The sequence below is a fragment of the Saccharopolyspora galaxeae genome (assembly GCF_016526145.1).
GTDB lineage: Bacteria > Actinomycetota > Actinomycetes > Mycobacteriales > Pseudonocardiaceae > Saccharopolyspora_C > Saccharopolyspora_C galaxeae.
In genome coordinates, this window is record NZ_JADDUE010000006.1 from 172,439 (window position 1) to 229,122 (window position 56,684).

The following is a 56,684-nucleotide window of genomic DNA, read 5'->3' on the forward strand; positions in this document are numbered from 1 at the left end:
GTTCGCGGTATCAGCGGATCGCGCGGGTTCGTGACGACGAGGTCTTCGAGAGCACCGAGCCGTTCGCGGTCAAGCTCGCCCCGGCGGATCTCGTGGCGGGACTGCGCCCGTGACCGGCTTGGTGTGTCCGTTGTGGACTGAACAGGTGGTTTCGGCAGGGGAGGTCGCTTGCCGGAACGTGGGGCGGAAATCTCGTAGCGGAACTTCCGCCCCACGCGGCCTCATCCAGGGGCGGCCGCCGGCATGGCGGCGGCCGCCGGGGGAGTCGGTCAGGCCGCCAGGCCGAGGGCGTCCAGTGCGCCGCCGACCGACGAGAGTGTGTCGGCGACGGTCGTGTCCAGCGCCTCCGCGATCGGCGTCAGTTCCGCGGCGTTGGCCGGTAGCGCCAGACCGATCATCAGCGCGGGCACCGCCGTTGCGGCGAACGCGATGCGCTTGACCCGCGACCCGGCTTCGGCCTCGGTGGTCTGCTTGGCGGTTGTACTCATCGGGTTCTCCCGTTCTCGCGTGGTTTGCGGTGCCAAGAGATTCGTGGAGCGAGGTATTCGGAACAAGGCGATTAACAATTCGTTTTCCAGCTCGGTACACCCGCGCATCAGAGGTGGCGCGGCGCACAGACGAAGGGAGGTGGGGCCATCGGCCCAGGAGCTGGTTGGCCATCGGCTCAACGGGTTTCGGATGATCGGCTGCGGGGTGTGCGGGAGCGGATCACCGGCTTCCAGTGGGAGCGCCTCGCGGACGGAGCTGAAGCCGTTTGCCGCCGCGTCCGAGAAAGCATTGTCGCGCAAGCGTTTTCGGCGTCGAACCGGTGTGGTGCTCGCGATGTCGCGGGCAGGCGGCGCGACAACTAATGTGCCGGGCATGATCGAGCAGCGGACGGTGCCGGTGATCGCGGCGCCGATGGCGGGCGGGATCAGCACCCCGGAGCTGACCGCGACGGTCAGCGGCATGGGCGGGTTCGGCTTCCTGGCCGCGGGCTACCTCACCGAAGAGGCGCTGAACGGGCAGATCGCCAGAGCGCGCGAGCTGACCGCGGAACCGTTCGGGGTGAACCTGTTCGTTCCCGGCCATCGGCGCAACATCGAGCTGGCGGCCTACCGCAGCCGCGTCCAAGCCCAGGCGCAGCACTACGGCGTCGAACCGGGGACAGCGCACTGGGACGACGACCTGTACCAGGCCAAGGTGGAACTGGTGATCGCCCAGCGGATCCCGGTGGTGTCGTTCACCTTCGGCTGCCCGGAATCGTCCACTGTGGAGCGGTTGCACTCGGTGGGGGCGGAAGTGGTCGCCACCGTGACCACGCCCTCGGAAGCACGGCAGGCTGCGGAATCCGGGGTCGACCTGCTCTGCGTGCAAGGTTCCGAAGCCGGCGGTCACCGGGCGGTCTTCGACGACGATGAGGCGACGCGGGCCGGTGGTGAGTTGATCGGCCTGCTGGGCGCGCTGCGGTTGATCTCGGCAGAGGTCGAGCTGCCGCTGATCGCCGCGGGCGGGATCGTCACCGGTGCCGACGTGGCCGCGGTGCTCGCGTCCGGTGCGGTCGCGGCGCAGCTGGGCACGGCCTTCATGATCACGGATGAGGCGGGTACCGCGGCGGCCCAGCGTGCGGAGATCGCCGAGGGCACCCGGGCCACGGAGTTCACCAGAGCGTTCAGCGGACGTCCCGCGCGCGGGCTGGTGAACCGCTTCATGCGGGAGAACGGCCCGCACGCGCCCGCCGCCTACCCGCAACTGCACCACCTCACCAAGCCGGTGCGGGTAGCGGCCGGGAAAGCCGGAGACCCGGAAGCCATGTCGCTGTGGGCGGGGCAGACCTACTCGCAGGCCGCTGCTCGGCCCGCCGCGGAACTGGTCCAGGATCTCGTGGACGGTGCGCGGCGAGCGTTCGACTCCGGACGCGGCAAGCTGCCCTGAACCGCCGGTATTCGCGGAACACCGCGCTGTGGACGGTCTTCGTGCTCGCTGACCGTTGAAGGACCGCGAAAACACCTGGATGCGCGGGCGGAGCAGCGCATAGGTTGGCGCGGTGGGTTATGTGCGGTCGGTGAACGTGGCGGTGCTGCGTACCGGTGAGTGGACCGGGCGGATGGGGCGAACAGGGATCGACAAGCGTCCGGTGGACGATCCGGTCGAGTTCACCCCGGGCGGAGTGCGCGGTGATCAGGTGATCGACACCAAGCACCACGGAGCCTGGTACCAGGCGGCCTACGCCTTCGACACCGAGGATCTGCGGTTCTGGTCCGCGGAGCTGGGCCGGGAGCTGGTGCCGGGCAACGCGGGGGAGAACCTGAGCCTTCTCGGCTGCGAGAGCAGCTTCGCGGTGATAGGCGAGCGCTGGCGCATCGGCTCCGCCGTGCTGCGGGTGACCGGACCGCGCAACCCGTGCCGGGTCTTCGCCGGCTTCTGGCAGCACAAGGGCCTGGTGAAGCGGTTCGCCGAAATCGGCAGGCCGGGGGTTTACCTCGCGGTGGAGGAATCCGGCGACATCCGCGCCGGGGACGAGGTCCGGATGCTGAGCAAGCCCGGCCACGCGGTCACGGTGGCGGATGTTTTCGCGCTCGCCATGGGGGACCGGGATCGCCGCGAGCAGGTGGCGCCCGCGGCGCAGGACCTGCCGCCGAAGTGGCGTCGTCAGCTGCGGCTAGAAGAGCTCACCGGTCGGGCAGACACTCGATGATGCCGTAACCCCCCGACACGCGGGTGACCGCCGCGACGAACAGCCCGGCGGCCGAGGCGACCCGGTCGGTCCGGTCCAGATCCCGCATCCGGCCGCCCACGTAGATCATCATCCGCAGGTCCATCTCGGTGAACGCTTCCGGGGCGCCGGGCAGCAGCTCGATGATCAGCACGCTGCCGTCCGCGCCCGCGGCCTCCGCGCAGCGGGCGAGTATGCGGATCGCGTCCTCGTCGTCCCAGTCGCCGAGGACGTCGCTCAGCACGTAGGCGTCCGCCGAGTCCGGCAGCGGGTCGAAGAAGCTCCCGGTGACCACTTCGACGCGGTCTCGCAGACCGCGCGAACGCAGGTACTCGTCGGCGTTGCGGGCCGGTCCGGCCAGGTCGACGACCATGCCGCGAACGTCCGGGTACCGCTGCAGGATCGCGTCGATCAGCACGCCCTTGCCGCCGCCGATGTCGGCGACCCGGCCGAACCGGTCCCAGTCCAGTTCGTCGGCCACCACCGGAGCGAGGGTGCTCGACTTCGTCTCCATCAGGTCGTCGAAGGAGTCCGACAGTTGCGCGCTGTGCGCGAGGTCTTCCCAGAACGAGCGGCCGAACGCAGCCCGGTACGCCGGGTGGTGCCCGCGCACCTGCTCGATCAGCTCCACGAAGGCCAGATCCGCGCGTCCGACCGCGCCGTCCAGATCGAGCCACTCCCTGGTGCCGCTCGGCGAGTCGCTCTCCAGCTCGCGCGAAGCGGCGTTCGGACCGAACACGTCGGGTTCCGGTTCGGTGAACATGCCGTGCTGCACCAGGTACCGCAACAGCCTGCCGAGCGGGTCGGCCTGCGCCTCGCTCCTCTTGGCGATCTCCTCCAGCGCGACCGGCCGGTCCCGGACGATGTCGGCCACGCGCAACGTCGCGACCGTTCGCACGGCGAACGGCTTCACCAGGTCTGCCATTGCCCAGATGTCCACCGGCTCCGGGGCCATGCGCCGCAGCATAGGCGCCGTAAGTGACCTGGGCAGAGCCGTCGGCGGGGCTGGGGAGTGCGTGAAAGCGGGTCAGTTGGCGGAACCACGGGCGTCTTCTGGCTGCGGCTGACGCCGCTTGTGCAGCTGCCCTAGTCGCCGAGCACGGCGACGATCCGCTCGGTGGTTTCGCTCATGTGCTCGCGCACCACCTCGCGCGCCCGCGCGGCTTCGCCCGCCTCGATCGCGTCGACGATCGGGGTGTGCCGCTGCCAGGCCATGTTGCGCACCGCCAGCTCCGGGCCGGAACGCACGATGGTCGCGCGGGTCAGCCCGGAGATGTTCTGCCAGGACTGCACGAGCGCGGCGTTGCCGGTCAGTTCGCACAGCAGCCGGTGGAACGCCAGGTCGTTCTCCACCAGTTCCGCCATGCCCTGCTGCTCGTCGCGGAGCCGGTCCACGGCCGCGCGCAGCGTGCTGATGATCTCGTCCCGCTCCGGCGCGCCGCATAGCAGCTCCACTGCGAGGACTTCCAGCGCCGCACGTACCGCGAAGATGTCGCGCACTTCGGCTTTCGTCAGCGCGCGCACCAGCAGCTTGCCGCGTTCGTCGGCGACGACGAGCCCTTCCTGCACCAGGTGCCGGAGTGCTTCGCGCAAGGTTCCGCGAGAGACCGAGAGCGCTTCGCTGAGCTCGGTCTCGATCAGCCGCCGCCCTGGTTCGAGCTGCCCGCTGCTGATCGCTTCCCGCAGCTTGTGCAGGGACTGCTCGCGCAACGTCTGCCGGTCGACGCCGCCCAGCGCCGGGACATCCAGGGACACGTGTGGATCGCCTCTCTGCTCGGGTCCGGGCTCATCGTAGTCCAAGACCCGGTCGTCCAGTGACAGTCGACTGTTGACAGTCGACGCGAGTTGGACGTTAACTGTGCGCCACCTAACGCACGAAGGAGTGACGGTCATGGTGCTGCGCGGGGATCCGGAGCCGAGCTGCCTGCCCGAACTGGGCTGCTCGACGATCTCGTTCCGCCACCGCCGGCTGACCGAGGCGCTGACGACGATCCGCGAGCTCGGTTTCGACGGCATCGACCTCGGTGGACTCCCCGGAGTCTGCGAGCACATCCCGCACCCGTTGGGCGAGGACACCGCAGGCATCGTGCGCTCAGTCGAGGAATCGGGCTTGCGCACCTGGGCGATCAACGTCGACCCGGGGCCGCTGAACGATCCCGCGCTGTCCGAGCACGACCTGCTCGAATCCGGGCGGCGGCTGGTGCGGCTGGCCGCTCGCCTGAACGCCGCCATGATCGTGCCCTGCGGAGCGCAGACCCGGACGCCGTTCGTGGCCGAAGACGCCGATCTGGACCGGCTCGCGCGCGGCCTGCGCGCACTCGGCGAGCTCGCCGCGAGCAACGGGGTGCGGTTGCTGGTGGAGGGCCTGCACCACTTCCGGTTCTGCCACACCACCGAGCGCGCGATCGCGCTGCTGGAGCGGGTTCCTGCCGAAGCAGCCGGGCTCGTTTACGACGTCAGCCACGTCGTCGCGGGTGGCATCGACGAGGTGGCGCTGGCGCGGGAACTCGCTACCCGCGTCGAGCACGTGCACTACCGGGACGCCGCGCCCGGCGAGATCAACCTCAGCATCGGCCGCGGCCGCGCGGACTTCGCCGGAGTGATCGCGGCGCTGGCCGAGAACCCCGGCAACCGCCGCCACGTGCTCGAACTCGAAACCCACGACGTGGCCGAAACCGACCGTCCCGCCGCGGCCGCCGCCGCTCGCGACGACGTCCGCGCACTGCTGGCCGGCTGACCCGGCCGGTTCCCGACGACCGAGATCTGGAGGACCCGCATGTCCGAAACCGCACGTACCGCAGTCATCACCGGAGCCGGATCCGAGCGCGGCATCGGGCGGGAGACCGCCCGGCAGCTGGCCGCGGCCGGTTTCGACATCGCGGTGCTGGACGTCGACGGCGACGCCGCCGAGCGCACCGCCGGTGTCGTCGCCGAGGAACACGGGGTCCGCGCACTCGGCGTGCGCGCCGACGTCACCGACGAGTCCTCGGTGGACTCCGCGGTCTCCGCCGTCGAATCCGCCGATCTGCCGCCGATCGCGACGCTGGTCAACAACGCGGGAATCACCCGCCCGACCCGCTTCCTGGACATCGAGCAGGACGAGTGGGAGCTGGTGTTCCGGGTCAACGTCACCGGGACGTACCTGGTCACGCGGCGAGTGCTGCCCGGGATGGTCGAGCGCGGCTACGGGCGCATCGTCAACGTCTCCTCGGTCAGCGCGCAGCGCGGCGGCGGGGTGTTCGGCGGGTCGCACTACTCGGCGGCCAAGGCGGCCGTGCTCGGGCTGACCAGGGCGCTGGCGCGGGAGGTCGGACCGAACGGAGTGGTGGTCAACGCGGTCGCCCCGGGCCTGGTGGACACCGACATCACCGGCGGACTGCTCAGCGGTGAACGCAAGGAAGAACTGATCTCCGGGGTCCCGGTGGGGCGCAACGGCCGGACCACCGACGTGGCGAGCACGATCACCTTCCTCGCCGGCGAATCCGTCGGCTACATCACCGGCGCCACCTTCGACATCAACGGCGGCTCGCACATCAACTGACCGCCTGGCCCGCCCGGCCGCGCCGGGCACGCCGCAATGGCGAGGACCACGGAAAGAGCGACAAGGATGTCCAACTCCCTCCTCCTGCTGCACACCGCGATCACGGTGCTCGGAATCGTGGGCTTGATCGTGGGTGCGCGGCTGAACCCGGTGATCGTGCTGGTGCTGGGTTCGCTGTACCTCGGCCTGGCCACCGGGCTCGGTTTCGAAGGCACCGCGAAGGCCGTCACGACCGGGTTCGGCGATTTGATGGCCGAGGTCGGGCTCATCATCGGGTTCGGCGTGCTGCTCGGTTCGCTGCTGTCGGCGACCGGGACGTTGCAGCGGATCGTCGAGCTGTTCCTGAAGGCGTTCGGGAAGGACCGGTCGCCGTACGCGCTGGGCTTGTCCGCGGGCGTGGTGTTCCCGGCGATCTACTTCGACGTGGCCCTGGTGATGCTGGCGCCGATCGCGCGCTCGGTGGCCGCCCGCACCGGTGCGAGCGTGGCGGCCGTCGGCGGCGCGCTGGCGATCGGCTTGGAGGTCGGGCTGCTGATGGTGCTGCCGGGTGCGGCGGCATTGGCGATCAGCGGTTCGCTCGGCGTCGGCCTCGGCATGATGCTGCTGTTCGGCATCGGGATCGGCGTGGCATCGATCGTCATCGCGGTGTTCCTGCACGGCAGGCTCATGCGCCGCACCTGGAACCCGGCCAAGGACGAAGCGCACGTCGATGACGGCATCGAAGGCATGGCCGTGGGCTCCGCGGAAATTCCGAAGCGCACCTTGCCGCTGATCGTGCTCGTGCTGCCGGTGCTGGTGCCGTTGCTGCTGATCGTGCTGGGCACGGTGACCGAGACCGCGGGTGCGCGGATCGGCTGGATCGCGTTCCTGGCCGACCCGGTGGTGGCATTGCTGATCGGTCTCGTGCTCGGCTGCGCGATCACGGTGTGGACGTTGTCCAGGGACGCCGTCGAGCGGGCGTTGAACAAGGGCGCGGCCACCAGCGGCACGATCCTGCTGTTCACCGGCGTGGCAGGTTCGCTCGGCGAGGTGATCAGCCGGACCGGCGTCGGCGACGTGGTGAGCGGGCTGTTCCACGCGGGCAGTGCGTCACCGCTGCTGCTCGCGTGGCTGGTGGCGGCGTTGCTGCGGCTGGCGCAGGGCTCGGGCTCGGTCGCGGCGATCACCGCGGCGACGCTGCTGGCGCCCGTCGTCGGTGGCCTGGGCACGGCGCCGGTGCTGGTCGCGCTGGCCGCGGCGGCAGGGGCGAGCTTCGGCGGCCACGTCAGCGACAACACGTTCTGGATGTTCCGCACGCTGCTGAGCCTGTCCACCCGCGGCGCGTTCCAGGTCTACACGGTCGCCCAGTCGATCATGTCGGTGGTGGCGCTGGCTCTCGTGCTCGTCGCGGACCTGGTCAGCTGAGGCCCCGCCACGCACCAAAGCCCCCCGAGCGGGGGCTTTCGTGCTGTTCGGGGACGTTTCGCAGCGGGCCGTACCCGATCGGTTCAGGTAGATGTGACGTGCGGCACCTGTTGCGGTGGCAGGCCCCGGCGCAATGATTGGGTGGCCAAAGGTTGGAAGGCCGAGTAATCGGCCCGTTCGGCGGCGGGCATCAACGGCGAGATCGGTGAAAGGTTCGGTGCGGTATGTCCCAGGAGTTGACGCACTTCATCGGCGGCGAGCGGGTCGCCGGGACCTCCGGGAACTTCGGTGACGTGTTCGATCCGAACACCGGGCAGGTGCAGGCAGCGGTGCCGTTGGCCTCGACCGGCGAGGTCTCCGCCGCCGTCGCCGACGCGGCCGCGGCGCAACCGGCGTGGGCGGCGCAGAACCCGCAGAAGCGGGCCCGGGTGCTGATGCGCTTCCTGCAACTGGTCAACGACGAGATGGACTCGCTGGCCCGGCTGCTGGCCGCCGAGCACGGCAAGACCGTCCCGGACGCCAAGGGCGACATCCAGCGCGGCCTGGAGGTCGTCGAGTTCGCCGTCGGCATCCCGCACCTGCTCAAGGGCGAGTACAGCGAGAACGCGGGAACCGGCATCGACGTCTACTCGATGCGCCAGCCGCTGGGCGTGGTCGCGGGCATCACCCCGTTCAACTTCCCGGCGATGATCCCGCTGTGGAAGGCCGCACCTGCCATCGCGGCGGGCAACTCCTTCGTGCTCAAGCCCTCCGAACGGGACCCGTCGGTGCCGCTGCGGCTGGCGGAGCTGTTCGTCGAAGCGGGCCTGCCGCCGGGCGTGCTCAACGTGGTCAACGGCGACAAGACCGCGGTGGACGCGGTGCTGACCGACCCGCGGATCGAGGCGGTCGGGTTCGTCGGCTCCTCGTCGATCGCGGAGTACATCTATTCGACCGCGGCCGCGCACGGCAAGCGCGCGCAATGCTTCGGCGGCGCGAAGAACCACATGATCGTGATGCCGGATGCGGATCTGGACCAGGCGGTGGAGGCGCTGGTCGGCGCCGGCTACGGCTCGGCGGGTGAGCGGTGCATGGCGATCTCGGTGGCGGTGCCGGTCGGCCAGGCCACCGCGGACGCGTTGGTGGAGAAGCTCACCGAGCGGGTGCGCAAGCTCAAGATCGGCACCAGCTTCACCGAGGATGCCGACTTCGGGCCGCTGGTGACCAGGCAGGCGAAGCAGCGGGCGGACGACCTGGTCACCGCAGGTGTCGACGAAGGGGCGGAGCTGCTGGTCGACGGTCGCGGGTTCGAGATGGCAGGCCACGAGGGCGGCTTCTTCGCGGGTGCCTCGCTGTTCGACCACGTCACGCCGGACATGCGGATCTACCGGGAGGAGATCTTCGGTCCCGTGCTGTCGGTGGTGCGCGCGGCCGATTACGAGGAGGCGCTGCGGCTGCCGAGCGAGAACGAGTACGGCAACGGGGTCGCCATCTTCACCAGGGACGGCGACGCGGCGCGCGAGTTCGTCAGCCGCGTCGACACCGGGATGATCGGGGTGAACGTGCCGATCCCGGTGCCGATCGCGTACCACACCTTCGGCGGCTGGAAGCGCTCCGGCTACGGCGACCTGAACCAGCACGGCCCGGACTCGATCAAGTTCTACACCAAGACCAAGACGGTCACCTCGCGCTGGCCGTCCGGGCTCAAGGAAGGCGCCAGCTTCACCATTCCGACCATGAACTGAGCTCGGTGAGCCTGCCCCACAGGTGAGGAGTCAGACGTGTCCGTTGCAGCGGTAACCGGCCCCACCGGCGCGGCGTCGCCGTTCGAGCTGTCCGAGGACCAGCGCGCGATCCAGCAGACCGCCCGCGAGTTCGCCGCCGAACAGCTCGCCCCGCACGCGGTGCAGTGGGACCAGGACAAGCACTTCCCGGTGGAGGTGCTGCGCACCGCCGGGGAACTGGGCATCGGCGGGATCTACGTCGACGACGCCTACGGCGGCACCGGGCTGAGCCGGTTCGACTCGGTGCTCATCTTCGAGGCGCTGGCCTCCGGTGACCCTTCGGTGGCGGCGTACCTGTCGATCCACAACATGGTCGCCGGGATGATCGACCGGTTCGGCGACGCCGAGCAGAAAGCCCAGTGGCTGCCCGGGTTGTGCTCGCTGCAGCAGCGGGCGAGCTACTGCCTGACCGAACCGGAGGCGGGCTCGGACGCGGCCGCGCTGCAGACCCGCGCGGTGCGCGACGGGGACGACTACCTGCTCACCGGGGTCAAGCAGTTCATCTCCGGCGGCGGCAGCTCGGACGTCTACGCGGTGATGGCGCGCACCGGGGACACCGGGTCCGGCGGCATCTCCACGTTCCTGGTCGAAGCCGGTGCGCAAGGGCTCTCGTTCGGGCCGAACGAGCGCAAGATGGGCTGGAACGCCCAGCCCACCCGGCAGGTGCTGTTCGACGAGGTCCGGGTGCCCGCGAGCAGGCGGCTGGGGCCGGAGGGCATCGGGTTCAAGATCGCCATGGCGGGGCTGGACGGCGGCCGGCTCAGCATCGCGGCCTGCTCGCTCGGGGGCGCGCAGGCCGCGTTGGACAAGAGCCTTGCCTATGTCCGGGAGCGCAGCGCGTTCGGATCGAAGCTCAGCGAGTTCCAGGTGCTGCAGTTCAAGCTCGCCGACATGGCGACCGATCTGGAGGCCGCGCGGATGCTGCTGTGGCGCGCGGCGTGGGCGCTGGACACCCGCGATCCGGACGCCACCCGGCTGTGCGCGATGGCCAAGCGGCTGGCCACCGACGCGGGCTTCGCCGTGGCGAACGAGGCACTTCAGATCCACGGTGGTTACGGATACCTTGCCGAGTACGGCCTGGAGAAGATCGTTCGCGACCTGCGCGTGCACCAGATCCTCGAAGGCACCAACGAGATCATGCGCTTGATCATTTCCCGTGGATTGCTGGAGTCGGCATCATGACATCAACCGCCCCGGAAGTTCTGCTCAACGTAGAGGGCGCGCTCGGACGGATCACGCTCAACCGCCCCAAGGCGATCAACTCGCTCACCTTGGAGATGGTGCGGTCGATCACCGAGGCACTTGAGCAGTGGCGTTCCGACGACCGGGTGCGCGCGGTGCTCATCGAGGGCGCCGGGGAACGCGGCCTGTGCGCGGGCGGGGACATCCGCGCGCTCTACGACGCGGCCAAGGCCGACGACGACTCGCTGCCGAAGGCGTTCTGGAGCGAGGAGTACCGGCTCAACGCGGCGCTGTCGCACTACCCGAAGCCCGTGGTCGGGCTGATGGACGGCGTGTGCATGGGCGGCGGCGTGGGCATCACCGCGCACGGTTCGCACCGGGTGGTCACCGAACGTTCCAAGGTCGGGATGCCGGAGACCGGAATCGGGTTCGTGCCCGACGTGGGCGGCACCTACCTGCTCTCGCGCGCGCCGGGTGAGTTCGGCACGCACCTGGCGCTGACCGGTACTCCGGTCGGCGGCGCGGACGCGATCGCGCTGGGCCTGGCCGACGATTTCGTGCCCAGCGACCGGCTCGAAGAGCTGGTCGCGGCGTTGACCGATGGCGAGGTGGACGCGGCGCTGGCCAGGTTCGCCACCGAGCGCCCGCCCGCACCGCTGGCGGCGCAGCGGGAATGGATCGAAGCGGCCTATTCCGCCGACCGCGTGGAAGACGTCCTCACCAGGCTGCGCGCGCGCCCGGAAGAAGCCGCGCAGCAGGCCGCCGACGCCATCGAGACCAAGTCGCCGACCTCGCTGAAGATCACGCTGCGCGCCCTGCGGTCGCGCCCGGACACCTTGGAGCAGGCGCTCGACCAGGAATACCGGCTGGCGCTGGCCACCGTTTCGGTCGGCGATTTCGTGGAGGGCGTGCGCGCCACGCTCGTCGACAAGGACAAGGACCCGAAGTGGTCGCCGGAGCGCCTGGACGAGGTGACCGACGAGTTCGTCGAGCGGTTCTTCGCCCCGCTCGGCGCCGCGGAATTGGGACTCGCAGCGGACTGATCCCGCTGCAGCCGGGGCCGTCCCGGCCGATCGGCAGAAGGGAACGTGACAATGGCTGTCATCGCTTTCATCGGGCTGGGCCACATGGGCGGGCCCATGTCGGCGAACCTGGTCAAGGCCGGGCACGCGGTGCGCGGGTTCGACCTGGCCCCTGCGGCGCTGGCGCAGGCGCGGGCGAACGGCGTGACCACCGCGGACTCGGCGGCCGATGCGGTGGCCGGGGCGGATGCGGTGATCACCATGCTGCCCAGCGGCAAGCACCTGCTGGACTGCTACCGGGAGGTGCTCGGTTCGGTGCAGCCGGGTGCGCTGCTGATCGACTGCTCCACGGTCGACGTCGCCGACGCGCGGGCGGCGCACGAGGCGGCGGGCGCGGCCGGGTTCGGTTCGCTGGACGCCCCGGTCTCCGGCGGTACCGCGGGCGCAGAGGCGGGCACGCTGACGTTCATGGCGGGCGGTGCCGCCGACGTGTTCCAGCGCGCGGAGGCGGTGCTGGAACCGATGGCGCGCAAGGTGATCCACTGCGGCGGCGCCGGGCACGGGCAGGTCACCAAGATGTGCAACAACCTCATCCTTGGCGCGTCGATGATCGCGGTCAGCGAGGCTTTCGTGCTGGGCGAGCGGCTCGGGCTGAGCAACCAGGCGCTCTACGACGTCGCCTCGATCTCCACCGGGCAGTGCTGGTCGCTGACCACGAACTGCCCGGTGCCGGATCTGGTGGAGACCAGCCGCGCGAATCACGACTACGAGCCGGGGTTCTCCGCGGCGCTGATGCTCAAGGACCTGCGGCTGGCCGAGTCCGCGGCCGAGCAGAGCGGCACCGACACCGCGATCGGGCAGCTGGCCACGGAGCTGTACCAGCGGTTCAACGCCGAGGGCGGCGGCGAGTACGACTTCGGCGCGATCATCCGCTCCATCCGGGAGCACTCCGGTGCCGAGGGCACGGTGACGCCGTCCGGATCGGCGGAGGCCACCGGCACGGCGTGAGCTCCGGCCCGGGTTCATCGGGTTGCAACCCGGGCGTAGGCTCCGCGCCGTGATGGACTGGCTGTTCGAGTTGTGGGACGCCGTCGAGCTGTGGCTCGTGCAGCTGTGGTACCCGCTGCAGGTGACGCTGGTGCTGGCGGTGCTGCTGCCGGTGTGCTTCGGCTTGGCGAAGGTGCTCGACCGGGGCATCGACGGGCTCGGCGCGAAGCTGACGCGGCTGCGCGATGCCGAGCCGCCGGTGCGTTCCCGCCCGAAGGCGCAGCGGTAGTGAACCGCGTGTCCTCCCGCAAGCGGATCACGATCGCCCTGGTCGGGCTGATCGTGCTGGTGGTGGTCGGCTGGTTCGTGCAGCAGCGCTCGGCCGACCCGTCCGCTCCCGCGGGCATGTCCCGGCCCGCGGTGAGCTCGCCGATGCCGGTTTCCTACGATTCGTGGCCGATCCGGAGTTCGTCCGGATCGGCTTTCGAGGTTGTGCGGGCCCGGGGCCTCCCGGTGCCCGGTGGCGGGCCGTGGGGCTGAGTCCCTTCCGGTCGCGGAATGGCCCCGCACAGCGGGAAAAGTGACGTTTTCGTGGTTGTCGACTTGCGCGGTTGAGTGGGATGTTTGCGACGAAGCTGCTGGCGGCTAAACGGCCCGGCAAGGTCTTCCGGAAGGAGTCTGCGGTGGGCGAGCAGGAGCAGCCTGAGCAGAGCGCGGTGAGCGCCCGCGAGGCCGCTGCGGCGGCCGAGCAGCGGGGCGCGGTACCGCACGTCCTCGACGGCCGGGAGCTGGTGAACAAGCGCACCACGCTGGAGGGCATCGCGGCGGCGCTGTCCTTCCCGGAGTGGGCGGGCCGCAATCTGGACGCGCTCTACGACTGCCTCACCGACCTGTCCTGGCTGCCCGAGGGCGAGCACGTGCTGATCTGGTCCGGCTCCACCTCGCTGGCCCAGCACGACCCGAGGGCCTACGAGAAGATCAACTCGGTGTTGCGGGACGCGGCCCGCAACACCGTCTGCGGCCGCTCCTTCGAACCGGTGCTCACCCGCGACTGAGCGGACGCCGAGCTGCGGGTGGACCGGTCCATCCTTCGGGCCGTGTTCAGGATTCCTGTTCGGGTACCCAAGAAGCCGGGCGCTTCTCCTTGAAGGCGCGCATTCCCTCCTGGCCCTCTTCCGAGGCGAAGTGGTGGGCGGAGAGGTCGAGCATGGCGTCGAAGTCCTCGTTGAGGGTGCTCGCCCGCGGGCGGCGCAGCATCGCCTTGGTGGCGGCCAGGGCGTTCGGGGCGCCGCGGGTGAGTAGGTCGGCGTAGCGGCGCGTTCGGGTGTCGAGTTCTTCGGCGGGAACGGCGGAGTTGAGCAGGCCGATCTCGACGGCCCGGTGGGCGTCGAAGGTCTCGCCGGTCAGGAACAGTTCGTGCGCGGCGCGCGGTTGCAGGCGCGGCAGCACGGTCAGCGAGATCACCGCGGGCACGACGCCGATTCGGACTTCGGAGAAGGCGAAGGTCGCGGTCTCGGCGGCGACGGCGAGGTCGCAGGCGGCGACGATGCCGACTCCGCCGGCGCGGGCGGGGCCCGCGAGTTTCGCCACGACCGGTTTCGGGCTGGTCCACAGCGTTTCCAGGATGTCGGGCAGTTCCCGCACGCCCTGGTCCTGCGAACCGGCGCCGCTGGATTCCTTCAGGTCCATGCCCGAGCAGAACACCGGCCCGGTGTGGTCCAGGATGACGACCCGCACCGCTTCGTCGGCCAACGCGGCGGCCAACTGCTCGCGGAGTTCGCGGCGCAACTGCGCGGACAGCGCGTTGCGGTTGTGCGGGAAGTCCAGCGTGATCGTCGCGATGCCCGCTTCGACGTTGCGGTGCACGAGTTCTTCGCCCATGCGGCGAACCGTAGCCGCCTGGGCAGCCGGGGAGCCAGGACTCAGGTCGGCGGGTAGCGGGTGAACCACTCCGCGGTATCCGGTGGTCGCGGGCCGAACTCCAACGCCGCGTCGTGCGCGAGCCGTTCGATCACGTCGTGCAGTTCCAGCTCGGCGCGCCACCGCTGCGGGATGGTCGCGGCGCCGCGCTGCGCGCCGACGAGGCTGCCGCACACCGCCCCGGTCGTCGCGCTGTTGCCGGAATGGTTCACCGCCAGCGGCAGCGCGGCGTCGAAGTCGCCGTCCGCGACCAGCGCCGCGTACAGCCCGATGCCGAGCGCGTCCGCCGCGGTCCAGCCGGTTCCGATGCCGGTTTCCAAGTGCGTCGGCGTGGTTCCCGCGGAGCGGGCGTAGTGCACCGCCGCCGACAACCGGGCGGCGACTTCTTCGTGCCCGGGGTGGTTCCGCAGTTCCGCGGACGCCTCCTCCACGGCGGTGTTGAGGTCCTGACCGGCCATCAGGCGCGAAACCAGGAATGCGAGCGTCCCGGCGCTCAGGTGCGCCACGGGGTCGCCGTGGGTCAGCGCCGCGGTGTTCTGCCCGACGCGGAACACTTCGGACGGGTTCTCGCTCCACAGCGCGGCGGGCACCGCGCGCATCACCGCTGTGCTGCCCTTCGAGTCGCTGACCGGGTGCTGCGGCGTGCCCATCCGTTGCTGTCCCTTGGCGAAGGCGATGAGCGTGCGCATCATCGTGCGCCCGGGGTTGCGGGTCTGGAACAGCGCGCGGTGCCCGACCAGCCACCCGTCCGGTTCGCCGGTGCGCTCGAGGAATTCGCCCGCGGCGCGGCTCCAGCTCAGGTGCTGGGTGTGCAGCCAGCGCTGGTAGGCGTGCTGGATGTGCCGGGACGGGTCGGCGATGTCGTGGTCGCGGCGGCGCACACCGGCGCGGATGGTGCCTTCCAGGGAGAACAGCAGCAGTTGCGTGTCGCTGCCGAGCCGCCCGGCCGGGTGCCCGGCGGGCACGTAATCGCGCAGACCGCGTTCGCCGTGCCGGTCTTGGATCTGGTCCCAGCTCTCGCCCGCGACGGGGCCGCCGAGCGCTTCGCCGATCGCGCAGCCCAGCACCGCGCCGAGGAACCGGTCGCGCGAGGCGGCCAGCCTGGGCACTGCGGTGATGCTGTTGCGCTGATCAGGTCGGCCGTCGGGGTCGCCGACCGGGTAGCGGGCGAACCAGTCGTCGGACTCGTCCGGGTAGGGCCCGAACTCCGCGGCGGCGTCCTCGGCGAGCTGCTCGAGCACCGTCCACGCGGGCGATTCCGCGGCCAGCTCCGGAGGAATCGCGGTCGGTCCGTGCGCGGCGCCGAGCAGCTGACCGCACAACACGGCGGTCGTGCCGACGTCCCCGGAGTGCTCGCTCGCTGACTCGATGGCCTTGGTGAAGTCGTCGGGGCAGGCCGCGCAGATGCGCAACGCGACCGCGAGCGCTTGCACGCCGCTGCGTCCGCCGCTCATCGCGTCCAGCTGGTCCCGCCGGGCGACGAAACCGATCGGGCTGGTCGAGCCGAGGTGCAGCGCGCGGTCCAGCAGCGCGGGCCGGGATTCGGCGGGCTGCCAGCGGGCCAGCGCACCGGGCAGCGCTTCGGCGAGCGGAACTCCCCGCAACAGCAGGGAAATCGCCGCGCCCGTCGCACCGGCCGGGCGGTTCCCGTCGGGGTGGCCGTGGGATAACGCCGCCAGTTCTCTGCCGAGGTCGAACCCGTCATCGGCCGACCACAGCGCCGCGACCGCTCCGATCGGCACCGCGGTGGCGCCCGCTGCGTGCGGCGAAGGTTTGCTCCCGGCGGCGATGCGGGTCAGCGCGGTCAGCAGCGCGGGCTCGTCGACGGCGGCGGAATGCAGCTCCGGCCTGCCCACCAGCCAGCCGTCCGGTTCGCCGCCGGGCGCGGGAACGCAGTCCTGCCAGGCGATTCCGCGAGTGTGCAGCCACCGTTGCAGTCCACTGAGGACGGAAGAGGTGGGGGAGGCGGTGCCGTGCACGCGCAACGCGGTGTGCGCGCGGATCAGCCCTTCCAACGCGAACAGCACCGAGGTGGTGCGCTCACCGAGTCTGCCGAGCACGGTGTGTTCGGCCGCGGCCGCGCCGAGCAGCATCCCGGCGAACCGGCTCGCGGCCTCCGGCAGGTAGCCGTCCGGGCCGGACAGCCCGGTAGCGGGCGTGGGCGGCTCGGGTTCGACGATCCGCTGGCGCAGCGCGGCGAACCACGGTGGCCGGGACAGCGGCCGGTCCCGCCACCAGCTCCACCGCTGGAGCAGCAGCCGCTCGTCGGCGTCGGGCGGGGCGGTTCCGGAGGCTGGGCTCGTTCCGGAAGGCGGGGCGGTCCGGCGCCGTTGCCGGTACGCGGCCAGCAACGCCCGTTCCGCATCGGTGAGCCCGCCAGAGCCCCTCGCGTCCGTCACCTGTGCAACGCTATCCGGTGTACCGCTGCGCCCATTCCGGTACCGGCCCGCCCTCGACGAGTTCTTCCTCGGCGCGCCGGGCGTCGGCGAGCAGTTCCGCCAGCAGATCGCCGAGCTCGAGCTCGTCCAGCCATCGCTGCGGTACCGCATCGGCTCCGCGCGCCGCGCCGAGCAGGCTGCCGCACAGAGCCGCGGTCGCCGCGCTGTCGCCGGAGTGCGTTGCCGCCAGGGCGACCGCGTCGGCGAACGACTCGGGGTGCGCCAGTGCCGCGGCCACCGCGCTGCCCAGCGTGGACGGCCCGGTTCTGGCGCTGCCCAGCGACTCCAGCGCCCGCGCTGGAATCGGGCCCCGTTCGGCCAGCTCCAGCGCCTGCTGCAGCGCTTCTACCGTGTTCTCGGAGCCCTCCCACGCCTTCAGCTCGGTGAGGGCGGATTGCACGCTCTCGGCAAGCGTCTGCCCGTCGCCCAGCGCGGCGACCATCGCGGCCGCCGCCGCGGCGGGCAGGTAACCGTCCGGGTGGCCGTGCGTGAGAACGCCGATCGAGATGCCGAGCTCCGCGGCCGCGGCCGGGGTGTCGGCGTGCAGGCCGACGAGCGCCGCGCGGGCCGCGGCCACCGCGCCGGTGGCCTGGTTCGGTGCAGCGGCCGGAGTCGGCAGACCGGCCTGGCCGTCCCAAGTGCCCAGCGCCGTCAGCGTCGCCTCGTCCGGGAAGCGCTGGGTGCGCAGCCGCGCGTCGGCGGCCAGCGGATCGGGGCGGACAACCGGCTCGGTGGCGCCCTGCGCCACGACCCACTGCTGCAGGGCGCCGCGCACCGACTCGGCCTCCGAAGCGGAACCGTGGAGTCTGCTGTGGACGGTCGCGCGCAGGAGGCCGTTCAGCACGAACACCGACTGCTGGCCGATCGCGCTCGCGTTGCCGATCGCGCCGAGGTGCTCGGTCAGCTCCCGAACCCCGTCCGGTTGCTTGCGCAGGATCATCCGCTGCGCGGTGTAGGTCCACGGGGCGCCGAGCGCGTCACCCGCGGCGCAGCCGAGCACGCAGCCCGCGAGCCGGTCGAGCCGGGTGAGCGGTTGCGGAGTTTCCTCGGGGAGTTCGCCGTCCTCGTCGCCGGAGGCGACCAGTTGCGCGGCGCGTTCGGCGCCGAACGCCTCTTGCAGCAGCTTGTGCAGGCCCTCGGAGAGGTCGTTGGGGGTGTCGTCCTCGCCGTCGCGGAACTTGCGCCAGGCGGCCAGGAGGCGGAGTTCCTCGTGGGAGAGACCGTCGCCGTCATCGGAGGACGACTCCTGCGACGTCTCCGCGGCCGGAGCCTCGGTCGCTGGGGTCTCGGCCGCTGAAGTCTCGGTCGTTGAAGTCTGGGCGCCTGGGACCCGGGCGGCTGCCGGGCTCCGGGCCGGTTCGGGGTCCTGGGCTGCCGGTTGCTGTTGAACCGGTTCGGACTCTGCGGGATCCGCGGTCGTTGCAGGTTGCCCGTTCGCTGCCGGTTGTTCGGTCGCAGCGAATTGCCGGGTTGTTGCGAAGTCCTGAGCCGCTGCGGGCTCCTGAGCCGCTGCGGACCCCCGGGCTGCCTGCGATGTGGCCGCGGGCTCGTGCGCGAGCGCCGATGCAGTCGTCACCGGAGGCTGCTGCGCGGCCGCGGATTCTTGGGCGATCGGTTCGGCGGTCGGCGGCTCGGTCGCGGTTCGCTCGGATCGCGCCTGCGTCCGCGCTTCCGTGGCCTGCTGATCAGCTGCCGGCTGTGCGGGCGCGGACTCGGCCGGTCGTTCGGCTGCCGAGATTTCCGCGGCGGCTTGGGCCGCGGAATGCTGCTCAGCCGCGTCATGCCGCTCGGCGTCGGGTTGTCCGGCCTGGTCTTGCCGGTCGGAATCCCGTTCCTCGGCCATCGAGCCCTCGCCGGTCCCGAAATGCGGGCCAGACATCGCGCCCTGGCCGATCCCCGGTGTCGATCCGGGACCTTGGTCGGAGCCGGGCCTTCGGCCAGAAGCGGCGTCCGGACCGGAACCGGGCCGCTGAGCGGTGTCCTGCTCGCCGGAGCTGTCGTCGGTTCCGTTTCCGGCGGCGAGCTGGGTGGCGGCGAGCTGGGCGGCCGTTCCTCCGGAAGCGGCACCGGTAGCGGTCTCGTCGCGCTTCGCATCTCCTGCCGGAGAATCGGCCGCGGTCTGCGCGGCAGCGGACGTGGAAACCGAGGCGGCATCCGCGGAACCGGTCGACGGAGCCGCCGACTCGGAGCCCGTTGCCGGGTCCGTTTCCGAGTCAGAGGACGTTGCTGCATCCGCCGATGGACCGGCATCGGACGATCGTCCGGTACCGGTTGCCGAGTCTGCAGCGGATGCCGAACCGGCGGTGGGTGCCGACGCGGCAGCGGACACCGAACCGGCGACCGACGCGGCATCGGCGACCGAGCTCGCACCCGCCGCAGAGCCCGAACCGGCCGCAGAGCTCGCACCGGCCGCAGGGCCCGCACCGGCCGCAGGGCCCGAACCGGCGTCCGTCGCGGCACCGGCACCCGACTCCGCACCGGAAGCCGACTCACCGGACTGCTCCGCAGCGGCCACCCGCGCCGAAACCGGGCTCGCGATCGGCGCGGCCGGGCCCGCCGGGTAGCGGCTCAGCCACTCGGGAACGGCCGGCGGGTTCGCGCCGAACTCCTCGACCGCGTCCCGCGCCAGCTGCTCGACGACATCGCCCAGCTCGACCTTCCGCCGCCAGCTCTGCGGCACCGCTTCCGCCGAGTGCGCCGCGCCCATGATCGAGCCGCACACGGCGGCCGTCGCGGCGCTGTCGCCGGAGTGGTTCGCCGCCAGCACCACCGCGTCGGCGAACGACGACGGCCGTGCCAGCGCTGCGCACACCGCGATGGCCAGCGCCTGCTCACCGACCCGCCCCGCACCGAGCCGGTGCTGGATCTGCTCCGGCGTCGGGGTGCCCTCGGTGGCCAGCTCGATGGCGCGGCGCAACGTCGCGGAGGTCTCCTCGTGACCCTCCCAAGTGGACAGTTCGGTGAGCGCGCGGTCCACCGACTCCGGCAGCGAGCGGCCCGCGAGCAGCTGGCTCACCACCACCGCCAGCGCGCCCGCGGGCAGGAAACCGCTCGGGTGCCCGTGGGTGAGCGCGGCGATGGCCGCGCCGGTCTGGAACGTCTCGGCCGGGTCGCCGGTGCGGAAGCCAGCCGGTGCCGCGCGAACCACTCCGCCGCTGCCTTTGGCGTCGTTGAGCCGGTTGGTCAGCGTGCCGAGCGCCGTACCGCCCGCGTAACCGCGCAGCGCCTGCAGGCAGGTGTCGTCGGGGGAGCGGCGTGCGAACAGGCCCTTCTCCCGGATCAGCCAGCCGTTCGGCGGGATGTCCGCGATCGGGCCGCCCGCGTCCGCCCAGTCGACGCCTTGGGTGTGCAGCCAGCGCTGGTACGCGTGCTGCACCGGCTGCGCCGGGTCGGTGTCGCCGTGCAGGCGGTTGCGGATGCCCGCGCGGATCAGCCCTTCGGCGGTGAACAAGCTGAGCTGGGTGTTCGCGCTGATGGCATGGCCGACCAGGTCGGCCACCCCGGCGCCGCCGTAGTTGCGGCGGATCACTTCGATGGACTCGTCGGCCACCGGGTAGCCGAGCGCGTCCCCGATCGCCGTGCCGAGCAGGCAGCCCAGGATGCGTTCGCCGCCCGGTTCGGCGCGTTCGGTGTCGTGCGCGGGTTTCTGTTCGCGGGCGGGTGCGGTCTTGGACGGGGCGGGCCAGGAACCCATGGTCGGCACGATCGGCTCGGCCGCGGACTCGGCGTCCTCCGAGGCCGCGTCGTCCGATGCGGCAGTGCCCGACGACGCCGCGCCCGATGCCGCGGCGGGCTGCGGCTCAGCGGCACCGTCCGCAGTGGACGGTCCAGCGGCCGGGGTCGTTGCCTGCTCGGGGGTCGTGGCCGGATCGGGGGGCTCGGAAGAGGCCTGCTGCGCGGAGTCCGTCTCCTCCGAACTCCGGTCTGCCGTTTCCCCTTGCTGCGTGGCGGATTCCGCACTGCCGGAATCCGCCGGGGACGCATCCCGCTGCTCGGCGGAAGCAGCGCCGGTCTCCGAGGGCTGCGCACCGGGAACCGACAGCCGAGCCACCGGAATGGCATCCTGCTCGGCCGTCTGCTCTTCGGCGGTGTCCGGAGCGGAATCCTGCGCGGCGGTCTCGTCCTGCCCGGCCGGTTCCTCGGCATCCTGCCCGGCCACCCGCGGCAGCTCGGACCCGAACTCGAGCCCGATGACGTCGCGCTCACCCGGATACCGCTGCGACCAGGTCTCGTCGCCGCGCGGCTGCGGCCCGAACTCCACCAGCGCGTCCGCGGCCAGCGACTGAACCGTCTCCCGCAGCCGCAGATCACGCAGCCACACCCCGGGAACCGCCGAAACCCCGTGCTGCGCGCCGACGATCGCGCCGCAGATCGCCGCGGTGGAGTCGCTGTCGCCGGAGTGGTTCACCGCGGCCATCACCGCCGGTCCGACACCGTCGCTGCTCAGCGCCGCGCACACCGCGATCGCCAGCGCCTCGTGCCCGCTCCAGCCGTCACCGAGCAGGTCCTTGACCTGTTCCGGAGTCGGTTCGCCCCGCGCGGCGAGGTCTTCGGCGACCAGCAAAAGGCGTTCGGTCTGCTGGTGCCCGGTGCACTCGGTGAGCAGCTTGTGCGCGTGCGCCAGCGCATCGGTGAGCGACTCGCCGCGCAGCAGCCGGTGCACCAGCACCGCGAGCACCCCGGCGGGCAGGTAGCCGCTGGGCTTCGAGCAGGTCAGCGCGGCGGCCGCGGCGGCGAGCCGGAACACCTCGCGCGGCTCGTCCGACCACAGCGCGATCGGCGCCGCCCGCACCACGCCCGTGTTGTCGTCGGAGTCGTTGATCGCCCGCTCGAACGTGCCGGGTACGCCCGTCGAGGCGAACCCGCGCAACGCGGTGATGCAGTCGCTGTTCGGCGAGCGGACCGCGAACAGCTCGCGCACCCCGGCGAGCAGGCCGTCCGGCTCCGGGTGGGACTGCGCGTACGGCCCGGCCGCGCGCGACCACGCGTAGCCCTGGGTGTGCAGCCAGCGCTGGTAGGCCAGCTGGATCGCGGCCAGCGGCCCGCTTCCCGCGCCACCGCGGGCCGCGATGTGCCCGCGGATCAGCCCCTCCAGCGTGAACATCGCCAGCTGGGTGTCGTCGGTGAACTCGCCCGGGTGCGAACCGCTGCGGTCGTAGTCGGTGACGCCGTGTTCGCCGAAGCGGTTGCGGATCTGCTCGACCGGGTAGAACTCGACCGGCGCGCCCAGCGCGTCGCCCGCCGCGGCGGCCAGCACGCTGCCGATGAAGCGCTGGCCGAAGTCGCTGCTGATCGGATCGGGCGCCTGCTGCTGTCCGCCGGTCGCTTGGCCGCCGGGCACCTGCGCGGGCTGGGTCTCCTCCGGCTGCGCGGCGGGCGCCACCCGCACCCCCGCGGTCTTGATCAGGTCTTCGGCGGGCAGCCGCGCTTTGACCGCGCTGGTCGGGTTGATCTGCAGGTCCATCCCGACCGGGTTGCGCTCGACGAGCTGCCTGCCGGTCAGCCGCTGCCAGCTCGTCCAGTTCGCGGGCAGGAAGCTCTCCGAGGTGAACAGCTGCAGCTGCCGCCTGCCGGAGTCGTGGTCCACCGTGAACAGTCCGCTGCCCTGCGGCTGCGCGAACAGGATCAGCTCCGCGTCCAGCAGCGCGGACAGCAGCGTGGCCGCCTGCGCGTAGCCGGTCGTGGTCAGCTGCAGCGCGCGTTCGACGTCGTTGGTCGGCGCGGGCAGCCGCAGCGCGACCGGTGATGGGCGGTAGTTCGGGTTCGGGGAGAAGTCGTCGGTGAGCTCGCCGCGCTCGTCGACCCGGTATCCGCCGATGAAGCCCCACGGCGGTACTTCCGCGCTCGGGTCGCTGAAGATCGGGTCGACCACGTACAGCCAGGTGTTCGGCTGCTTGCTGGCCTGTTCCCGCATGGCCGGTGTGATCACCGGCCGACTCGGCTGCTGCGTGTTCATCTCCCGCGCTCGCCCCCGACTTGTCGTTCCACCCTGATTCTGCCGCCGAGGTCCACGGTTACTCGCCCGAACGGGGGAGACCGTGCGGCGAGGTCGCTCGGCGAACTGCGGAGCACCACCGCCGTGTGGTTGAACCGCACTCTCTCATGACCACTTGGGGTGAAGTTTAGTGTTCCGGAAAAACACCCTGCGTCAGCGCTGGGGGTCTTTCAGAAGCGGCGGCAGCCGCTTGCGGCGCGGGCCTCCCGGATGTGCGGAATGCCGGAATCCGCCGCGGTGTCCGGCGGCGGCCGGCTGTCGGGGTCGTCGGCCACCGCCGGACTTTCGTGCGCCGCGACTCGTCCGGTCGCACGGGCGGAAATCCTGCCCCGATGTCCGGCGGTGCGGGGATGTTCGCCGGAATTTCGCAAGAACGGCGCAACCCGTGGTGGCAAGCGGTGGTCCGGCGATTGCGCCGGATTCCGCACGACCGGGAAAATCTGGTAATTCTGCTGGAGTTGCGCAGCTTCAGGCCGTGGCCGCGCCGCTCGGCCGGAGCGCTTCGGCGTAGCGGGCGAGGACCAGCTCGGCGACTTCCGGCGCGTCCGCCATCGGCTCCGCGATCAGCGGATCCCGCGCGTGCTCGCGCGCGCTGGTGACCACGCGATCGGTCAGCAAACCCGGCGCCAGGAACCAGAACGCGACCGCGATGCGCCGGGCGCCGCGGGCGTGCAGGTCCGCGACGGCCGTCGGGACGTCCGGGTCGGCCGCGGTCGCGAACGCGGCGCGCGCACCCGCCCACGAAGTCCGCTCCGCGCGGCGCTCGGCGACCTGCGCGACCAGCCGGTTCGCCGGGGCGTGCGCCGAGCCGACCCCGGCCAGGACCACGCCGAGCCCGGAATCCTCCGCATCCGCACCGGTTTCGGCCAACCGCCGCCAAGCGGCCGCATCCAGCCGGTGGTCCGGCCCGAGCACGTCGGCGGTGTGCACCCGCAACTTCGGGAACCGCTGCGCCGCTTCGGTCACCGTCGCCGGGACGTCGACCCTGGCGTGGAAGGCGCTGCCCAGCAGCAGCGGCACCAGCACGGCCTGCTGGTGACCGTCGGCGTGCACCGAAGCGAGCACGTCGCCGACGCGCGGCGCCGACAGGTCCAGGAAAGCGGTGCGCACGTCCAAGTCCGGCCGCTGGGCGCGCACCACGTCCAGCAGGGCGTGCACGGTGCGCGCCGAGCGCGGGTCCCGGCTGCCGTGCGCCACGGCGACCAGCGCGGGGGCTTCGCCTGCGCTGGACAGGTTCGGTTCGGTGCCGAACGCGCCGGGCTCGAAGGCCCCGGGCCCGAACGCGCCGGGCCCGAACGTGCCGGAACCGAACGCGCCGGGGCTCATGTCGCCACCACCCGCGTCACGCCGCGACGGCCGCGGCCAGCGGAGCGAGCGGCAGGCCGATCAGCCCGGCGGCCAGCGTCGTCCCGTCCGACGGGTCGATCACCAGGAACGAGCCGGTGCGGCGGGAATCGGCGTAGTCGTCCACCGGCAGCGCCTCCGCCGTGCGGAACTGCACCCGGCCGATCTCGTTGAGCTGCAACGCATCCGGAGTGTCCACACTGGCCAGCCGCTGCTCGTCGAAGCGGGCCGACAGCTCGGTGACCATCGCCTGCACGGTCCGGGTGCCGTGCTTGACCAGCACCCGCGCGCCCGGCTGCAGCGCCTTCTCCGCCAGCCAGCACACCGTGGCGTCCAGCTCGTCGGTGACCCGCGGTGCGGGCTCGGCCGAAGCGATCAGGTCTCCGCGGGCCAGGTCCACGTCGTCTTCCAGCAGCAGCGTCACCCCGCGGCCGGCGGCCGCGCGCGGCGCGGGCCCGTCCGGTGTGTCCACCTTGGACACCCGGGTGCGGATGCCCGCGGGCAGCACCACGACCTCGTCGCCCTCGGCGATCACTCCGGCGGCGATCTGGCCCGCGTAGCCGCGGTAGTCCGGGTACTCGGTGGTGCGCGGCCGGATCACCGTCTGCACCGGCATCCGGAACGGCGCGTCGAACGGGTCCGGCGCGACCGGCACGCTCTCCAGGTGCTCCAGCAGCGACGGCCCGGAGTACCAGGGCGTGCGCTCGGAGCGCTCCACGACGTTGTCCCCGTGCAGCGCGGAAACCGGGATCGTCACCACGGCGTCGTCGGTGTAGCCGAGCGCGCGGGCGTGCTCGGCGAACTCGGCGGCGATGCGCTCGTGCACCGCGCCGTCGAAGTCCACCATGTCGATCTTGTTGATCGCCAGCACCAGCCGCGGCACGCCCAGCAGCGCCAGCACCGCGGCGTGCCTGCGGGTCTGCTCGATCACGCCCTTGCGCGCGTCCACCAGCAGGATCGCCAGCTGCGCCGTGGACGCGCCGGTGACGGTGTTGCGGGTGTACTGCACGTGCCCCGGCGTGTCGGCCAGCACGAAGGAGCGCTTCGGAGTGGCGAAGTAGCGGTAGGCCACGTCGATCGTGATGCCCTGCTCGCGCTCCGCGCGCAGCCCGTCCACCAGCAGCGACAGGTCCGGGGTCTGCAGACCGCGGTCCGCGCTGGCGCGGTGCACCGCGTCCAGCTGGTCGGCCAGCACCGACTTCGTGTCGTGCAGCAGCCTGCCCACCAGCGTCGACTTGCCGTCGTCCACCGAACCGGCGGTGGCCAGCCGCAGCAGATCGGTGTGCACCGGCAGCTCCACCTGCGTACCGGAGTCCGGCGCGGTGCGCGTGGTCGTCTCGGTCATCAGAAGTCTCTTCCTGGGATCGTTCCTGCGTAGCTGGTGGAGTTGGGGACCGGGCCGCCGGTGCGCTGCCGGCTCGACCCGCGGTTCTGCCGAAGCGGTGCGCACTCGATGGAGCGGTCAGGCGGCGCGTGGTGCGGACGCCGAGATCAGAAGTAGCCCTCGCGCTTGCGGTCCTCCATCGCGGCCTCGGACATCCGGTCGTCCGCGCGCGTCGCGCCGCGCTCGGTGAGCCTGCTGGCGGCCACCTCCGCGATCACGTCGTCCACGGTGTAGGCCTCGGACTCAACCGCGCCGGTGCAGGAGCCGTCGCCGACGGTGCGGTAGCGCACCGTCTTCTCCGCGACCTCCTCACCGTCCTGCGGACCGCCCCACGGACCGGAGGTCAGCCACATGCCGTCCCGCAGGAACACCTCGCGCCGGTGCGCGTAGTACATCTGCGGCAGCTCGATCTTCTCCCGCTGGATGTAGCGCCACACGTCCAGCTCGGTCCAGTTCGACAGCGGGAAGACCCGCACGTGCTCACCGGCGCGGTGCCTGCCGTTGTAGAGGTTCCACAGCTCCGGGCGCTGCCTGCGCGGGTCCCACTGCCCGAACGCGTTGCGCAGGCTGAAGATCCGCTCCTTCGCCCGGGCCCGCTCCTCGTCCCGGCGACCGCCGCCGAAGACCGCGTCGAACTTGTTCTCCGTGATCGAGTCCAGCAGCGGGGTGGTCTGCAACGGGTTGCGGGTGCCGTCCGGGCGTTCGGACAGCCGTCCGTCGTCGATGTAGTCCTGCACCGAAGCCACCACGAGCCGCAGGTCGTGCCGGGAAACCAGCTGGTCCCGGAACGCGATCACCTCGTCGAAGTTGTGCCCGGTGTCCACGTGCAGCAGCGGGAACGGCACCGGCGCGGGGCGGAACGCCTTCAGCGCCAGGTGCACCAGCACCGTCGAGTCCTTGCCGCCGGAGAACAGGATCACCGGCTTGTCGAACTCCCCGGCCACCTCGCGGAAGATGTGGATGGCCTCGGACTCCAGGGCGTCCAGGTTGTCGACCTGCGGCGGCGCTTCCGCCGCCCCCGCCGGGTCCTCCGGCAGTTCGATCTGTTGCTCGGCGGTCATACCCGTCCTTTGCGCGTCAGGTGGTCGGTGGGCGGCCCGCCGCTTCAGGCGTGCAGCCCGCATTCGGTCTTCGAGCTCCCCGCCCAGCGGCCGCTGCGCGGGTCGGCGCCCGGCGCGGGCTTGGCCGTGCACGGCGCGCACCCGATCGACGGGTAACCGGCGGGCACCAGCGGGTTCACCAGCACGCCGTGCTCGGCGATGTAGGCGTCCACATCGGCATCGCTCCACGCCGCGATCGGATTGATCTTCACGATGTTGTTGCGATCATCCCAGGTCACGATCGGCGTGTTCGCGCGCGTCGGCGCCTCCACCCGGCGCACGCCGGTCACCCACGCCTCGTAGCGGGCGAGCGTGTTGCGCAGCGGCACCACCTTGCGCAGGAAGCAGCACCGGCCGGGATCGCGGTCGTGCAGCTTCGGCCCCTCGGTGGCGTCCTGCTCGGCCACCGACTGCTCGGCCTGGGCGTTGACGATGTTCACGTCGTAGATCTGCTGCACCGCGTCGCGGGTGCCGAGGGTCTCGGCGAAGTGGTAGCCGGTCTCCAGGAACAGCACGTCCACCCCCGGCTTGGCCTTCGCGGCCAGGTCCACCAGCAGGGCGTCCTGCATGTTCGACGCGACGATCAGGCCGTCGCCGAACGTCTCCGCCGCCCAGCGCAGCGCCTGCTCGGCACTGGCCTCGGCGAGGCGCGGCGCGGCTTCGTCGACCAGTGCGCGCAGCTCGGCATCGCTGCGGCGAACTCCGATGTCCGTGGTTTCGACAGTCATGAGTCTCCGTCTCCTCAGCCGCTCGCCAACCCGACGAGCCGTACGGTGAACACCCGCAGGCACGCCTGGCATTTCCAGGCGCCCGCCGGTTCGGCTTCCGGGATCAGTTCCTCGTCCCCGCAGTACGGGCAGTAGAACGGGACCGCCCGGCCTTCCGGGGCGGCTTGCGCGCTCACTTCAGGTCGTCCTCTTCGGCGCGCCCGACCCACTGGGCGAACCGCTCGCCGTCGGTGCGCTGGGCGAGGTAGTTGCGCACCAGGCGCTCCACGTAGTCACCCAGCTTGTCCGAGGTGACCTTGTGCCCGCGGATCTTGCGGCCGAACCCGGCGTCCAGCCCGAGCCCGCCGCCGAGGTGCACCTGGAAGCCCTCGACCTGGTTGCCCTCCTCGTCGCGCACCATCTGGCCCTTCAGGCCGATGTCCGAGGTCTGGGTGCGGGCGCAGGCGTTCGGGCAGCCGTTCAGGTTGATCGTCACCGGGTCGCGCACGTCGCCCTGGATGTCCTCGAGCCGCTGCTCCAGCTCGTTGATGAGGTCGATGGCGCGCTGCTTGGTCTCGACGATCGCCAGCTTGCAGAACTCGATGCCGGTGCAGGCCATCACGTTGCGCCGCCACGGCGTCGGCGTGGTGTGCAGGCCCAGCTGCGCCATGTCCGCGACCAGGCCCTCCACCTGCTGCTGCGGCACGTCCAGCACCAGCAGGTTCTGCTCCACGGTGGTGCGCACCCGGCTGGAACCGACCCGCTCGGCGGCCTTGGCGGCCTCCATCAGCGTGGCGCCGCTGACCCGCCCGGCCTGCGACTTCACCCCGACGTAGAAGTTGCCGTCCTGCTGCGGGTTCACGCCGAGGTGGTCGCGGTGCCCGCCCGGGGTCTCCGGCGCCGGGCCGTCGATGAGCTTGCGGCCGAGGTACTCGTCCTCGATGACCTGCCGCGTCTTCTCCGCGCCCCAGTCGTCGACCAGGAACTTCATCCGCGCCCGGTTGCGCAGCCTGCGGTAGCCGTAGTCGCGGAACACGCTGGTCACCGCGTGCCAGACCTCGGCGGCCTCCTCGATCGGCACCCAGGCGCCCAGCCGCACCGCCAGCTTCGGGTTGGTCGACAGGCCGCCGCCGACCCACAGGTCGAAGCCGGGGCCGTGCTCCGGGTGCTCGACGCCGACCAGCGAGATGTCGTTGATCTCCGGCACGGTGTCCCAGCGCGGTGAGCCGCTGATCGCGGTCTTGAACTTGCGCGGCAGGTTCGACAGCGACTGGTCGCCGATGTAGCGGTCGGTGATCTCCTTGATCGCGGGCGTCGCGTCGATGATCTCGTCCGCGGCGACCCCGGCGACCGGCGAGCCCAGCAGCACGCGCGGGCAGTCGCCGCACGCCTCGGTGGTGTAGAGCCCGACGGCTTCCAGCTTCTGCCAGATCGTGGGCATGTCCTCGATGCGGATCCAGTGCAGCTGGATGTTCTGCCGATCGGTGATGTCGGCGGTGTCGCGGGCGTAGGTCTGCGAGATCTCGCCGACGACCCGCAGCTGCTCGGTGGTCATCGCGCCGCCGTCGACGCGCACCCGCAGCATGAAGTACGAGGCGTCGAGCTCTTCCGGCTGGATCGTGCCGGTGCGGGCACCGGGGATGCCTTCGGCCCGCTGGGTGTAGAGACCCATCCAGCGGAACCGCCCGCGCAGGTCGGCGGGGTCGATGGAGTCGAAGCCGCGGTGGGCGTAGATGTTCTCGATGCGCTGGCGCACGTTGAGCGGGTTGTCGTCCTTCTTGGACCGCTCATTGCCGTTCAGCGGCTCGCGGTAGCCGAGAGCCCACTGCCCCTCACCACGTGTTTTGCCCTTGCGGGCCGGGGTGCGGCGTTCGGTGCGGCTCGGAGCTTCCGTCGAAGGGGCCATGGCCGGACCTCCGTGGTGGTGGACTTCAGGCGCGGTTCGACGCCGTGCGGGTCCAACGGAGGTGTCCGCAGTCGGCGTCTCCCCGGCGCCGACTGGACAGTTCGAAAACGCGGCGGCGGGTTCAGCCCTGGCGACGGCAAAGCGCGCTGGACACCCGCCGCAGGTCCACGTAGCGGCGGGCGACCAGCAGAAGCCTAGTTGCGGGCGCACCCATACAGGTCAGCGTGCCACGGGTCCATCCTGTGGTCCATGATCAGCCGAATAGTGAGACGAGGGTCAAACTCGGGCGCACCCCGGCGCCGGGATCCGGCTTTGGGACACTGGAAGGGTGCCTTCGCAGCCACCACCAGGTGAACCGGCCCCGACCGACGGTGCACTGCCCGTCGGCGCGCTGACCGATCTCGGGCAGCGGCCGTTCGGCGTGTACGTGCACGTCCCGTTCTGCGCCACCCGCTGCGGGTACTGCGATTTCAACACCTACACCGCCGACGAGCTGGGGTCCGCGGCGGGATTCGCGGACTGGCTGGACGGGCTGCGCGCCGAACTCGACCTCGGTGCCCGAGTGCTGGACGCGGGCGACTCGGCCGTCCCGAGTGCTGAGACGGTGTTCGTCGGCGGCGGTACCCCCTCGCTGCTCGGGGCCGAACGGCTCGGCGCCGTGCTCGATGCGATCCGGTCGTCCTTCGGCCTCCGCGCCGACGCCGAGGTCACCACCGAATCCAACCCGGAATCGACCTCGCCGGAGTTCTTCGCGGGCCTGCGCGAAGCCGGCTACACGCGGATCTCGCTGGGAATGCAGTCGGCGGCCGAACACGTCCTGCGCGTGCTGGAACGCCGCCACACCCCCGGCCGGGCGGTCGCGGCTGCGCAGGAGGCGCGGGCGGCCGGGTTCGGCCACGTCAACCTCGACCTGATCTACGGCACGCCGGGGGAGACCGACCAGGACCTGCGGGACTCGTTGGACGCGGTGCTCGAAGCGGGCGTGGACCACGTCTCGGCGTACTCGCTGATCGTCGAGGACGGCACCGCGATGGCCCGCAAGGTCCGCCGCGGGGATCTGCCGATGCCGGACGAGGACGTGCTGGCCGACCGCTACGAGATCCTCGACTCCAAGCTGGCCGAGGCCGGTTTGCGCTGGTACGAGGTCTCGAACTGGGCGTCCGATGACGACGCCCGCTGCAGGCACAACCTGGGCTACTGGCAGGGCGGCGACTGGTGGGGCGCCGGACCCGGCGCGCACAGCCACGTCGGTGGGGTGCGCTGGTGGAACGTCAAGCACCCCGCGCGCTACTCGGCGCTGCTGGCCGACGGCGCCTCGCCTGCGCAGGCGCGGGAAGTGCTCGATGCCGAGGACCAGCGGGTGGAGCGGATCATGCTCGAACTCCGCGTCGCCGAAGGGCTTCCGGTCGCAGCGCTGGACGCCGACGGGGCGGTCGCCGCCAAGCAGGCCGCCGAGGACGGCCTGCTGCTGCCGGACGCGCTGCGCGCGGGCCGTTGCGTGCTCACCGACCGCGGCCGCCTGCTTGCCGACGCGGTCGTGCAGCGGTTGTTGTGAGCGGGCGGACGCAGTGGACGGAACGGGCGCTGCTCAAGAAGGAGCGCTGACCGGTATGCCGTTCGCATCGGCGGCTTCGGCCAGCCGAGCGGCATAGGTGATCATCAAGTCGGCGTCGACCGCGATCGCGGCCGCCAAATGGATCGCGTCAAGCGAACGGAGCTGGTTCGGTTCGATCCGGCGGGACAGATTCATGATCTCGGCGTCCAACGGGTGCTCGGCAATGCCCAGCATGGCCTGTCGCAGGTCCTCGGCCATCTCCTGGTACGAGGCAGCGGCACGAGTGCGCAGTGCGCGAGCAACCTCGGTCCATGCCAGCGAAGCGGAAAGCAGCAGTGTGCCGTCCCGGTGGAGCCGATCGATCTCCTCGGCGAGCGGTTCGGACTCGGCTTCTTTGATCGCTCGTTTGAGCAGCGCGCTGCTGTCCACGTAAACGCGCATCAGAGCCGGTCGTCTCGGTCGAGCAGGTCGATGCTGCGCTGACCTTCCGGAAGTGTCTTCGTCGGGATGACTTTGCGATATGCACCGCGCGGCGGGAGCACCTTGCCGGAGGCGATCAAGTGCTCCCACTCGTGGTGCGGGGTTTCGGGCTGGGACAAACCGAGAAACTCATCGAGCGCCGCGCGCAGCAGCTCCTGCTGCGAGCGTCCGGTTCGTTCTGCTTCCTCGCGAAGTGCCTGCTCAGCCTCGGGACGAAGGCGCAAGTTGAGAGCCATGTGATGATGGTACCGAGAATGGTGCGGGCATTGGTACCACTTTCGGGCGGGCTCGCCCGCAAGGGCCTTGGTGCCCTGGTGGAAGGTGTTGCGAACGTGCGCGGCTTTCGGATCAAGGGCTCCGGGACCGTAAACTCGATGGCGGCGGGTGCGAACCGGGCGACGAGGAGGTGACTGGGTGAACGCCGATCAACGCCGGATCGAGATCCTGCGGGCCATCGTGGCCGACTACGTGTCGACGAACGAACCCGTGGGCTCGAAGGCGCTGGTCGACCGGCACAACCTCGGAGTGTCCAGCGCCACCGTGCGCAACGACATGGCCGCCCTCGAAGAGGAAGGCCTCATCGTCCAGCCGCACACCAGCGCGGGCCGGATCCCGACCGATGCGGGCTACCGGCTGTTCGTGGACCGGCTGCACGAGATCAAGCCGCTCACCACCGCCGAACGCCGTGCGATCCAGGCGTTCCTGGAAGGCGCGCTGGACCTGGACGACGTGATGCGCCGCAGCGTGCGGCTGCTGGCCCAGCTCACCCAGCAGGTCGCGGTCGTGCAGTACCCGACGCTGGCGCGCTCCACCGTGCGGCACGTCGAGGTGGTCACGATCACCCCGGCGCGGCTGATGCTGGTGCTGATCACCGACACCGGCCGGGTGGACCAGCGGATGGTCGACCTCGGCGATGTGATCGGCGACGAGGACGTGTCCCGGCTGCGCGGGGTGCTGAACCACGCGATGGCCGAGAAGCGGCTCGCGGACGCCTCGGCGGCCGTGGCCGAGTTGCCCGAGCAGTCCCCGCCCGAACTGCGCGACACCATGACGCGGGTCAGCAGCGTGCTCATCGAGTCGCTGGTGGAGCACCCCGAAGAACGCATGGTGCTCGGCGGCACGCCGAACCTGACCCGCAACGTCGCCGACTTCCCGAACTCGCTGCGGCAGGTGATGGAGGCGTTGGAGGAGCAGGTCGTGGTGCTCAAGCTGCTGGCGGCCTCCCGCGACGCGAGCACGGTGACCGTGCGCATCGGGATGGAGAACGAAGCCGAGGAGATGCAGACGACGTCGGTGGTGTCCACCGGTTACGGCACGCATGGGATGGTGCTGGGAGGCATGGGGGTCGTCGGCCCGACCCGGATGGACTATCCGGGAACGATGGCGGCGGTCCGTGCCGTTGCAGCTTACGTGGGTGAGATCCTGGCGGGCCGGTGACGCAGCCGGCGCGGATCGCCCGCGCGAACTCGTAGACCGAGCAGAGGAAGACGTACAAGGTGGCCAGGGACTATTACGGGACCCTCGGGGTGGCCAAGGACGCTACGCCGGAGCAGATCAAGCGGGCTTACCGCAAGCTCGCCAGGGAATTGCACCCCGACGTCAACCAGGAAGCCGGCTCCCAGGAGCGCTTCCGCGAGGTGACCACCGCGTACGAGGTGCTCTCCGACCCGAAGAAGAAGCAGGTAGTCGACCTGGGCGGCGACCCGATGGCCAGCGGCGCGGAGGCCGGTGGCGGCATGGGCGGCGATCCGTTCGCCGGGTTCGGCGGCCTGGGCGACATCATGGACGCCTTCTTCGGCGGCTCCGGTGGTGGCGGAGGCGGCGGCCGCGGCCCGCGCAGCAGGGTGCAGCCCGGCTCGGACGCGCTGCTGCGGCTGGAGCTCACGCTGGAGGAGTGCGCCAGCGGCGTGAACCGGGACATCACCGTGGACACCGCGGTGCTGTGCGACTCCTGCGACGGCGGCGGGTCGCGCGCGGGCAGCGCGCCCTCCACCTGCGACACCTGCGGTGGCCGCGGCGAGGTGCAGTCGGTGCAGCGCTCGTTCCTTGGCCAGGTCATGACGTCCCGGCCGTGCCCGGTCTGCCGTGGTTTCGGCGAGGTCATCACCGATCCGTGCCAGCAGTGCGGCGGTGACGGCCGGGTGCGCGAGCGGCGCACCATCACCGTCAAGATCCCCGCGGGCGTCGGCGACGGGATGCGGGTGCGGCTGGCAGGCGAAGGCGAGGTCGGGCCCGGCGGCGGTCCGGCGGGCGACCTGTTCGTCGAGGTCGAGGAACTCCCGCACGAGCGGTTCGTGCGCGACGGTGCGGACCTGCACTGCAACGTCGAAGTCCCGATGACGGCGGCCGCGCTGGGCACCGTGATCACGCTGGACACGCTCGACGACAGCGAGGAGATCACCGTCGAGCCGGGCACCCAGCCGGGCACCGAGCGGGTGCTGTCCGGGCGCGGACTGCCGAAGCTGCGTTCCAACGGCCGGGTCAGCGGGCACGGTGACCTGCACGTCCACCTCGATGTGCAGGTGCCGACCAAGCTGGACGACGAGCAGGGGGAGCTGTTGCGCAAGCTGGCCTCGCTGCGCGGTGAGGAGCAGCCGGAGCCGACCGTGAGCGCGAGCGGCAACGGACAGCGGCAAGGGCTGTTCTCCCGGTTCAAGTCCTTCGGCCACCGCTGATCGACAAGATCGAGACGGTTTTCCGGGTTTTGTAGCGCGGACGGGTGACGCAGGGCTACCGTGTGTGCCTGCGACGTGCACGGGGGTTGGGGACCCGTCCACCGCATGGCTCGTGCAGCGAGCCTCCGCAGGGACGCTCGCCGGACAACCTCCCCCCTCGGTCCGGCGAGGCTGCGCCGCAGTCGGCCACCCCCAGCCTCGCTGCGGCGCAGCACCCCCGGGATGAGCAGCGGCCTGGTCCTGGGTTCCCGGGGGTCTGCGCGGTGCGCAGGGTGCCCGCGGGGTCGCCGTGGTCGCGCGGATAGCCTGGCGAGCATGAGCGACGACGACCAGGACTCCCTGTTCCTGCGCATGATGGCCGGCGAGATCCCGGCCGATGTGGTGCATGACAGCGAGCGCGTGTACGCGATCCGCGACATCAACCCGCAGGCGCCGACGCACGTGCTGGTCGTGCCGAAGACGAAGTACCGCAACGCCGCCGAACTCGCCACGGCCGATCCGGACCTGCTGGCCGAGCTGGTGCGGGTCGCGGGCGGTATCGCCGAGCGGGAGGGCATCGCCGAAGCCGGCTACCGGCTGCTGTTCAACACCAACGCCGACGCGGGCCAGACGATCTTCCACGTGCACCTGCACCTGCTCGGCGGGGAGAACCTGGGCGGGCTCACCGGCGGCCCGCTCAAGGGCTGACCACCGGAACACCCGTGATCGGCGGCGGAACCGCGTTGCCGATTGCTCTACCATCGGTGTCGGGAAGAACCGACCGACTCGCGCGCCAGCGCAGAAAGCAGGCCCGAACACTAGTGGCCGGAATCGCAGCGGATGGACCCGCCCAGTCCGGACAGCAGCAGTCCAGGGACGTCGAAAACCACCAGGCCCCGGCACCGCAGGCTCGAGCACCGCAGGCGGAGCCACCGCAGGAGACCGCCCCGGACGGCAGCGGCGCCCCGGACCGCAACGGCGAAGCGCCGCAGGCGGCGATGTCCGCCCAGCGACTCTCCGCGCAGAACCGGCCGGAAGCGCGGTCGGTGCAGTCCAAGGTCACCGTCCCGGACAGCGCGGTGCTCGCCCTGCTCGGCAGCCGGGACGCGAACCTGCGGGTGGCCGAGGAACTGCTCACCGCCGACGTGCACGCGCGCGGCAACGAGATCACGTTGTCTGGTGAACCGGCCGAGGTCGCCTTCGCCGAGCGGGTGTTCGGCGAACTCGTCGAGATCGTGTCGAAGGACGACCAGCTCACTCCGGACGCGGTCCGCCGGGTGGTCGGGATGCTCTCGGCCGACGACAACGAGTCGCCCGCCGAGGTGCTCAACCTGGACATTCTGTCCAAGCGCGGCCGCACGATCCGTCCCAAGACGCTGAACCAGAAGCGCTACGTGGATGCGATCGACGAGCACACCGTGGTCTTCGGCATCGGTCCCGCGGGCACCGGCAAGACCTACCTGGCGATGGCCAAGGCCGTGCAGGCGCTGCAGACCAAGCAGGTCAACCGGATCATCCTCACCCGTCCCGCCGTGGAGGCCGGTGAGCGGCTGGGCCACCTGCCGGGCACGCTCTACGAGAAGATCGACCCGTACCTGCGGCCGCTGTACGACGCGCTGCACGACATGATCGACCCGGAGTCGGTGCCGCGGCTGACCCAGGCCGGGACGATCGAGGTGGCGCCGCTGGCCTACATGCGCGGGCGCACCCTCAACGACGCCTTCATCATCCTCGACGAGGCGCAGAACACCACGCCCGAGCAGATGAAGATGTTCCTGACCCGCCTCGGGTTCGGCTCCCGCATCGTGGTCACCGGGGACATCACCCAGGTCGATCTGCCCGGCGGGCAGCGCAGCGGCCTGCGCGTGGTCCGGGAGATCCTGGAAGGCGTGCAGGACGTGCACTTCGCCAACTTGGACAGCTCGGACGTGGTCCGGCACCAGCTGGTCACCGACATCGTCAACGCCTACGACCGCTGGCAGGCCCGCCAGGACGCCGAGGCCGAGCAGCAGTTCGCCCGCCACGGCCGCTCCGGCCGCGGCGGCCAGTTCCGGGAACGAGCATGAGCATCGAAATCGCCAACGAATCCGGTGTCGAGGTCGACGAGGGCACCATCGTCTCGGTCGCCCGCTACGCGCTGGACCGGATGAGCGTGAGCCAGCTCGCCGAGCTGTCCATCGTGCTCGTCGAGCTGAACGTGATGTCCGACCTGCACGAGCGCTGGATGGACCTGCCCGGTCCGACCGACGTGATGGCCTTCCCCATGGACGAGTACGACTCGTCGCGGCGCCCGGACTCGGCGGGTTCCGGGCCCGCGCTGCTCGGGGATCTCGTGCTGTGCCCAGCGTTCGCCCGCGATCAGGCGCGCAAGGCCGGGCACGGGCTGCTGGACGAGCTGCACCTGCTGACCGTGCACGGCGTGCTGCACCTGCTGGGCTACGACCACGCGGAGCCGGAGGAGGAGCGGGAGATGTTCGCGCTGCAGAACCGCATCCTCGCCGACTACCGCACGGCGCGCGCCGAGGCCGACCGGGAAGCGGCGCAGCGGGACGCGGACTCCCGCGTGCTCGGCGCGGTGGGGCTGGACCAGGGCTCCTCGCCCGAGGTCCCGCGCGACTGAGAAGGCTGGGACCGTGTTCACGAGTTCGACCGTTCTGCTGATCTGGGCGGTTGTCCTGGTGCTGGCGGCGGGGTTGTTCGCCGCCGCCGATTCCGCGGTCGGTGCGGCTTCGCGCGCCCGCGTGGACGAGCTGGTGCGGGAGGGCCGCGGCGGGGCCGAGCGGCTGGCCGTGGTGCTGGAGGACCGGCCGCGGCACGTGAACCTGCTGATCCTGCTGCGGCTGGCCTGCGAAATGGGCGCGACGGTGCTGGTCACGGTCGTGATCCTGCGGCTGGAGATCGCCGACGGGCTCGGCGCGCTGATCGCCATCGCGATCATGCTGGTGGTGTCCTACGTGCTGGTCGGGGTCGGCCCGCGGACCATCGGCAGGCAGCACCCCTACGGTGTCGGGCTGCTGGTCGCGGCGCCGGTGCGGGTGCTGGCGCGGCTGCTGAACCCGCTGACGCGATTGCTGATCCTGGTCGGCAACGGGATCACGCCCGGCCGCGGTTTCCGGGAAGGCCCGTTCTCCTCCGAGGTGGAGCTGCGGGAACTGGTCGACCTGGCCGGTGAGCGCGGCGTGGTCGCCGCGGGCGAGCGCGAGATGATCCACTCGGTGTTCGAGCTCGGCGACACCATCGCCCGCGAGGTGATGGTGCCGCGCACCGAGATCATCTGGATCGAGCGCACCAAGTCCGCGCGGCAGGCGCTGGCGCTGTGCCTGCGTTCCGGGTTCTCGCGGGTGCCGGTGATCGGGGACAGCGTCGACGACATCGTCGGCATCGTGACGTTGAAGGACCTCACCGGGGCGATCGTGGAACGCGGCGAGCTCAGCCAGGCAGGTCCGGGCGTGGGCGAACTGATGCGCTCGACGAGCTTCGTGCCGGACACCAAGCGGCTGGACGAACTGCTCAAGGAGATGCAGCTCTCGCGCAGCCACCTGGCGATCGCCGTCGACGAGTACGGCGGTACCGCGGGCCTGCTGACCATCGAGGACATCCTGGAGGAGATCGTCGGGGAGATCACCGACGAGTCCGACCGCGAGGAGCACCGGCCGATCGAGCACCTCGACGACGGCACGGTCCGGGTGTCCTCCCGGCTGCCGGTGGAGGACCTCGGCGAACTGTTCGGCGTGGAACTGGACGGTTCCGAGGTGGAGACCGTCGGCGGTCTGCTCGCCCAGCGCCTCGGGCGGGTCCCCCTGCCGGGCGCGGAAGCCGAGCTGGAAGGCTTGCGGCTGCGCGCCGAGGGCGGCAAGGACCACCGCGGCCGCATCCGGATCAACGCTCTGCTCGTTCGCCGCGCGAACGGGGAGACCGCACCGCAGCGCGCGGGCCAGGCGGCCGAGCAGGACGGCGACAGCGGTGCCGACCAGGAAGGAAGCAGTGCCCGTGGCTGAGCAGGAGACCGCGGCCCCGGCGGAGCTGGACGCGGAGGACGCCAAGATCGTCACGCTGGCCCGTTCGGCGCGTGCCCGCACCGGTGCCGCCGAAGGAGCCGCGGTGCGCGACACCGACGGCCGCACCTACGCCGCGTGCACCGTAGCCCTCCCGTCGTTGCAGCTCACCGCGTTGCAGGCGGCGGTGGCCGCGGCGGTCGCCAGCGGTGCCGAAGGACTGGAGGCGGCCGCGGTCGTCACCGACGCCGCCGAGATCTCCGCCGAATCCGCCGCCGCGCTGCGCGACCTGTCCGCTTCCGCGCCGCTGCTGCGCGCGGACGGCCGCGGCGAGGTCGCCGGAGTGCTGCGCTGAGCAGGGCCGCTTCGGCCGCGGCATCCGGCGGTCGGGACAATGAGCGGGTGACCAGCACTCCAGACGCGCACCGCTCCGGGTTCGCCTGCTTCGTCGGCCGCCCCAACGCGGGCAAGTCCACCCTGACGAACAACCTCGTCGGCTCGAAGGTGGCGATCACCTCCAGCAAGCCGCAGACCACCCGGCACGCCATCCGCGGCATCGTGCACCGCGAGGACGCGCAGCTGATCATCGTCGACACCCCGGGGCTGCACCGGCCGCGCACGCTGCTCGGTCAGCGGCTCAACGACCTGGTGTACGAGACCTGGGCCGAGGTGGACGTCGTCGGCTTCTGCGTGCCCGCCGATCAGAAGGTCGGCCCCGGCGATCGCTACATCGCGGAGCAGCTGGCAAAGGTCGCCAAGCGGACACCGGTGCTGGGCGTGGTCACCAAGACCGACCTGGCGACCAAGCAGCAGGTCGCCGAGCAGCTGGTGGCGCTGCAGGAGGTGCTGGAGTTCGCCGACCTGGTGCCGGTATCGGCGGTGGACTCCTACCAGATGGACACGCTCAGCGACCTGCTCGTCGGCCACCTGCCGGAGGGGCCGCAGCTGTACCCGGACGGCGATCTCACCGACGAGCCGGAGACGACGCTGATCGCCGAGCTGATCCGGGAAGCGGCGCTGGAAGGCGTGCGCGACGAGCTGCCGCACTCGCTGGCGGTCGGCATCGAGGAGATGAACGAGCGGGAAGATCGCGACGACCTGCTCGACGTGCACGCGATCGTCTACGTGGAGCGGCAGAGCCAGAAGTCGATCGTCATCGGCCGCGGCGGGGAACGGCTGCGCGAGGTGGGTTCCCGCGCGCGCAAGCACATCCAGGCGCTGCTGGGCAGCAAGATCTACCTGGACCTGCACGTCAAGGTCGCCAAGGACTGGCAGCGCGACCCGAAGCAGCTGCGGCGGCTGGGCTTCTGATCGGTGATTCCGCTGGTCGAGGGGTCGGCTCGGGCAGGTCGGGCGATTTGCTCGAACACCCGCGGCTGGAGCACTCGTTCGGGTAGTTTTCCGATCAACCGCCGCGGCGGCTGCCGCGTTTGATCTCTTGACCGAAGGAATTGCAGTGACGAACCCGCATGGCGGTCCGCCGTCCGGTCCGCAGCCCCAACAGCCCTACGGGCAGCAGCCATATCCGCAGTCGGGTCCGCAGCCTCAGCAGCACCCGCAGTCCGGGCCGATGCCGCAGCCGGGTGCGCCCGCGCCTTACGGCCAAGCTCCCTACGGGGCGCCCGGCGGGTACGGGCAGCCGAATCCGGAGAACTACGCCCACTGGGGACAGCGGGCGCTCGGGTACCTCATCGACGCCTTGGTTCCCGGCCTGATCGTCGGCGTGATCAGCGGGGTCACCATGAGCGTGGCCGTTGGCGCGGCTCTGTCCGGCGACCAGGGGACCGCCACGACCATGCAGGTCATCAACCTCGTCGCGTCGCTGGCGTTGACCGCGTTCGTCATCTGGAACAGCTGCTATCGCCGCGGCACCACCGGGCAGTCGCTCGGCCAGCAGGTCGCCAAGATCACGACGCTCAGCGAGCAGACCGGGCGGCCGTTGGGGTTCGGCTACGCTTTCTTGCGCCAGCTGGCCCATGTCCTGGACGCAATCGCCTGCTACATCGGTTTCCTCTGGCCGCTGTGGGACGAGAAGCGGCAGACATTCGCTGACAAGATCGTCGGTTCCGTCGTGGTTCCGGCGCCGGGGACGGGCGGTCCGGCACAGCCGGGCTACCCGCAGGCCGGTTACCAGCAGCCGGGGTATCCGCAGCAGCCCGGCGGCTACCCGCAGCAGGGTGGTTACCCGCAGCAGGGCGGCTACCCGCAACCCGGCGGTTATCCGCAGCAGGGCGGCTACCCACCGCAGACCGGTGGCCACCCGCAGCAGGGCTACGGACAGCCGCCGCAGCAGTGGTGATCATCGACACGTTTCGCAGGATGCCCCGGACGACCGGCCTGATCGCCGGTGCCGGGGCGTCCGCGCTCGTGCTCGGAACCACCGGGCTGCCGTTGCCCTGCCCGTTGCTCGCGCTGACCGGCTTGGACTGCCCCTTCTGCGGCGGCAGCCGGATGATCGGCGCGCTGTTGCAGGGCGACGTGGCGCTGGCCGCGGATTTGAACCTCTTCGCACTCGTCGTGGTCCTGCCGTTGGCGGGTGCCGTCCTGATCGCGATGGCCCGGGAAGAACTCGGCCGGGCATCGCGACATTGGCCTGCCGGACGGACCGGCCGATTCCTCACCTACGCCCTGGCCGGGACGGTTCTCGCGTGGGGTGTCGTGCGGAACCTTCCCGGGTTCGAGGCGTTGCGCGCCTAGCGCGCCGTCACGACCAGAATTCTCGCTGGACTTCGGGGCCGAAATAGCCGGCTGATGCCCCGTAGAGCCCGAGGGCGAGCAACACCCAGAGGACGATGACGACCCAGCCGATGATCACCCCGGCCAACGCCATCCCACGACCCCGCAGCATCGGGTTCCTCTTGTGCTGGCCCAGCGCGACGTGACCCAGGATCACGCCGAGCGGCCCGAGGACGATTCCCAGCGAGCAGACCAGCCCGACCAGCGAGACGACCATCGAGGCGATCGACAGCCCGTTGTTCGAGGGCTGTTGGTGCGGATTCTGCTGGAACCCTTGGGGATGGTTCTGGTACGGGTTCTGCGGGTTGTACGGATTTTGCGGGTCGTACGGGTTGGACATGCTTTCCTCTCGCCAGCTCCGGCCGGGCTCGTGCCCCGATGCGCGGGACGGACCTGTTCTTATCAGCCGGTTGCGCGATCACGGGACGGGATCGTTCAAATCGGGTGTTGCACCGGCCCCGCGGCCGGACGCCCGCAGCCGCCGCGTAGCCCAGTAGTGCGACGATTGGGTAGTGAGCCTTTACCGGGATACCGGCGTCGTGCTGCGGGTGCACAAGCTGGGTGAGGCCGACCGGATCATCACCCTGCTCACCCGCCGCAACGGCAAGGTGCGCGCGGTCGCGAAGGGCGTGCGGCGCACGACCTCGCGCTTCGGTGCCCGCGTGGAGCCGTTCTGCCACGTCGACGTGCAGCTGCACACCGGGCGCACGCTGGACGTGATCACGCAGGTGCAGACGCTCGACGCGTTCGGCGTGCACATCGTCGACGACTACCAGCGCTACACCGCGGGCTGCGCGGTGCTGGAGACGGTCGACCGGCTCGCCGCGGAGGAAGGGGAGCCGGTGCTGCGGCTGTACCTGCTGGTCGTCGGCGCGCTGCGGGCGCTGTCCGGCAGGGAACGCGATCCTTCGCTGGTGCTGGACGCGTTCTTGCTGCGCGCCATGTCCTATGCGGGCTGGGCGCCTGCGCTGTCCGAATGCGCCCGCTGCGGCGAGTCCGGGCCGCACTCCGCGTTCAACGTGCAGGGCGGTGGCGCGATGTGCGTGCACTGCCGACCCGCCGGTTCCGCGCGTCCGGCGCAGCAGACGTTGCCGCTGCTGGAGGCGCTGCTGCACGGCGACTGGCCCGCCGCCGAGGAGGCCGCGAACCCGGTGCGGCGCGAAGGCAGCGGCCTCGTCGCGGCCCACCTGCAGTGGCACATGGAGCGGCAGTTGCGCTCGTTGCCGCTGGTGGAGCGCCAGGAGCACGTTCCGGAGCTGATCCGCGAACGAGCCGCCGCGCTGGGCGGGACCGCAGACGTCGCCGATGCGGAAACCGCCGACGGGACCAGCGGTTGATCGTGCGCAGCTGGCGTCCGTGCGACGCCCAGGCGGTGCACCGGATCTGCGTCGCCACCGGTGACGCGGGTGAGCCCGCACAGCAGATCCTCCAGGACCCGGATCTGGTCGCTTACGTCTTCGCCGACCCGTACGTGCTGCTGCACCCGGAGCTGGCGTTCGTCGCCGAATCCGGTGGCCGGGTCCTCGGCTACGTCGTGGCGGCATTGCACACCGAGGAGTTCTACGCGCGCTGGCAGCTCGAATGGTCACCGCGCTTCGCCGCCACGCATCCCGCGAGCCGCAACATCGACAGCCGCAACGCCGACAGCCAGTTGCGGGCGTTCCTGCACCGGCCGCGACTGATGCTTCCCGCGGATCTGGACCGCTATCCCTCGCACCTGCACATCAACCTGCTCGCGCACGCCCGCGGGCGCGGTGCGGGCAAGCAGCTGCTGCACGCGGTGTTCCACCAGCTCGCGTGGGCCGGTTCGCCCGGTGTGCAGCTCGGAGTGCGCACCAGCAACACCGGTGCGCAGGCGTTCTACCGGCGGACCGGGATGGTGCGGTTGCCTTCGGACGACCGGGTCGAGGTCCGCTACGGGAGACCACTGAACGGGTGACGCGGGCGTCCGGGAGAATGGACGACCGCCGCAGACACGAAGGAGAAGGCACCATGCTGCGACGCCGAGGGCGCGGATCCGACGACCCCAGCGTGAAGCCGCCGGACCCGCACGCCTCCGGGGCGGAGCCGCCGGACCTGCCCGCCGATCTCGTACCCCGGCACATCGCCGTGGTGATGGACGGCAACGGCCGCTGGGCCAACGAGCGCGGGCTGCCGCGCATCGAAGGGCACAAGCAGGGCGAACGGGTGGTGATCGAACTCGCCAAGGGGGCCATCGAGCTCGGCGTGAAGTGGCTGTCGCTGTACGCCTTCTCCACCGAGAACTGGAAGCGCAGCCCGGAAGAGGTGCGGTTCCTGATGGGCTTCAACCGGGACGTGATCGCCCGCCGGGTGGACGAGCTCGACGACCTGGGCGTGCGGGTCCGCTGGTCCGGCCGTAAGCCGAAGCTGTGGCGCAGCGTGGTCAACCAGCTGCAGTCCGCCGAGGAGCGCACCCGCGGCAACGAGGTGCTGAACCTGACCATGTGCGTGAACTATGGTGGCCGGGCCGAGGTCGGCGACGCCGCGCGCGAGATCGCCCGGTTGGCCGCCGCGGGCAAGATCAATCCAGAGAAGGTGGACGAGCGGACCGTGGCCCGGCATCTCTACCAGCCGGAGATGCCCGACGTTGATCTGTTCATCCGGCCGTCCGGGGAGCAGCGCACCTCCAACTTCCTGCTCTGGGAGTCCGCTTACGCCGAGTTGGTGTTCCAAGACACGTTGTTCCCCGATGTGGACCGCCGCCACCTGTGGCGCGCGTGCGAGCAGTACGCGGGCCGGGACCGGCGTTTCGGCGGTGCCATCGACCGTGCTGCGCAGGAGGAGGGCAGCACCGCTACCGCCCAGGAGGGCATCTCATGACCCAGGAGGCCGCCACTACCGCCGAGCTGCTGACCGCGGCCAAGGAGGCGCTGGAGACCTATCACGAGGTGAGCGTCGACGACGACGGCGCGTTGACCTTGCGCCACGGTGACGTGCCGTGCGCGGTGCAGGCCATGCAGCTCGCCGATGGGCTGACGGTGCTCAGCCTGACCTGCGTGGTGGCGTGGGACTTGCCGTTGAGCGAGAAGCTCGCGCAATCGGCGGCGGAGCGGGCCGGACAGGGGTTGTTCGGCACGCTCGGCGTGGTCCGCACCGAGCGCGGCATGGACGTGACCTTGCGCTACGCCTTCCCCGCGGAGGGCATGGAAGCGCAGCCGCTGGGCACGCTGCTGATGCTGGTGGTGTCGACGGCTTCGCAGCTGCGCGGGGAATTGCTCACCGAGGTCGAAGAGGACACCCCGGTGGACTGAGCCGGTCTCCCATCCGCTGAGCTGCGGGAATTCGCCGCGCGCAGCGAGATTCGCCGGATGCGTCCGACACACGCGGGCGTGTCGGATCGATCAGATTCGGACTCACCGGGTTCAGGGGTGCGTGCGGCCGGATGGGCGAGCTGGACAACGATCTCAGCGCACTCCGAGTGCCCGATGATCGGCCGAACGGGAGGCACGTGAACTCGATCAAGTGATCATCGGTGCGGCCGGTCGGCGCCAGGTGCGAACGATTATCAGTTCTCGCTGGCACGATGAGCCGGTGACCACGACCTCCCGCTCGGCCGGCCGCGTGCCGGAGCGAGCTCGCCGCCGCATCACCTCGCTGGAGGTGCTCTGCGCCCTGCTGTTGGCGTCCCTGCTGTTCCAGGGGCCGATCAGCGGACTGCTCGATGTGCCGGGGCTGCGCACCGGATCCACCGTGTTCGTCGCGGTGTGCGTGCAGGCATTGCCGTTCCTGGTGCTCGGAGTGCTGATCAGCGGAGCCATCGCGGCGTTCGTGCCGCCGAGCGCCATGCGCAGGCTGTTGCCCGGCAACTCCGCTGCTGCGGTTCCGGTTGCCGGATTCGCGGGCATCGCGTTGCCCGGCTGCGAATGCGCTTCCGTGCCGGTGGCGCGGCGGTTGATGCAGCAGGGCATCGCACCGGCCGCGGCGCTGGCGTTCCTGCTGGCGGCACCCGCGGTCAATCCGATCGTGCTGGTCTCCACCGCGGTCGCGTTCCCCGGCGAGCCGGTGATGGTGCTGGCGCGCTTCCTCGGATCGCTGCTGACCGCCTGCGTGATGGGCTGGTTGTGGTTGCGCGTCGGCAAGGGCGAGTGGATCGCCGAACGAGCTCTGAGGCGCGCCGAGGTCCGCGAGCCGAGCGGTGGGCGGTGGGCGGTGTTCACCGAGACCGCGCGGCACGACCTGGTCGAGGCCGGCGGGTTCCTGGTGCTCGGCGGGCTCACCTCGGCGGTGTTCAACGTGCTGGTGCCCGCGGAGTGGATGCGCTCGCTGGGCGGGCAGCTCGTGCTGGGCGTGCTGGTGATGGCGCTGCTGGCGGTGGTGCTCGCGCTGTGCAGCGAAGCCGACGCGTTCGTGGCGGCCTCGATGGCCGGTTTGCCGCTGCTGCCGAAACTGGTGTTCCTGGTGGTCGGCCCCGCGGTGGACATCAAGCTCATCGCCTTGCAGGCGGGCACGTTCGGGCGCGCGTTCGCCGCGCGCTTCGCGCCTGCCACGTTGCTGGTCGCGATCGCCTGCTCGGTGCTGGTGGGCGCGCTGTTGCTGGGAGGTGCGTGATGCGCAGGGAGACACAGAACCTGCTGCTGGTGCTGCTCGGCGGCGCGTTGCTGAAAATCGCGTTCACCGGCGTGTACCTGCGCTACGTGAAGCCGTCACTGCTGCCCTGGCTGGTGCTGGCCGGGGTGGTCATGGTGGCGCTGGCGGGCACCGCGATCTGGCGGGACATCCGGGCCGGGGCGGCCGAATCCGCTCCGCCGAGACGGCAATCGAGCGGAGAGTCGACGCCACAGGTCTGCACCCGAGCCGCCGACGGCTCGGCCGGATCAGGCGCGGTGGTGCACGCGGACGCGGCCGGTCGTTCCGAGGAGAGCGCGGAGTCCCCGAGCGGGCACGCCGCCGCTTTCGCTGCTGGTGCGACGGCGGAAGGAACAGTCGGCGTCGAGCCCGCTGGTGGTTCTGTCGGCGACCGCGCGGCTGTCGCGGCGGAACCCGGCCACGTGAGCGCCGGCCATGAGCACCGTTCCCGCAGCCCGTGGATGCTGCTGCTACCGGTGCTCGCGATCTTCCTGGTCGGCCCGCCCGCGCTCGGCTCCGATTCGATAGGCCGCGCCGGGCAGCCCGCAGCCGTCCCGCAGCGGCCGAGCGGCACCGGCTCGTTGTTCGGGCCGCTGCCCCCGGGCGAAGCCCCGCTGCTGACCGTCTCGGAATTCCAAACCCGCGTCGTGTGGGACACCAGCGGTTCGCTCGACGACCGGGCTGTTCGCCTGCAGGGGTTCGTGGTGCACCCGGATGACGACTTCGGACGCACCCGGCTGGCCAGAATGCGGATCAGCTGCTGCGCCGCGGACGCCGCACCGGTGCTCGTCGACCTGTCCGGGCCCGCCGCCGCGGCGCTGGCGAACACCCCGGCCGACACCTGGATCGAGGTGACCGGCGCGTTGCGGACCGGCAGCGCGACCGAGGCCAACGGTCAGGTGCCGACCGTCGACATCACCGCAGTGCACGGAATACCGACTCCGCCCAACCCCTACGAGTACTGATCTCCACGGCACGGCGAGGCGCGAACGGAGGTGATCGCGATGCACAGCACGCCGACCTGGTTCAGCGCGGAAGGCGCCGTCGGCCTACCGGGTTCACTCGGCCGAAGCGCAGTTCGGGCAGATGCCGATGATCTCCACGGTGTGCCCCACGTCGGTGAAGCCGTGCTCGCGGGCGATCCGCTCCGCCCAGTCCTCCACCGGAGGATCGGAGACCTCGACGGCGCGGCCGCAATGCCTGCACACCAAGTGGTGATGGTGCTCGGTCGAGCACCGGCGGTAGATGGCCTCGCCGGAGTCGGTGCGCAGCACGTCGATCTCCCCGGCGTCGGCCAGCGTCTGCAGCGTGCGGTACACGGTGGTCAGGCCGATGCCCTCGCCCTGCCTGCGCAGCTGCTCGTGCAGGTCCTGCGCGGAGCGGAAGTCGTCGACCTCGCTGAGCAGCCGGGAAACCGCCGCCCGTTGTCTGGTGGCCCGCAGTCCCGGCACACCGGCCGCGGAGCGCTCGCCGATGGTCACGCTGTCTCCGTATCCTGTCGGGTCTCTGGTGGCGGAGGCGTCCCGCGTCCCCGGGGGCGCGCCCCGGAGAGCTCCTCGGCGTGCGTGGCCGCGTCCGCGACGATGTGCGCGAGGTGCTCGTCGACGAGCCGGTACACCACTTCCCGGCCGTGCCGTTGCCCGTACACCACACCCGCCGACTTCAGCACCCGCAGGTGCTGGCTGATCAGCGGCTGCGTGACACCGAGTACGTCGACCAGTTCGTGCACGCAGCGCTCGGCCGTGCGCAACTGCAGCACGATCGCGATTCGCACCGGCGCGGCCAGTGCGCGCAGCAGCTCGCCGGCCTCGACCAGGGTCTGCTGGTCCTCGACCGGCGCGAGCCGGGGAGCTTCCCGCTCCGGGGAGTGGACGTGGTCCTCGGCGTGGTCCGGGTGGCCGGTGTCCGCCGCCGGGGCCGCGTCCGGCGCGGCCGCGCCCTCCGACGTGCACCCGGCCGCGTCGGCTCCGGCCGGTTCGGCGAGGGGGTCCGGGCTGGCGGGCATGACGTCCTTTCCGGCTGGCCCGGGTGGTGCGTCCCGGCCGGCGATCTCCGGCCTGTGGGCGTCCCGGTCCGGGGTGGCCTGGGAACAGCGGTGCTCTCCTTGCGCCATTCTACGGGGCACCGGAAACCCGTCGGCACCTCGCGGGAGGCTGCCGCTGCGGACGGCTGTGCAGGTGCGCGGGCGAGTTCGCGGCCGCGCGCACGAGCACATCGACGGTGCCAGGGTCCGTGGCGAAAGCGCACCGCAACGGCCATCCGGCAGGTTCCCGGACGATGCCCGATCGGGTGGCCTCGTAGATCCGGGTGGGCCCACCGATGCGGCAGGCCGCATCGGTACGCTGGAAAACCCCAGGACGCCACCGCTGCCCGCGGTGCGGTCGGCGGGAAAGCCGGAGATCACCTTCGCGGCTTCCCGGCCGGACCGGCCGAGGCGGTACCGCTGGGCCCGGGACCCCCGGGCGTTCGACCTGGAACGACCCCCGAAACCCCGCAGCAGACCGTCGAAATCTTCGACCCGAGATTCCGGAGTGACCGTGCCCGCCGACCAGATCGACACGATCGTCAACCTCTGCAAGCGCCGTGGCTTCGTCTTCCCGTCCGGGGAGATCTACGGCGGTACCAGGTCGGCGTGGGACTACGGACCCCTCGGCGTCGAGCTGAAGGACAACATCAAGCGCCAGTGGTGGAAGGCGATGGTGCAGGGCCGCGAGGACGTGGTGGGCCTGGACTCCTCGGTGATCCTGCCCCGCGACGTCTGGGTGGCCTCCGGGCACGTCGGCGCCTTCCACGACCCGCTGGTGGAGTGCACTTCCTGCCACCACCGGTTCCGCGGCGATCACCTGGTCGAGGAATACGCCGAGCGCACCGGAAAGGACATCGCCGAAGGCGACCTGTCCGATGTGCCGTGCCCGAACTGCGGCAACCGCGGCCAGTACACCGAGCCGCGCGAGTTCAACATGATGCTCAAGACCTACCTCGGTCCGGTCGAGAGCGACGAGGGAATGCACTACCTGCGCCCGGAGACGGCGCAGGGCATCTTCGTGAACTTCGCGAACGTGGTGACCACCGCGCGCAAGAAGCCGCCGTTCGGGATCGGCCAGATCGGCAAGTCGTTCCGCAACGAGATCACCCCCGGCAACTTCGTGTTCCGCACCCGCGAGTTCGAGCAGATGGAGATGGAGTACTTCGTCGAACCGGGCGATGACGAGCAGTGGCACCAGTACTGGATCGACACCCGGACGAAGTGGTACACGGACCTCGGCGTCAACCCGGACAACCTGCGCCACTACGAGCATCCCAAGGACAAGCTCTCGCACTACGCCAAGCGCACCGTCGACATCGAGTACCGGTTCCGCTTCGCGGGCAACGAGTGGGGTGAGCTGGAAGGCATCGCGAACCGCACCGACTTCGACCTCACCACGCACTCGAACCACTCCGGCGTGGACCTGTCCTACTTCGACCAGGCCAGCAATTCCCGCTACCGGCCGTACGTGATCGAGCCCGCCGCGGGTGTCGGGCGCCCGATGATGGCGTTCCTGACCGACGCCTACCACGAGGACGAGGCGCCGAACGCCAAGGGCGGCGTGGACAAGCGCGCCGTGCTCAAGCTGGATCGCAGGCTTTCGCCGGTGAAGGCGGCGGTGCTGCCGCTGTCGCGCAATTCCGACCTCTCGCCGAAGGCCCGCGACCTCGCCGCGAAGCTGCGGACGAACTGGAACATCGAGTTCGACGACGCGGGCGCGATCGGCCGCCGGTACCGCAGGCACGACGAGATCGGCACTCCGTTCTGCGTGACGGTCGACTTCGATTCGCTGTCCGACCACGCGGTCACCGTGCGCGAGCGGGACACGATGGCGCAGGAGCGGGTGGCGATGGACAAGCTGGAGGAGTATCTCGCCGTCCGCCTCGTCGGCTGCTGACGCCGCCCACCCGGGGAAGTTCGATGTCTGATGTGCGTGCGGGCCGCTCAGGTCCCGGTCCCGGCCGGGTCCTGCGGCGCGCCTTGTTCGGTGCCGTCCTGGTGGCGTTGCTGGTGCTCATCGGTGCCGGTGTCCGCGTTTGGCAGGTCGCGCGCACGGACGACCGCAGACCGGTCGACATGATCGTGGTGCTGGGCGCCGCCCAATACCACGGCAAGCCGACCCCGGTGCTGCGCGCGCGGCTGGACCAGGCGCTGGAGCTCTACCGGCAGGGCCTCACCGAGCACGTGGTCACGGTCGGCGGCAGGCAGGAAGGCGACGAGTACACCGAGGCGCAGGCCGGTCGGATGTGGCTGGCCGAGCACGGCGTGCCGGATTCGAAGCTCACCGACGTGGAGACCGGCAGCGACACGCTCGGCAGCGTTCGCGCCGTGGCGGGCATCGCCGAGCGCCGCGGCTGGGATTCCACGCTGATCGTCAGCGACCCGTGGCACTCGATGCGAGCCAGGACGATGGCCTCCGATGCCGGGCTGAAGGCTTGGGCCTCGCCCACCAGGAGCGGGCCCATGGTGCAGACCCGCGAGACCCAGTTCCAGTACATCGTGCGGGAGACCGGCGGGTTGCTGTACTACCGGCTCACCCACGCCCCGTCCGATGTGGCGGGCACGCAGCTCGGCTGACTGATCGCGGCTGCTCGTCGGTGCCGCGCACTACGCTGGGCGCGATGAACCCCCTTCCACCCGGCTACGACGAGCACGACGTGGCGCGGCTGCTGCCCGAACCGCCGAAGCGCGCGGCGCTGCCGGGCTCGCGGCCGGAGACCCGAGCACCGTTCGCGCGGGACCGCGCCCGCGTGCTGCACTCCGCGGCGCTGCGTCGACTCGCCGGGAAGACGCAGGTCATGGGTCCGGAGGAAGGCGACGTCCCGCGAACCCGGCTGACCCATTCGCTGGAGGTCGCCCAGATCGGCAGGGGCATCGCCACGACGCTCGGCGCGGACCCGGACCTGGTGGACACCGCAGGGCTCGCGCACGACATCGGGCACCCTCCGTTCGGGCACAACGGCGAACAGGCGCTGAACGCGCTGGCCGATTCCTGCGGCGGTTTCGAGGGCAACGCGCAGACCTTGCGGATCCTGACCCGCCTGGAGCCGAAGCTGCTCGGGGAGTCGGGTGAGGGCAGCGGCCTGAACCTCACGCGCGCCGTATTGGACGCGGCCACGAAGTACCCGTGGCCGCGACGCCCCGGGATGGTCAAGTTCGGCGTCTACCCGGACGACTTCGACGTGTTCAGCTGGCTGCGGCAGGCTTCGGTCCCGCAGCAGCGCTGCCTGGAAGCGCAGATCATGGACTGGGCCGACGACGTCGCGTACTCGGTGCACGACGTGGAGGACGGCGTGCACTCGGGCCGAATCTCGCTGCGCGAACTGTCCGGCGCGGATGATCGCGCGGAGATCGTGCGGCTGGCCGCGAAGCACTTCTGGCCGGACGGCGACGCCGGTGAGCTGGACGAGGCCGCCGGTGAACTGGCCAGGCTGCCTGCGGTGGCGGCGGTGGCGGACTACGACGCGACGCTGCCCGCGCAGGCCGGGCTGAAGCGGCTGACCAGCGAACTGGTCGGACGGTTCACCTCGGCCGCGGTGACCGGCACCGTCGAGTCGTTCGGGCCGGGACCGTTGACCCGGTACGCGGCCGAACTCGTGGTGCCGCGGCAGGTGGTTGCCGAGGTCGCGGTGCTCAAGGCGGTGGCGGTGCACTACGTGCTGAGCGATCCGCAGCGGTTGCGGATGCAGGCTCGGCAGCGGGAGCTGCTGGCCGAGCTGGTGCCGGCGCTGGCCGACCGGGCACCGGAGGCGTTGGACCCGGCGTTCGCCCCGGCGTGGCGCGCCGCTGCGGGCCACGCCGCCGGATTGCGGGTGGTGCTGGATCAGGTGGCTTCGCTGACGGATGCGCAGGCGGTGTCTTGGCATGCACGTCATGTACGCAGCGAAACCAGTCTGGTGTGAAGTACGCCCGAACGGGCGGTATCCACTTGCCAGGTACGGCATACTCTTCACCCGGTGTGTCGGCCGTTCGGGCCCCCCGACCCGAACGGCCGGCTGCTGTGTGTGCGGCGCGGTCCCCCGAACCGTCCCCGTGCCGCAAGGAGATCCCCGATGCCGAACCGGCACTACATCCAGAAGCTCGTCGTCGACGGCGAGCCGTACGTGAATGCCGACGACCTCGCGGACTGGGTGAAGGACCTGCGCTGGCGCAATCCCGAAGCGCGGCGCGCGGCCGAGTACATCGCCCAGGAACTGCGCTTGATGGGTCTGTCCGACATCGAGGAATCCGTGCGGTGAGCACCGGCGGGCCGGACCGCACCCCGAACGGCCCGGCCCGCCGGATGTGCAGCGGCATGGCCTTGCACCGGCTGAAATGAGATCACCGACCGGAGCGCGCGACCGCGCGGGCCGCGGAAGTGGCAGACTCGGCGTTCCGCAGTGAAGCCGACACGCCGAACGGAGCCGGCCGTGCGCGAACACCTCGATTTCAGCCTGTCCCTGCACCACGGCCTGGCTCCGCCACCGGACCGAGCGTTCTGCTGGTCGCCTTACTCGGTCGCCAGCGCGCTCGGCCTGGTCGCTTCGGCCGCGGGCGGCGAAACCCGCGCTGAGGTGCTCACGGCGTTGCGCGCGGGCGATGAGCCGACCGGCCTGCGGCGGCTGCTGTCCGGGGCGGCCGAACTCACCGCCTCCGGCCCCGGCGAAGATCCGGTGCTGGCGGTCGCGAACACGCTGTGGGCGCACGACGAGCTGCTGGTGCGCGAGTCCTTCCTCGAGACCCTGAAGGAATGGCCGGGCAACGCCGTGCGCACCGCGCCGTTCCGCGTCGATCCCGAGCAGGCCCGGCAGCGGATCAACAGCGACGTCGCCGAGACGACGAGGGATCTGATCCCGGAGCTGCTGGATCCCGGAACCGTCGATGCCGAAACGGTCGCGGCGCTGGTCAACGCGCTGTACTTGAAGGTGGCCTGGCACGAGGCGTTCGACACCCAGGCGACCTCCGAGCAGCCGTTCCATGCCCCGGCAGGGGACCGCGACGTCCCGACCATGACCGCCACCCGCCGAATGAGGTATGCAGCAGCGGACGGCTGGCAGGCGCTGACGCTGCCCGCCGCGGGCGATGTCGAGGTCGTGGTCTTGTTGCCGGACGGCGAGCTCGGCCCGGTCGAGCCGCAGCTGACCGCGGACGCGCTCGATTCGCTCTTGGCCGCGAGCCGGCAACAGCGGGTGGAGCTGCACCTGCCGCGGTTCTCCGTCACCGGCGAGGCCGAGCTCAGCGGCCCGCTGGGTGAGCTGGGGGTGCGCCGGTTGTTCACGCCGGCCGCCGACTTCACCCCGCTCACCGACGAGCCGCTGAAGGTTTCGACGGTCGTGCACCAGGCGGTCTTGCGCGTCGACGAAGCGGGCTTCGAGGGCGCGGCGGCGACCGCGGCGATGATGCGGCTGACCGCGATCGTGCGGGAGGAGGACCCGATCCGGGTCCGGGTGGACCGCCCGTTCCTGTTCCTGGTCCGGCACCGCGAGACCGGCGCGATCTACTTCCTGTCCCGCGTGGTCGACCCGTGCTGAAGCGGCGCTGTCACGTCCGGCCGGGCTGTCCCGTCCCGGTGACGAGTTCCCGCACCGGGCGGGACACCAGCACAGGAGTGCTCATGCCGCGCATCGAACCATTGCCCGCGCAGCGGGCGGGCTGGCTGACCAAGCTGCTGTACCGGGCCGCGAAGTGGCGGTTCGGCGCCGTGCCGGAGCCGCTTGCGGTCGCCGCGCACCACCCGAAGCTGCTGATGTCCATGGGCTGCGCCGAGTTCGCCGTGGACCGGACTGCCCGCAGACTCCCCGCGAACCTGCGGGAGCTGGCGACCTACCGCGCCGCGACCCGGATCGGCTGCTCGTGGTGCGTCGACTTCGGCACGATGGTGCAGCGCAACGAGGGGTTGGACATCGACCGGCTGAAGGAGATCGACGACTACCCGACCTCGCCGAAGTTCACCGCTCGGGAACGAACGGTGCTGGCCTACGCGGACGCGATGACCGACCAGCCGATGCGGGTCACCGACGACCAGGTCGCCGAGCTCGACCGGGAGCTCGGGCACGACGGGCTGGTGGAGCTGACCTACATGATCGCGTTGGAGAACGAGCGCAGCCGGTTCAACCACGCCCTCGGCCTCACCGCGCAGGGATTCACCTCCGGCGAGGCGTGCCGCGTTCCGGTTCCGTGAGCGAGAAGTCGACCCGGCCGAGCTTCTCCGGGTTGACCACGTCGTAGATCTCCGCGATGAGTCCGTCCCGCCAGGCGAAACCGACCACGCGGGGCGCGACGCGGCGAGTACCGGTGCCTTCCGGCTCGCCGGGAGTGATCAGCCCGCGCTCGCCGTTGACCAGCACCGGCCGAGCGCTCGACCACAGCCGGTCGCCGTACTTCGCGGCCAGGCCGAGCGCGAAGCGGGCGATCTTCTCCCCGCCGAGCACGGGCCGCCGCGCGGTCGGTGCTTTGCCGTCGCTGTCGCCGAACAAGGTGGCACGCGGATGCAGCAGCCTGGTGAGTTCGTCGAGATCGCCGCCGGCCACGGCGGCGAGGAAGCGTTCCAGCATCTCCTGTTGCTGCGGTGCCGGTACTCGCGGCGGTGCCTCGGCCATCGCGCGCCGCGCGCGGGAGGCGTGCTGGCGCGCGGTCGGGACCGGGCAGTCCAGCAGCTCGGCGATCTCGGCGAACGGCACGTCGAACCCGTCGTGCAGCACGAACGCCACGCGCTGGTCGGGGCTGAGCTCGTGCAGCACCCGCAGCGCCGCCATCCGCAGCTCGTCCCGATCGACCACGAGCTCCAGCGGATCTCGGGCGTCCACGTCCGTGACCACCGGCTCCGGCAGCCATGGCCCGGCGTAGCGTTCCCGCCGCGCGCTCGCCGAGCGGACCCGGTCCAGGCAGATCCGACCGACCACCGTGCTCAGCCACGGGCCGAGATCGCGGATCTCGGAGCGTTCGGCGTCCAGCCGCAGCCACGCCTCCTGCACCGCGTCCTCGGCGTCGGCGAGCCGCCCGGTCAGCCGGTAGGCGAGCGCGGTCAGCCGGGGACGGTGCTGCTCGAACTCGGCGGCGGTGGTCATGCGAGCGATTGTGCCGCTCGTCGGCGTTTCGTTCGCGGCGCCTAGACTGGACGCGTGGCTGGAAGGATCCGGGAAAGCGACGTCGCCGAGGTACGTGATCGCAACCGGATCGACGACGTCGTCGGTGACTACGTGGCACTGCGCAACGCAGGTGGCGGCGCGTTGAAGGGCCTGTGCCCGTTCCACGACGAGAAGACCCCGTCGTTCAACGTGCGCCCGAGCCACGGCACCTTCCACTGCTTCGGTTGCGGTGAAGGCGGGGACGCCATCGCGTTCCTGATGAAGTCCGAGCACCTCGGCTTCGTCGAGTCGGTCGAGCGGCTGGCCGACCGGGCCGGTGTGGAGCTGCACTACGAAGGCGGCACTCCCGGCGAGAAGCGCGACCGCGGCACGCGGGCGCGGATGGTGGAGGCGCACCGGCTGGCCGCAGAGTTCTACGCCGAACAGCTGCGCTCCCCGGACGCGCTGGCCGCACGGAACTACCTGGCCGAGCGCGGGTTCGACGAGGCGGCGGCGACCAAGTTCGGCTGCGGTTTCGCCCCGGCGGGCTGGGACAAGCTCACCAAGCACCTCATCGGCAAGGGGTTCCAGCTCGACGAGCTCTACAAGTGCGGGCTGGCCAAGGAGGGCAGGCGCGGGCCGCTGGACCGGTTCCACCGCCGCCTGCTGTGGCCGCTGAAGGACCTGGCCGGGGACGTGGTCGGGTTCGGCGCCCGGCGCATCTTCGACGACGACCCGATCGAGGCCAAGTACGTCAACACCTCGGCGACGCCGATCTTCAACAAGTCGCAGGTGCTGTTCGGCATCGAGCACGCCAAGCGGGAGATCGCCAAGCGGCACCAGGCGGTCGTGGTGGAGGGCTACACCGACGTGATGGCGATGCACCTGGCCGGGGTGCCGACCGCGATCGCCTCCTGCGGAACGGCTTTCGGCGACGATCACATCGCGGTGCTGCGGCGGCTGATGATGGACGACAACGCTTTCCGCGGTGAGGTCATCTTCACCTTCGACGGCGACGAGGCCGGGCAGAAGGCGGCGCTGAAGGCGTTCGACGGTGAGCAGCAGTTCGCCACCCAGACCTATGTGGCGATCACCCCGGATGGCCAGGACCCGTGCGAACTCCGGCAGCACAGCGGCGACACCGCGGTGCGGGACCTGGTGGCGCGCCGGAAACCGCTGTTCGAGTTCGCCATCCGCAGCCTGCTGGGCGAGTACGACCTGGATTCGGTCGACGGCCGGGTGGAAGCGCTGAAGCGAACGGTCCCGCTGGTCGCGCAGATCAAGGACGTGGAGCGCCGTGACGGCTACGCGGTCCAGTTGGCCGGCTGGACCGGCTGGAACGACGAGAACCAGGTCGTGCGTCGCGTCCGGGAGTCGGCAGGTGCGCCGGTCAAGAAGCCGCGCCGCCGGTCCCCGCGCAATCCGGACCAGGATTCGCTGGGCATGGACGTGGAACTGCCGCAACGTCCGAGCCGGGACGACCCGCGTTGGTGCCAGCGGGAGACCTTGAAGCTGGCGCTGCAGGTGCCGGCGCTGGCCGGGCCGGTTTACGACTCGCTGCCGGGAGAGGCGTTCACCGAGGACGCCTACGGCAAGCTGCACCAGGCGATTGTGGCCGCGGGCGGCACGATGTCCGGGCTATCCGGTGCTTTGCTGGTCGACGCGGTCGGCAAGGAGTGCTCGGACGAGGTGACCCGGCGGCTGCTGACGACCTTGGCGGTGGAGACCCCGGACACCAAGTCCGAGGAGGACCCGCGGTACGCGACGGCGGTGATCGCCCGCCTGCAGGAGATCATGGTCGGCAGGCAGATCGCGGACATCAAGTCGCGGGTGCAGCGCACTTCGCCCACCGAGAACCCGGACGAGTACAACTCGCTGTTCGGCGACATGCTGGCGCTGGAGCAATACCGGCAGTCGTTGCTGAAGCAGGCGATGGGTGCGTTGTGATCTCCTGGCTTCGCCGGTTCGCCGCCCGCCTGTCGGGAACGGCCGAGGTGCCCGCGGACTTCGCGGGCCGGCTCACCGAGGACGAGGTGGTGCTGGCCGTGGCGCACGCGCCGGAAGGGCCGCTGGTGGCCACGCACCTGGGGCTGTGGTTGCCGGAGGGCCGTCGCGTGGGTTGGCACCTGCTGAGCAAGGCGACGTGGAACGAAGGCGCACTCGCGCTGGTCGAAGCCGAGGAGTCCGGTGCCGCGGGCGCGGCCGTGCTGCTGCGCG

The 56,684-nt window shown here is 71.0% G+C and carries 57 protein-coding genes and 1 pseudogene (2 of these 58 running past the window's edge); 39 read left to right on the forward strand and 19 right to left on the reverse strand.

Going from position 1 to position 56,684, the window contains the following annotated elements; genetic code table 11:
- Positions 1–113, forward strand: the end of a protein-coding gene (locus tag INP57_RS15600) for a Uma2 family endonuclease (protein ID WP_200070947.1). The gene continues 451 nt to the left of window position 1, outside the view; only the last 113 of its 564 coding nucleotides appear in the window; its start codon lies beyond the left edge, outside the window; it ends in the stop codon at positions 111–113.
- 156 nt (positions 114–269) lie between these two features.
- Here INP57_RS15600 and INP57_RS15605 read toward each other — a convergent pair whose 3' ends face one another.
- Positions 270–488 (reverse strand): hypothetical protein, encoded by a 219-nt coding sequence (locus INP57_RS15605; RefSeq protein ID WP_200071173.1) that lies wholly within the window; start codon positions 486–488, stop codon positions 270–272.
- Positions 489–861: 373 nt separating this feature from the next.
- On the opposite strand from INP57_RS15605, the gene INP57_RS15610 reads away from it, so the two are divergent.
- Together INP57_RS15610 and INP57_RS15615 are read left to right on the forward strand one after the other, a co-directional pair.
- A complete protein-coding gene (locus INP57_RS15610; RefSeq protein WP_200070948.1) occupies positions 862–1,914 on the forward strand; it encodes an NAD(P)H-dependent flavin oxidoreductase in 1,053 nt (350 codons plus the stop codon).
- Positions 1,915–2,026: 112 nt separating this feature from the next.
- A complete protein-coding gene (locus INP57_RS15615; RefSeq protein ID WP_307850105.1) occupies positions 2,027–2,677 on the forward strand; it encodes an MOSC domain-containing protein in 651 nt (216 codons plus the stop codon).
- Here the strand turns inward: INP57_RS15615 and INP57_RS15620 are convergent.
- Both INP57_RS15620 and INP57_RS15625 read right to left on the reverse strand, forming a co-directional pair.
- Positions 2,652–3,650, reverse strand: coding sequence for a methyltransferase (locus tag INP57_RS15620; RefSeq protein WP_233627634.1), 999 nt, complete (start codon positions 3,648–3,650; stop codon positions 2,652–2,654). The genes INP57_RS15615 and INP57_RS15620 overlap by 26 nt on opposite strands.
- A gap of 131 nt (positions 3,651–3,781) precedes the next feature.
- The gene (locus INP57_RS15625; protein WP_200070949.1) at positions 3,782–4,450 is read right to left on the reverse strand and encodes a GntR family transcriptional regulator; all 669 of its coding nucleotides are present in this window, start codon (positions 4,448–4,450) and stop codon (positions 3,782–3,784) included.
- Between the two features lie 136 nt (positions 4,451–4,586).
- Here INP57_RS15625 and INP57_RS15630 point away from each other — a divergent pair, with 136 nt between their 5' ends.
- The 10 genes from INP57_RS15630 to INP57_RS15675 all read left to right on the forward strand — a co-directional run bounded on the left by INP57_RS15630 (position 4,587) and on the right by INP57_RS15675 (position 13,649).
- Positions 4,587–5,432: a sugar phosphate isomerase/epimerase family protein gene (locus tag INP57_RS15630; RefSeq protein ID WP_200070950.1), complete on the forward strand. Its 846-nt coding sequence runs from the start codon at positions 4,587–4,589 to the stop codon at positions 5,430–5,432.
- Between the two features lie 39 nt (positions 5,433–5,471).
- Positions 5,472–6,236: an SDR family NAD(P)-dependent oxidoreductase gene (locus tag INP57_RS15635; protein ID WP_200070951.1), complete on the forward strand. Its 765-nt coding sequence runs from the start codon at positions 5,472–5,474 to the stop codon at positions 6,234–6,236.
- A gap of 66 nt (positions 6,237–6,302) precedes the next feature.
- Positions 6,303–7,640 (forward strand): GntP family permease, encoded by a 1,338-nt coding sequence (locus INP57_RS15640; RefSeq protein WP_200070952.1) that lies wholly within the window; start codon positions 6,303–6,305, stop codon positions 7,638–7,640.
- Between the two features lie 224 nt (positions 7,641–7,864).
- Positions 7,865–9,364: a CoA-acylating methylmalonate-semialdehyde dehydrogenase gene (locus INP57_RS15645; RefSeq protein WP_200070953.1), complete on the forward strand. Its 1,500-nt coding sequence runs from the start codon at positions 7,865–7,867 to the stop codon at positions 9,362–9,364.
- A 36-nt stretch (positions 9,365–9,400) separates the two neighbouring features.
- Positions 9,401–10,585 (forward strand): acyl-CoA dehydrogenase family protein, encoded by a 1,185-nt coding sequence (locus tag INP57_RS15650; protein ID WP_200070954.1) that lies wholly within the window; start codon positions 9,401–9,403, stop codon positions 10,583–10,585.
- Positions 10,582–11,628, forward strand: a complete 1,047-nt coding sequence (locus INP57_RS15655; protein ID WP_200070955.1) for an enoyl-CoA hydratase/isomerase family protein — start codon at positions 10,582–10,584, stop codon at positions 11,626–11,628. Before INP57_RS15650 ends, INP57_RS15655 begins: the two co-directional genes overlap by 4 nt.
- A 51-nt stretch (positions 11,629–11,679) precedes the next feature.
- A complete protein-coding gene (gene mmsB / locus INP57_RS15660; protein ID WP_200070956.1) occupies positions 11,680–12,615 on the forward strand; it encodes a 3-hydroxyisobutyrate dehydrogenase in 936 nt (311 codons plus the stop codon).
- Between the two features lie 52 nt (positions 12,616–12,667).
- A complete protein-coding gene (locus INP57_RS15665) occupies positions 12,668–12,883 on the forward strand; it encodes a hypothetical protein (RefSeq protein WP_233627694.1) in 216 nt (71 codons plus the stop codon).
- A complete protein-coding gene (locus INP57_RS29595; RefSeq protein ID WP_233627635.1) occupies positions 12,883–13,134 on the forward strand; it encodes a hypothetical protein in 252 nt (83 codons plus the stop codon). Before INP57_RS15665 ends, INP57_RS29595 begins: the two co-directional genes overlap by 1 nt.
- Before the next feature lie 143 nt (positions 13,135–13,277).
- The gene (locus tag INP57_RS15675; protein ID WP_295143620.1) at positions 13,278–13,649 is read left to right on the forward strand and encodes a barstar family protein; all 372 of its coding nucleotides are present in this window, start codon (positions 13,278–13,280) and stop codon (positions 13,647–13,649) included.
- 46 nt (positions 13,650–13,695) lie between these two features.
- On the opposite strand, the gene INP57_RS15680 is transcribed toward INP57_RS15675, so the two are convergent.
- The 10 genes from INP57_RS15680 to INP57_RS30505 form a co-directional block, all read right to left on the reverse strand.
- Positions 13,696–14,475: an enoyl-CoA hydratase-related protein gene (locus INP57_RS15680; protein ID WP_200070959.1), complete on the reverse strand. Its 780-nt coding sequence runs from the start codon at positions 14,473–14,475 to the stop codon at positions 13,696–13,698.
- A 41-nt stretch (positions 14,476–14,516) separates the two neighbouring features.
- The gene (locus INP57_RS15685) at positions 14,517–16,913 is read right to left on the reverse strand and encodes an ADP-ribosylglycohydrolase family protein (RefSeq protein WP_200071174.1); all 2,397 of its coding nucleotides are present in this window, start codon (positions 16,911–16,913) and stop codon (positions 14,517–14,519) included.
- A 10-nt stretch (positions 16,914–16,923) separates the two neighbouring features.
- A complete protein-coding gene (locus INP57_RS15690) occupies positions 16,924–22,908 on the reverse strand; it encodes a type VII secretion system-associated protein (RefSeq protein ID WP_200070960.1) in 5,985 nt (1,994 codons plus the stop codon).
- A gap of 507 nt (positions 22,909–23,415) precedes the next feature.
- Positions 23,416–24,273 (reverse strand): sirohydrochlorin chelatase, encoded by an 858-nt coding sequence (locus INP57_RS15695; RefSeq protein WP_200070961.1) that lies wholly within the window; start codon positions 24,271–24,273, stop codon positions 23,416–23,418.
- A gap of 16 nt (positions 24,274–24,289) precedes the next feature.
- The gene (locus INP57_RS15700; RefSeq protein ID WP_200070962.1) at positions 24,290–25,636 is read right to left on the reverse strand and encodes a sulfate adenylyltransferase subunit 1; all 1,347 of its coding nucleotides are present in this window, start codon (positions 25,634–25,636) and stop codon (positions 24,290–24,292) included.
- A 146-nt stretch (positions 25,637–25,782) separates the two neighbouring features.
- Positions 25,783–26,736 (reverse strand): sulfate adenylyltransferase subunit CysD, encoded by a 954-nt coding sequence (gene cysD, locus INP57_RS15705; RefSeq protein WP_233627636.1) that lies wholly within the window; start codon positions 26,734–26,736, stop codon positions 25,783–25,785.
- Positions 26,737–26,780: 44 nt separating this feature from the next.
- Positions 26,781–27,503, reverse strand: a complete 723-nt coding sequence (locus tag INP57_RS15710; RefSeq protein ID WP_200070963.1) for a phosphoadenylyl-sulfate reductase — start codon at positions 27,501–27,503, stop codon at positions 26,781–26,783.
- A gap of 14 nt (positions 27,504–27,517) precedes the next feature.
- The gene (locus tag INP57_RS15715) at positions 27,518–27,679 is read right to left on the reverse strand and encodes a zinc finger domain-containing protein (RefSeq protein WP_200070964.1); all 162 of its coding nucleotides are present in this window, start codon (positions 27,677–27,679) and stop codon (positions 27,518–27,520) included.
- The gene (locus INP57_RS15720) at positions 27,676–29,388 is read right to left on the reverse strand and encodes a nitrite/sulfite reductase (protein ID WP_200070965.1); all 1,713 of its coding nucleotides are present in this window, start codon (positions 29,386–29,388) and stop codon (positions 27,676–27,678) included. Before INP57_RS15720 ends, INP57_RS15715 begins: the two co-directional genes overlap by 4 nt.
- Positions 29,389–29,509: 121 nt before the next feature.
- Positions 29,510–29,602, reverse strand: a complete 93-nt coding sequence (locus tag INP57_RS30505; protein ID WP_367269019.1) for a putative leader peptide — start codon at positions 29,600–29,602, stop codon at positions 29,510–29,512.
- Positions 29,603–29,716: 114 nt separating this feature from the next.
- Here INP57_RS30505 and hemW point away from each other — a divergent pair, with 114 nt between their 5' ends.
- Positions 29,717–30,943 carry a radical SAM family heme chaperone HemW gene (hemW, locus tag INP57_RS15725; RefSeq protein ID WP_200070966.1) on the forward strand — a complete coding sequence of 409 codons (1,227 nt, stop codon included), beginning with the start codon at positions 29,717–29,719 and terminating at the stop codon, positions 30,941–30,943.
- Between the two features lie 33 nt (positions 30,944–30,976).
- On the opposite strand, the gene INP57_RS15730 is transcribed toward hemW, so the two are convergent.
- A complete protein-coding gene (locus tag INP57_RS15730) occupies positions 30,977–31,372 on the reverse strand; it encodes a PIN domain-containing protein (protein ID WP_295144581.1) in 396 nt (131 codons plus the stop codon).
- Between the two features lie 11 nt (positions 31,373–31,383).
- The gene (locus INP57_RS15735; RefSeq protein WP_200070968.1) at positions 31,384–31,659 is read right to left on the reverse strand and encodes a YlcI/YnfO family protein; all 276 of its coding nucleotides are present in this window, start codon (positions 31,657–31,659) and stop codon (positions 31,384–31,386) included.
- A gap of 178 nt (positions 31,660–31,837) precedes the next feature.
- Here INP57_RS15735 and hrcA point away from each other — a divergent pair, with 178 nt between their 5' ends.
- The 10 genes from hrcA to INP57_RS15785 all read left to right on the forward strand — a co-directional run bounded on the left by hrcA (position 31,838) and on the right by INP57_RS15785 (position 40,769).
- Positions 31,838–32,860 carry a heat-inducible transcriptional repressor HrcA gene (gene hrcA / locus INP57_RS15740; protein WP_200070969.1) on the forward strand — a complete coding sequence of 341 codons (1,023 nt, stop codon included), beginning with the start codon at positions 31,838–31,840 and terminating at the stop codon, positions 32,858–32,860.
- Positions 32,861–32,919: 59 nt separating this feature from the next.
- Positions 32,920–34,098, forward strand: a complete 1,179-nt coding sequence (gene dnaJ / locus INP57_RS15745) for a molecular chaperone DnaJ (RefSeq protein ID WP_200070970.1) — start codon at positions 32,920–32,922, stop codon at positions 34,096–34,098.
- 315 nt (positions 34,099–34,413) lie between these two features.
- Positions 34,414–34,785 carry an HIT domain-containing protein gene (locus INP57_RS15750; RefSeq protein WP_200070971.1) on the forward strand — a complete coding sequence of 124 codons (372 nt, stop codon included), beginning with the start codon at positions 34,414–34,416 and terminating at the stop codon, positions 34,783–34,785.
- Positions 34,786–35,075: 290 nt separating this feature from the next.
- Complete coding sequence (locus INP57_RS15755; RefSeq protein WP_200071153.1) at positions 35,076–36,143, forward strand: PhoH family protein; 1,068 nt, start codon at positions 35,076–35,078, stop codon at positions 36,141–36,143.
- The gene (gene ybeY, locus INP57_RS15760; RefSeq protein ID WP_200070972.1) at positions 36,140–36,697 is read left to right on the forward strand and encodes an rRNA maturation RNase YbeY; all 558 of its coding nucleotides are present in this window, start codon (positions 36,140–36,142) and stop codon (positions 36,695–36,697) included. The genes INP57_RS15755 and ybeY overlap by 4 nt, the downstream gene beginning before the upstream one ends.
- 13 nt (positions 36,698–36,710) lie before the next feature.
- On the forward strand, positions 36,711–38,075 hold the full coding sequence (locus INP57_RS15765) for a hemolysin family protein (RefSeq protein WP_200070973.1): 1,365 nt from the start codon (positions 36,711–36,713) through the stop codon (positions 38,073–38,075).
- Positions 38,068–38,427, forward strand: coding sequence for a cytidine deaminase-like protein (locus tag INP57_RS15770; protein WP_200070974.1), 360 nt, complete (start codon positions 38,068–38,070; stop codon positions 38,425–38,427). The genes INP57_RS15765 and INP57_RS15770 overlap by 8 nt, the downstream gene beginning before the upstream one ends.
- Before the next feature lie 47 nt (positions 38,428–38,474).
- Positions 38,475–39,383, forward strand: a complete 909-nt coding sequence (gene era, locus INP57_RS15775) for a GTPase Era (RefSeq protein WP_200070975.1) — start codon at positions 38,475–38,477, stop codon at positions 39,381–39,383.
- Positions 39,384–39,528: 145 nt separating this feature from the next.
- Positions 39,529–40,371 (forward strand): RDD family protein, encoded by an 843-nt coding sequence (locus tag INP57_RS15780; protein WP_200070976.1) that lies wholly within the window; start codon positions 39,529–39,531, stop codon positions 40,369–40,371.
- A gap of 20 nt (positions 40,372–40,391) precedes the next feature.
- The gene (locus tag INP57_RS15785; RefSeq protein WP_200070977.1) at positions 40,392–40,769 is read left to right on the forward strand and encodes a DUF2752 domain-containing protein; all 378 of its coding nucleotides are present in this window, start codon (positions 40,392–40,394) and stop codon (positions 40,767–40,769) included.
- 7 nt (positions 40,770–40,776) lie between these two features.
- Here the strand turns inward: INP57_RS15785 and INP57_RS15790 are convergent, their stop codons facing one another.
- Positions 40,777–41,148 carry a DUF4190 domain-containing protein gene (locus INP57_RS15790; RefSeq protein ID WP_200070978.1) on the reverse strand — a complete coding sequence of 124 codons (372 nt, stop codon included), beginning with the start codon at positions 41,146–41,148 and terminating at the stop codon, positions 40,777–40,779.
- Between the two features lie 172 nt (positions 41,149–41,320).
- Between INP57_RS15790 and recO the strand changes: the two genes are divergently transcribed.
- From recO to INP57_RS29605, 7 genes and pseudogenes are all read left to right on the forward strand, one after another.
- Positions 41,321–42,145 (forward strand): DNA repair protein RecO, encoded by an 825-nt coding sequence (recO, locus tag INP57_RS15795; RefSeq protein ID WP_200070979.1) that lies wholly within the window; start codon positions 41,321–41,323, stop codon positions 42,143–42,145.
- A 2-nt stretch (positions 42,146–42,147) separates the two neighbouring features.
- Positions 42,148–42,747: a GNAT family N-acetyltransferase gene (locus INP57_RS15800; protein ID WP_295144614.1), complete on the forward strand. Its 600-nt coding sequence runs from the start codon at positions 42,148–42,150 to the stop codon at positions 42,745–42,747.
- Between the two features lie 53 nt (positions 42,748–42,800).
- A complete protein-coding gene (locus tag INP57_RS15805) occupies positions 42,801–43,649 on the forward strand; it encodes an isoprenyl transferase (protein WP_200070980.1) in 849 nt (282 codons plus the stop codon).
- On the forward strand, positions 43,646–44,080 hold the full coding sequence (locus INP57_RS15810; RefSeq protein ID WP_200070981.1) for a hypothetical protein: 435 nt from the start codon (positions 43,646–43,648) through the stop codon (positions 44,078–44,080). The genes INP57_RS15805 and INP57_RS15810 overlap by 4 nt, the downstream gene beginning before the upstream one ends.
- 280 nt (positions 44,081–44,360) lie before the next feature.
- Positions 44,361–45,377 carry a permease gene (locus INP57_RS15815; RefSeq protein ID WP_200070982.1) on the forward strand — a complete coding sequence of 339 codons (1,017 nt, stop codon included), beginning with the start codon at positions 44,361–44,363 and terminating at the stop codon, positions 45,375–45,377.
- Positions 45,377–45,559 (forward strand): annotated as a pseudogene (locus tag INP57_RS29600) (TIGR03943 family putative permease subunit); the annotation flags it as partial. The gene INP57_RS15815 and the pseudogene INP57_RS29600, both read left to right, overlap by 1 nt.
- Positions 45,560–45,655: 96 nt before the next feature.
- Positions 45,656–46,360, forward strand: coding sequence for a TIGR03943 family putative permease subunit (locus INP57_RS29605; protein WP_374220950.1), 705 nt, complete (start codon positions 45,656–45,658; stop codon positions 46,358–46,360).
- A gap of 93 nt (positions 46,361–46,453) precedes the next feature.
- On the opposite strand, the gene INP57_RS15825 is transcribed toward INP57_RS29605, so the two are convergent.
- Positions 46,454–46,876, reverse strand: a complete 423-nt coding sequence (locus INP57_RS15825; RefSeq protein WP_200070984.1) for a Fur family transcriptional regulator — start codon at positions 46,874–46,876, stop codon at positions 46,454–46,456.
- Entirely contained in the window at positions 46,873–47,400 is a 528-nt protein-coding gene (locus tag INP57_RS30205; RefSeq protein WP_304611155.1) for an ArsR/SmtB family transcription factor, read from the reverse strand. The genes INP57_RS15825 and INP57_RS30205 overlap by 4 nt, the downstream gene beginning before the upstream one ends.
- Positions 47,401–47,932: 532 nt before the next feature.
- On the opposite strand from INP57_RS30205, the gene INP57_RS15835 reads away from it, so the two are divergent.
- From INP57_RS15835 to INP57_RS15860, 6 genes are all read left to right on the forward strand, one after another.
- Positions 47,933–49,318, forward strand: a complete 1,386-nt coding sequence (locus INP57_RS15835; RefSeq protein WP_200070985.1) for a glycine--tRNA ligase — start codon at positions 47,933–47,935, stop codon at positions 49,316–49,318.
- 23 nt (positions 49,319–49,341) lie between these two features.
- Complete coding sequence (locus tag INP57_RS15840) at positions 49,342–49,998, forward strand: YdcF family protein (protein ID WP_200070986.1); 657 nt, start codon at positions 49,342–49,344, stop codon at positions 49,996–49,998.
- A gap of 44 nt (positions 49,999–50,042) precedes the next feature.
- Positions 50,043–51,323: a deoxyguanosinetriphosphate triphosphohydrolase gene (locus tag INP57_RS15845; protein ID WP_200070987.1), complete on the forward strand. Its 1,281-nt coding sequence runs from the start codon at positions 50,043–50,045 to the stop codon at positions 51,321–51,323.
- Between the two features lie 150 nt (positions 51,324–51,473).
- Positions 51,474–51,659, forward strand: coding sequence for a hypothetical protein (locus INP57_RS15850; protein WP_200070988.1), 186 nt, complete (start codon positions 51,474–51,476; stop codon positions 51,657–51,659).
- A 171-nt stretch (positions 51,660–51,830) separates the two neighbouring features.
- Positions 51,831–52,931 (forward strand): serpin family protein, encoded by a 1,101-nt coding sequence (locus INP57_RS15855; RefSeq protein ID WP_200070989.1) that lies wholly within the window; start codon positions 51,831–51,833, stop codon positions 52,929–52,931.
- 83 nt (positions 52,932–53,014) lie between these two features.
- Entirely contained in the window at positions 53,015–53,581 is a 567-nt protein-coding gene (locus INP57_RS15860; RefSeq protein ID WP_200070990.1) for a carboxymuconolactone decarboxylase family protein, read from the forward strand.
- Here the strand turns inward: INP57_RS15860 and INP57_RS15865 are convergent.
- Entirely contained in the window at positions 53,544–54,467 is a 924-nt protein-coding gene (locus tag INP57_RS15865) for a sigma-70 family RNA polymerase sigma factor (RefSeq protein ID WP_200070991.1), read from the reverse strand. The two genes, INP57_RS15860 and INP57_RS15865, sit on opposite strands and share 38 nt — an antisense overlap.
- 54 nt (positions 54,468–54,521) lie before the next feature.
- Between INP57_RS15865 and dnaG the strand changes: the two genes are divergently transcribed.
- Entirely contained in the window at positions 54,522–56,414 is a 1,893-nt protein-coding gene (dnaG, locus tag INP57_RS15870; protein WP_200070992.1) for a DNA primase, read from the forward strand.
- Positions 56,411–56,684 carry the 5' portion of a hypothetical protein gene (locus INP57_RS15875; RefSeq protein ID WP_200070993.1) on the forward strand. It continues 257 nt past the right edge of the window, so the window shows 274 of its 531 coding nt (coding positions 1–274); its start codon is at positions 56,411–56,413; the stop codon falls past the right edge of the window. Before dnaG ends, INP57_RS15875 begins: the two co-directional genes overlap by 4 nt.

Coding starts and splice junctions, on each gene's coding strand:
- INP57_RS15605 (WP_200071173.1), bottom strand. CDS start 488: ATGAGTACAACCGCCAAGCAGACCACCGAGGCCGAAGCCGGGTCGCGG.
- INP57_RS15630 (WP_200070950.1), top strand. CDS start 4,587: ATGGTGCTGCGCGGGGATCCGGAGCCGAGCTGCCTGCCCGAACTGGGC.
- INP57_RS15865 (WP_200070991.1), bottom strand. CDS start 54,467: ATGACCACCGCCGCCGAGTTCGAGCAGCACCGTCCCCGGCTGACCGCG.
- INP57_RS15755 (WP_200071153.1), top strand. CDS start 35,076: ATGTCCGCCCAGCGACTCTCCGCGCAGAACCGGCCGGAAGCGCGGTCG.
- INP57_RS15695 (WP_200070961.1), bottom strand. CDS start 24,273: ATGAGCCCCGGCGCGTTCGGTTCCGGCACGTTCGGGCCCGGCGCGTTC.
- INP57_RS15750 (WP_200070971.1), top strand. CDS start 34,414: ATGAGCGACGACGACCAGGACTCCCTGTTCCTGCGCATGATGGCCGGC.
- INP57_RS15690 (WP_200070960.1), bottom strand. CDS start 22,908: ATGAACACGCAGCAGCCGAGTCGGCCGGTGATCACACCGGCCATGCGG.
- INP57_RS15710 (WP_200070963.1), bottom strand. CDS start 27,503: ATGACTGTCGAAACCACGGACATCGGAGTTCGCCGCAGCGATGCCGAG.
- INP57_RS15610 (WP_200070948.1), top strand. CDS start 862: ATGATCGAGCAGCGGACGGTGCCGGTGATCGCGGCGCCGATGGCGGGC.
- INP57_RS30205 (WP_304611155.1), bottom strand. CDS start 47,400: ATGCCCGCCAGCCCGGACCCCCTCGCCGAACCGGCCGGAGCCGACGCG.
- INP57_RS15840 (WP_200070986.1), top strand. CDS start 49,342: ATGTCTGATGTGCGTGCGGGCCGCTCAGGTCCCGGTCCCGGCCGGGTC.
- INP57_RS15805 (WP_200070980.1), top strand. CDS start 42,801: ATGCTGCGACGCCGAGGGCGCGGATCCGACGACCCCAGCGTGAAGCCG.
- cysD (WP_233627636.1), bottom strand. CDS start 26,736: ATGACCGCCGAGCAACAGATCGAACTGCCGGAGGACCCGGCGGGGGCG.
- INP57_RS15845 (WP_200070987.1), top strand. CDS start 50,043: ATGAACCCCCTTCCACCCGGCTACGACGAGCACGACGTGGCGCGGCTG.
- mmsB (WP_200070956.1), top strand. CDS start 11,680: ATGGCTGTCATCGCTTTCATCGGGCTGGGCCACATGGGCGGGCCCATG.
- INP57_RS15735 (WP_200070968.1), bottom strand. CDS start 31,659: ATGGCTCTCAACTTGCGCCTTCGTCCCGAGGCTGAGCAGGCACTTCGC.
- INP57_RS15640 (WP_200070952.1), top strand. CDS start 6,303: ATGTCCAACTCCCTCCTCCTGCTGCACACCGCGATCACGGTGCTCGGA.
- INP57_RS15655 (WP_200070955.1), top strand. CDS start 10,582: ATGACATCAACCGCCCCGGAAGTTCTGCTCAACGTAGAGGGCGCGCTC.
- INP57_RS15700 (WP_200070962.1), bottom strand. CDS start 25,636: ATGACCGAGACGACCACGCGCACCGCGCCGGACTCCGGTACGCAGGTG.
- INP57_RS15785 (WP_200070977.1), top strand. CDS start 40,392: ATGCCCCGGACGACCGGCCTGATCGCCGGTGCCGGGGCGTCCGCGCTC.
- ybeY (WP_200070972.1), top strand. CDS start 36,140: ATGAGCATCGAAATCGCCAACGAATCCGGTGTCGAGGTCGACGAGGGC.
- INP57_RS15680 (WP_200070959.1), bottom strand. CDS start 14,475: ATGGGCGAAGAACTCGTGCACCGCAACGTCGAAGCGGGCATCGCGACG.
- INP57_RS15720 (WP_200070965.1), bottom strand. CDS start 29,388: ATGGCCCCTTCGACGGAAGCTCCGAGCCGCACCGAACGCCGCACCCCG.
- INP57_RS15810 (WP_200070981.1), top strand. CDS start 43,646: ATGACCCAGGAGGCCGCCACTACCGCCGAGCTGCTGACCGCGGCCAAG.
- INP57_RS15620 (WP_233627634.1), bottom strand. CDS start 3,650: ATGGCCCCGGAGCCGGTGGACATCTGGGCAATGGCAGACCTGGTGAAG.
- INP57_RS15645 (WP_200070953.1), top strand. CDS start 7,865: ATGTCCCAGGAGTTGACGCACTTCATCGGCGGCGAGCGGGTCGCCGGG.
- INP57_RS15665 (WP_233627694.1), top strand. CDS start 12,668: ATGGACTGGCTGTTCGAGTTGTGGGACGCCGTCGAGCTGTGGCTCGTG.
- INP57_RS15850 (WP_200070988.1), top strand. CDS start 51,474: ATGCCGAACCGGCACTACATCCAGAAGCTCGTCGTCGACGGCGAGCCG.
- INP57_RS15790 (WP_200070978.1), bottom strand. CDS start 41,148: ATGTCCAACCCGTACGACCCGCAAAATCCGTACAACCCGCAGAACCCG.
- INP57_RS30505 (WP_367269019.1), bottom strand. CDS start 29,602: ATGGGTGCGCCCGCAACTAGGCTTCTGCTGGTCGCCCGCCGCTACGTG.
- INP57_RS15860 (WP_200070990.1), top strand. CDS start 53,015: ATGCCGCGCATCGAACCATTGCCCGCGCAGCGGGCGGGCTGGCTGACC.
- INP57_RS15635 (WP_200070951.1), top strand. CDS start 5,472: ATGTCCGAAACCGCACGTACCGCAGTCATCACCGGAGCCGGATCCGAG.